General features: G+C 71.1%; 47 protein-coding genes, 3 tRNA genes and 2 pseudogenes (1 of these 52 cut by a window edge). 28 read left to right on the top strand and 24 right to left on the bottom strand.

Translation table 11 applies throughout. The annotated features are described in order from the left end of the window. From ACGFWI_RS03365 to ACGFWI_RS03340, 6 genes are all read left to right on the top strand, one after another. Window positions 1–50 carry the end of a hypothetical protein gene (locus tag ACGFWI_RS03365; RefSeq protein ID WP_393904201.1) on the top strand. It extends 256 nt beyond the left edge of the window, so 50 of the gene's 306 nt are visible here — the last part of the coding sequence; its start codon lies beyond the left edge, outside the window; it ends in the stop codon at window positions 48–50. Between the two features lie 208 nt (window positions 51–258). Beyond that, window positions 259–1428, top strand: coding sequence for an acyl-CoA dehydrogenase family protein (locus ACGFWI_RS03360; protein ID WP_393904200.1), 1170 nt, complete (start codon window positions 259–261; stop codon window positions 1426–1428). After that, entirely contained in the window at window positions 1425–2393 is a 969-nt protein-coding gene (locus tag ACGFWI_RS03355; RefSeq protein ID WP_393904199.1) for a bifunctional MaoC family dehydratase N-terminal/OB-fold nucleic acid binding domain-containing protein, read from the top strand. The genes ACGFWI_RS03360 and ACGFWI_RS03355 overlap by 4 nt, the downstream gene beginning before the upstream one ends. A gap of 1 nt (window position 2394) precedes the next feature. After that, window positions 2395–3651, top strand: coding sequence for an acyl-CoA dehydrogenase family protein (locus ACGFWI_RS03350; protein ID WP_393904198.1), 1257 nt, complete (start codon window positions 2395–2397; stop codon window positions 3649–3651). Continuing rightward, window positions 3648–4040, top strand: coding sequence for a MaoC family dehydratase (locus tag ACGFWI_RS03345; RefSeq protein WP_393904197.1), 393 nt, complete (start codon window positions 3648–3650; stop codon window positions 4038–4040). Before ACGFWI_RS03350 ends, ACGFWI_RS03345 begins: the two co-directional genes overlap by 4 nt. Continuing rightward, window positions 4037–5206 carry a lipid-transfer protein gene (locus tag ACGFWI_RS03340; protein ID WP_393904196.1) on the top strand — a complete coding sequence of 390 codons (1170 nt, stop codon included), beginning with the start codon at window positions 4037–4039 and terminating at the stop codon, window positions 5204–5206. The genes ACGFWI_RS03345 and ACGFWI_RS03340 overlap by 4 nt, the downstream gene beginning before the upstream one ends. 6 nt (window positions 5207–5212) lie before the next feature. Here the strand turns inward: ACGFWI_RS03340 and ACGFWI_RS03335 are convergent, their stop codons facing one another. Both ACGFWI_RS03335 and ACGFWI_RS03330 read right to left on the bottom strand, forming a co-directional pair. After that, complete coding sequence (locus ACGFWI_RS03335; protein WP_393904195.1) at window positions 5213–5755, bottom strand: DUF6640 family protein; 543 nt, start codon at window positions 5753–5755, stop codon at window positions 5213–5215. Window positions 5756–5832: 77 nt separating this feature from the next. Continuing rightward, window positions 5833–6321, bottom strand: coding sequence for a luciferase family protein (locus ACGFWI_RS03330; RefSeq protein ID WP_393904194.1), 489 nt, complete (start codon window positions 6319–6321; stop codon window positions 5833–5835). 176 nt (window positions 6322–6497) lie between these two features. Between ACGFWI_RS03330 and ACGFWI_RS03325 the strand changes: the two genes are divergently transcribed. Together ACGFWI_RS03325 and ACGFWI_RS03320 are read left to right on the top strand one after the other, a co-directional pair. Further along, window positions 6498–6881, top strand: a complete 384-nt coding sequence (locus tag ACGFWI_RS03325; protein ID WP_393904193.1) for a winged helix-turn-helix transcriptional regulator — start codon at window positions 6498–6500, stop codon at window positions 6879–6881. Between the two features lie 240 nt (window positions 6882–7121). After that, on the top strand, window positions 7122–7658 hold the full coding sequence (locus ACGFWI_RS03320; RefSeq protein WP_393904192.1) for a SigE family RNA polymerase sigma factor: 537 nt from the start codon (window positions 7122–7124) through the stop codon (window positions 7656–7658). Window positions 7659–7769: 111 nt separating this feature from the next. On the opposite strand, the gene ACGFWI_RS03315 is transcribed toward ACGFWI_RS03320, so the two are convergent. Continuing rightward, a complete protein-coding gene (locus ACGFWI_RS03315) occupies window positions 7770–8594 on the bottom strand; it encodes a helix-turn-helix domain-containing protein (protein ID WP_393904191.1) in 825 nt (274 codons plus the stop codon). A gap of 49 nt (window positions 8595–8643) precedes the next feature. Here ACGFWI_RS03315 and ACGFWI_RS03310 point away from each other — a divergent pair, with 49 nt between their 5' ends. Continuing rightward, entirely contained in the window at window positions 8644–9012 is a 369-nt protein-coding gene (locus ACGFWI_RS03310; protein ID WP_393904190.1) for a cupin domain-containing protein, read from the top strand. Window positions 9013–9017: 5 nt separating this feature from the next. Here ACGFWI_RS03310 and ACGFWI_RS03305 read toward each other — a convergent pair whose 3' ends face one another. Then, window positions 9018–9467 carry a hypothetical protein gene (locus tag ACGFWI_RS03305; protein ID WP_393904189.1) on the bottom strand — a complete coding sequence of 150 codons (450 nt, stop codon included), beginning with the start codon at window positions 9465–9467 and terminating at the stop codon, window positions 9018–9020. On the opposite strand from ACGFWI_RS03305, the pseudogene ACGFWI_RS03300 reads away from it, so the two are divergent. Then, window positions 9460–9591, top strand: a pseudogene (locus ACGFWI_RS03300) (IS5/IS1182 family transposase); the annotation flags it as partial. The gene ACGFWI_RS03305 and the pseudogene ACGFWI_RS03300 sit on opposite strands and share 8 nt — an antisense overlap. A gap of 15 nt (window positions 9592–9606) precedes the next feature. Here ACGFWI_RS03300 and ACGFWI_RS03295 read toward each other — a convergent pair. Together ACGFWI_RS03295 and ACGFWI_RS03290 are read right to left on the bottom strand one after the other, a co-directional pair. Then, window positions 9607–10491 carry a response regulator gene (locus ACGFWI_RS03295; RefSeq protein ID WP_393904188.1) on the bottom strand — a complete coding sequence of 295 codons (885 nt, stop codon included), beginning with the start codon at window positions 10489–10491 and terminating at the stop codon, window positions 9607–9609. Then, window positions 10488–14873 (bottom strand): HAMP domain-containing protein, encoded by a 4386-nt coding sequence (locus tag ACGFWI_RS03290; protein ID WP_393904187.1) that lies wholly within the window; start codon window positions 14871–14873, stop codon window positions 10488–10490. Before ACGFWI_RS03290 ends, ACGFWI_RS03295 begins: the two co-directional genes overlap by 4 nt. A gap of 160 nt (window positions 14874–15033) precedes the next feature. On the opposite strand from ACGFWI_RS03290, the gene ACGFWI_RS03285 reads away from it, so the two are divergent. Further along, window positions 15034–16860, top strand: a complete 1827-nt coding sequence (locus ACGFWI_RS03285) for a SpoIIE family protein phosphatase (protein WP_393904186.1) — start codon at window positions 15034–15036, stop codon at window positions 16858–16860. A 40-nt stretch (window positions 16861–16900) separates the two neighbouring features. Here ACGFWI_RS03285 and ACGFWI_RS03280 read toward each other — a convergent pair whose 3' ends face one another. Continuing rightward, window positions 16901–17143: a hypothetical protein gene (locus tag ACGFWI_RS03280; protein WP_393904185.1), complete on the bottom strand. Its 243-nt coding sequence runs from the start codon at window positions 17141–17143 to the stop codon at window positions 16901–16903. A 303-nt stretch (window positions 17144–17446) separates the two neighbouring features. On the opposite strand from ACGFWI_RS03280, the gene ACGFWI_RS03275 reads away from it, so the two are divergent. Continuing rightward, a complete protein-coding gene (locus tag ACGFWI_RS03275; RefSeq protein WP_393904184.1) occupies window positions 17447–19096 on the top strand; it encodes a long-chain fatty acid--CoA ligase in 1650 nt (549 codons plus the stop codon). Between the two features lie 237 nt (window positions 19097–19333). Here the strand turns inward: ACGFWI_RS03275 and ACGFWI_RS03270 are convergent, their stop codons facing one another. Beyond that, on the bottom strand, window positions 19334–23644 hold the full coding sequence (locus ACGFWI_RS03270) for a PAS domain-containing protein (protein ID WP_393904183.1): 4311 nt from the start codon (window positions 23642–23644) through the stop codon (window positions 19334–19336). A 192-nt stretch (window positions 23645–23836) separates the two neighbouring features. Then, window positions 23837–24646 (bottom strand): SSI family serine proteinase inhibitor, encoded by an 810-nt coding sequence (locus ACGFWI_RS03265; protein WP_393904182.1) that lies wholly within the window; start codon window positions 24644–24646, stop codon window positions 23837–23839. Window positions 24647–24810: 164 nt separating this feature from the next. On the opposite strand from ACGFWI_RS03265, the gene ACGFWI_RS03260 reads away from it, so the two are divergent. The 3 genes and pseudogenes from ACGFWI_RS03260 to ACGFWI_RS03250 all read left to right on the top strand — a co-directional run bounded on the left by ACGFWI_RS03260 (window position 24811) and on the right by ACGFWI_RS03250 (window position 26232). Continuing rightward, window positions 24811–24901, top strand: a tRNA-Ser gene (locus ACGFWI_RS03260). Between the two features lie 541 nt (window positions 24902–25442). After that, window positions 25443–26026: pseudogene (locus tag ACGFWI_RS03255) on the top strand (phosphohydrolase). A 133-nt stretch (window positions 26027–26159) separates the two neighbouring features. After that, window positions 26160–26232: transfer RNA gene (locus tag ACGFWI_RS03250), tRNA-Arg, on the top strand. A 638-nt stretch (window positions 26233–26870) separates the two neighbouring features. Here ACGFWI_RS03250 and ACGFWI_RS03245 read toward each other — a convergent pair. Further along, complete coding sequence (locus ACGFWI_RS03245; protein ID WP_393904181.1) at window positions 26871–27545, bottom strand: hypothetical protein; 675 nt, start codon at window positions 27543–27545, stop codon at window positions 26871–26873. A 158-nt stretch (window positions 27546–27703) separates the two neighbouring features. On the opposite strand from ACGFWI_RS03245, the gene ACGFWI_RS03240 reads away from it, so the two are divergent. Next, window positions 27704–27777, top strand: a tRNA-Met gene (locus tag ACGFWI_RS03240). Between the two features lie 72 nt (window positions 27778–27849). Here ACGFWI_RS03240 and ACGFWI_RS03235 read toward each other — a convergent pair. Further along, on the bottom strand, window positions 27850–28641 hold the full coding sequence (locus ACGFWI_RS03235; RefSeq protein WP_393904180.1) for an NAD(P)H-dependent oxidoreductase: 792 nt from the start codon (window positions 28639–28641) through the stop codon (window positions 27850–27852). Window positions 28642–28712: 71 nt separating this feature from the next. Between ACGFWI_RS03235 and ACGFWI_RS03230 the strand changes: the two genes are divergently transcribed. The 3 genes from ACGFWI_RS03230 to ACGFWI_RS03220 all read left to right on the top strand — a co-directional run bounded on the left by ACGFWI_RS03230 (window position 28713) and on the right by ACGFWI_RS03220 (window position 32172). Next, window positions 28713–29780: a GlxA family transcriptional regulator gene (locus ACGFWI_RS03230; RefSeq protein ID WP_393904179.1), complete on the top strand. Its 1068-nt coding sequence runs from the start codon at window positions 28713–28715 to the stop codon at window positions 29778–29780. Window positions 29781–29966: 186 nt separating this feature from the next. Continuing rightward, complete coding sequence (locus ACGFWI_RS03225) at window positions 29967–30977, top strand: DUF2797 domain-containing protein (RefSeq protein ID WP_393904178.1); 1011 nt, start codon at window positions 29967–29969, stop codon at window positions 30975–30977. Window positions 30978–31296: 319 nt separating this feature from the next. After that, window positions 31297–32172: an amidohydrolase family protein gene (locus tag ACGFWI_RS03220; protein WP_393904177.1), complete on the top strand. Its 876-nt coding sequence runs from the start codon at window positions 31297–31299 to the stop codon at window positions 32170–32172. Window positions 32173–32279: 107 nt separating this feature from the next. Here the strand turns inward: ACGFWI_RS03220 and ACGFWI_RS03215 are convergent, their stop codons facing one another. Beyond that, window positions 32280–32879 carry an NADPH-dependent FMN reductase gene (locus ACGFWI_RS03215; RefSeq protein ID WP_393904176.1) on the bottom strand — a complete coding sequence of 200 codons (600 nt, stop codon included), beginning with the start codon at window positions 32877–32879 and terminating at the stop codon, window positions 32280–32282. A gap of 442 nt (window positions 32880–33321) precedes the next feature. Here ACGFWI_RS03215 and ACGFWI_RS03210 point away from each other — a divergent pair, with 442 nt between their 5' ends. From ACGFWI_RS03210 to ACGFWI_RS03185, 6 genes are all read left to right on the top strand, one after another. Next, window positions 33322–34077 carry a response regulator transcription factor gene (locus ACGFWI_RS03210; RefSeq protein ID WP_393904358.1) on the top strand — a complete coding sequence of 252 codons (756 nt, stop codon included), beginning with the start codon at window positions 33322–33324 and terminating at the stop codon, window positions 34075–34077. Between the two features lie 226 nt (window positions 34078–34303). Next, on the top strand, window positions 34304–35803 hold the full coding sequence (locus tag ACGFWI_RS03205; protein ID WP_393904175.1) for an ATP-binding protein: 1500 nt from the start codon (window positions 34304–34306) through the stop codon (window positions 35801–35803). Between the two features lie 291 nt (window positions 35804–36094). Next, window positions 36095–37426 (top strand): glycosyltransferase, encoded by a 1332-nt coding sequence (locus ACGFWI_RS03200; protein WP_393904174.1) that lies wholly within the window; start codon window positions 36095–36097, stop codon window positions 37424–37426. Continuing rightward, on the top strand, window positions 37423–39726 hold the full coding sequence (locus tag ACGFWI_RS03195) for an ArnT family glycosyltransferase (RefSeq protein ID WP_393904173.1): 2304 nt from the start codon (window positions 37423–37425) through the stop codon (window positions 39724–39726). The genes ACGFWI_RS03200 and ACGFWI_RS03195 overlap by 4 nt, the downstream gene beginning before the upstream one ends. Before the next feature lie 286 nt (window positions 39727–40012). Then, a complete protein-coding gene (locus tag ACGFWI_RS03190; protein WP_393904172.1) occupies window positions 40013–41575 on the top strand; it encodes an MFS transporter in 1563 nt (520 codons plus the stop codon). Window positions 41576–41719: 144 nt separating this feature from the next. Then, window positions 41720–42490 carry a TetR/AcrR family transcriptional regulator gene (locus tag ACGFWI_RS03185; protein WP_393904171.1) on the top strand — a complete coding sequence of 257 codons (771 nt, stop codon included), beginning with the start codon at window positions 41720–41722 and terminating at the stop codon, window positions 42488–42490. A 66-nt stretch (window positions 42491–42556) separates the two neighbouring features. Here ACGFWI_RS03185 and ACGFWI_RS03180 read toward each other — a convergent pair whose 3' ends face one another. The 3 genes from ACGFWI_RS03180 to ACGFWI_RS03170 form a co-directional block, all read right to left on the bottom strand. Further along, window positions 42557–43399: a YceI family protein gene (locus ACGFWI_RS03180; RefSeq protein WP_393904170.1), complete on the bottom strand. Its 843-nt coding sequence runs from the start codon at window positions 43397–43399 to the stop codon at window positions 42557–42559. 217 nt (window positions 43400–43616) lie between these two features. Next, window positions 43617–46217 (bottom strand): MFS transporter, encoded by a 2601-nt coding sequence (locus ACGFWI_RS03175; RefSeq protein WP_393904169.1) that lies wholly within the window; start codon window positions 46215–46217, stop codon window positions 43617–43619. Between the two features lie 11 nt (window positions 46218–46228). Further along, window positions 46229–46702 carry a MarR family winged helix-turn-helix transcriptional regulator gene (locus ACGFWI_RS03170; protein WP_380933690.1) on the bottom strand — a complete coding sequence of 158 codons (474 nt, stop codon included), beginning with the start codon at window positions 46700–46702 and terminating at the stop codon, window positions 46229–46231. 356 nt (window positions 46703–47058) lie between these two features. Between ACGFWI_RS03170 and ACGFWI_RS03165 the strand changes: the two genes are divergently transcribed. Beyond that, window positions 47059–47277, top strand: a complete 219-nt coding sequence (locus ACGFWI_RS03165) for a hypothetical protein (protein WP_393904168.1) — start codon at window positions 47059–47061, stop codon at window positions 47275–47277. A 78-nt stretch (window positions 47278–47355) separates the two neighbouring features. Here the strand turns inward: ACGFWI_RS03165 and ACGFWI_RS03160 are convergent, their stop codons facing one another. After that, a complete protein-coding gene (locus tag ACGFWI_RS03160; protein WP_393904167.1) occupies window positions 47356–47634 on the bottom strand; it encodes a hypothetical protein in 279 nt (92 codons plus the stop codon). 386 nt (window positions 47635–48020) lie between these two features. Between ACGFWI_RS03160 and ACGFWI_RS03155 the strand changes: the two genes are divergently transcribed. Further along, on the top strand, window positions 48021–48260 hold the full coding sequence (locus ACGFWI_RS03155; RefSeq protein ID WP_393904166.1) for a GntR family transcriptional regulator: 240 nt from the start codon (window positions 48021–48023) through the stop codon (window positions 48258–48260). A 97-nt stretch (window positions 48261–48357) separates the two neighbouring features. Here ACGFWI_RS03155 and ACGFWI_RS03150 read toward each other — a convergent pair whose 3' ends face one another. The 4 genes from ACGFWI_RS03150 to ACGFWI_RS03135 form a co-directional block, all read right to left on the bottom strand. Beyond that, window positions 48358–48792, bottom strand: coding sequence for a hypothetical protein (locus ACGFWI_RS03150; RefSeq protein ID WP_393904165.1), 435 nt, complete (start codon window positions 48790–48792; stop codon window positions 48358–48360). A gap of 5 nt (window positions 48793–48797) precedes the next feature. Further along, on the bottom strand, window positions 48798–50057 hold the full coding sequence (locus tag ACGFWI_RS03145; RefSeq protein ID WP_393904164.1) for an amidase domain-containing protein: 1260 nt from the start codon (window positions 50055–50057) through the stop codon (window positions 48798–48800). 2 nt (window positions 50058–50059) lie between these two features. After that, window positions 50060–50377 carry a WXG100 family type VII secretion target gene (locus ACGFWI_RS03140; protein WP_393904163.1) on the bottom strand — a complete coding sequence of 106 codons (318 nt, stop codon included), beginning with the start codon at window positions 50375–50377 and terminating at the stop codon, window positions 50060–50062. 243 nt (window positions 50378–50620) lie between these two features. Continuing rightward, complete coding sequence (locus ACGFWI_RS03135; protein WP_393904162.1) at window positions 50621–51946, bottom strand: amidohydrolase family protein; 1326 nt, start codon at window positions 51944–51946, stop codon at window positions 50621–50623. Between the two features lie 73 nt (window positions 51947–52019). On the opposite strand from ACGFWI_RS03135, the gene ACGFWI_RS03130 reads away from it, so the two are divergent. Continuing rightward, entirely contained in the window at window positions 52020–52571 is a 552-nt protein-coding gene (locus tag ACGFWI_RS03130) for a MarR family winged helix-turn-helix transcriptional regulator (RefSeq protein ID WP_393904161.1), read from the top strand. A 269-nt stretch (window positions 52572–52840) separates the two neighbouring features. Here ACGFWI_RS03130 and ACGFWI_RS03125 read toward each other — a convergent pair whose 3' ends face one another. The 4 genes from ACGFWI_RS03125 to ACGFWI_RS03110 form a co-directional block, all read right to left on the bottom strand. Then, window positions 52841–53314 (bottom strand): VOC family protein, encoded by a 474-nt coding sequence (locus ACGFWI_RS03125; protein WP_393904160.1) that lies wholly within the window; start codon window positions 53312–53314, stop codon window positions 52841–52843. A gap of 200 nt (window positions 53315–53514) precedes the next feature. Next, window positions 53515–54324 (bottom strand): hypothetical protein, encoded by an 810-nt coding sequence (locus tag ACGFWI_RS03120; protein ID WP_393904159.1) that lies wholly within the window; start codon window positions 54322–54324, stop codon window positions 53515–53517. Between the two features lie 469 nt (window positions 54325–54793). Then, a complete protein-coding gene (locus ACGFWI_RS03115; RefSeq protein WP_393904158.1) occupies window positions 54794–55630 on the bottom strand; it encodes an RNA polymerase sigma factor SigF in 837 nt (278 codons plus the stop codon). Between the two features lie 190 nt (window positions 55631–55820). Further along, the gene (locus tag ACGFWI_RS03110; RefSeq protein WP_393904157.1) at window positions 55821–56630 is read right to left on the bottom strand and encodes an RNA polymerase sigma factor SigF; all 810 of its coding nucleotides are present in this window, start codon (window positions 56628–56630) and stop codon (window positions 55821–55823) included. Window positions 56631–56788: the final 158 nt, after the last annotated feature.

The raw sequence follows: 56788 nt of genomic DNA, 5'->3' as shown, positions 1-56788 counted from the left end.
CGCGTATCGACCAGACCAACGCCACCGTCAACTTCACCAACCTCTGGTGACCCGGTACGCCGCATAGGGGATGCGGCGACTGACCGAGGGGTGATGAGTCAGGGCCGGTACGGAGAGAAGGGGGCTTCTCCGGGGTTCACGCGCCGACCTTGACAGCGAGCGGGTTTCTGACGGACAGTCAGAAACCCGCTCGCTCGTTCGTACGCCAGGACTCCCCTGTGCGCCGGGCGGACGGCCACCAGAAGGGGAGCCGCCGACGTGCACCTCGCCCCCACCGAGCGCCAGGAGCAGTTGCGCACCGAACTCCGTTCGTACTTCCGCGAGATGCTGCCGGACGGGCCGGTCGAGGACCCCGCCGAGCAGCGTGCGGTGCTCCGCCGGATCGGCGCCGACGGCATGCTGGGACTGGGCTGGCCGACCGCGTACGGAGGGCAGGGGCGCGGCCCCGACGAGCAGTTCGTCTTCTTCGACGAGGCGCACCGCGCGGGCGCCCCGGTCTCGATGGTCACCCTCAACACAGTCGGCCCGACCCTGATGAAGTACGGCACCCAGCGGCAGAAGGACTTCTTCCTGCCGCGGATCCTCAGCGGCGAACTCGTCTTCGCGATCGGCTATACGGAACCCGAGGCCGGTACCGACCTCGCCGCGCTCCGCACCCGCGCCGTGCGAGAGCCGGGCGGTGGTGACGCCGGCTGGTTGATCAACGGTGCCAAGAGCTTCACCAGCAACGCCCATCAGGCCGACTGGATCTGGCTCGCCTGCCGCACCGACCCCGACGCTCCCAAGCACCGGGGCATCTCGATCATCCTCGTGCCCACCGACGCACCCGGATTCTCCTGGACGCCGATCGAGACGGTCGGCGGGCTGACGACCACCGCCACGTACTACGACGGCATCCGCGTCCCGGCCGGGAACCTCGTCGGGGAGGAGAACGCCGGCTGGACGCTGATCACTCATCAGCTCAACCATGAGCGGGTGGCGCTGGCCGCCATCGGGATGCAGGCCGAGGACGCCTTCGACGCGGCGCTGGCCCATGCCCGTACACCGGAGGCGGAGACCGGCGAGCGGCCCGCCGACCGCCCATGGGTGCGGTCCCGGCTCGCCGAGGCGCACGCCCGGCTGGCCGCCACCCGGCTGCTGAACTGGCGGCTGGTCGATGACGTAGGAGCCGGGACGCTCAGCCCCGGCGACGCCGGCGGCGTCAAGTTCGCCGGGACGGAGAGCGCCGTCGAGGTCTACCGGATGTGCCAGGAGGTGGTGGGCGATGCCGCCCTGGTGCGGGCCGGTTCGCCGGGCGCCTTCGGGGGCGGTGAGCTGGAGCGGATGAACCGTGCGGCGCAGATCAACACGTTCGGGGGCGGAGTGAGCGAGGTCCAGCGGGAGATCGTCGCGACGATGCGGCTGGGGATGCGGAGGGGGCGGCGATGAGCCCGGTGCAGCTCACATACGAGCAGCTCAAGGCCTATGAGGGCCAGCCGACCGGGACCGCCGGCGTGGGCAAGGACCTGGTCAACGAGCCGATGATCAGGCACTGGTGCGAGGCCATGGGCGACACCGGCCCCGCCTACCGGGGGCCGGACGCCATCGCCCCGCCGACCATGCTCCAGGCCTGGACGATGGGGGGCCTCTCCGGCCACCTCGACCGCTCGGGGGCGTACGGCGAACTGTCCGGGCTGCTGGACGACGCCGGGTACACCTCCATCGTCGCCACCGACTGCGAGCAGGAGTATCTGCGGCCGCTGCGGCCCGGCGACCGGATCACCTTCGACGCGGTGATCGAATCGGTGTCGGAGCGCAAGACGACGAAGCTGGGGACCGGGCACTTCATCACCACACGGATGGACATCCGCGCCGACGGCGAGCCGGCCGGGACGCACCGCTTCCGGGTCCTCAAGTACGCCCCGGCGGCACGGCCCCCCAAGACGGCCGAGCAGCCGCAGGCACCCGAGCAGCCCCGAGCCCGGCGGCCCCGCCCCGTCATCAACCGCGACAACGCCGGCTTCTGGGAGGGCGTCGCCGGGCACCGGCTGCTGATCCAGCGCTGCACGGGCTGCCGGACGCTGCGTTTCCCCTGGCTGCCGGGGTGCAATGCCTGCGGGTCGGCGGAGTGGGACACCGTCGAGGCGAGCGGCGCGGGAACGGTCTTCTCCTACGTCGTGATGCACCATCCGCCCTTCCCCGCCTTCACGGCGCCCGAGCACGGCGCGGACACTCCCGGCCCCTATGCGGTCGGGCTGATCGAGCTCGCGGAGGGGGTGCGGATCGTCAGCAATGTCGTCGGCGTCCCCTACGACAAGGTGCGGATCGGCATGCCGGTACGGCTCGAATTCCTGTATGTGGACGACGAGTTGGAGTTGCCGGTCTTCCGCGCGGCAGAGGGCGGTGAGGGCTGAGATGGACTTCACGCCCACGCCGGAGCAGGCGGCGGCCCGCGAGCTGGCGGCGCAGATATTCGGTGACCTGTCCACGCCGGAGCGCCTCGCCGCCTGCGGCGGCGGCACGGACGCCGCACTGTGGAAGGCGCTGTGCGCGGCCGGTCTGCCGGGCGCGGTGGAGGAGACCGGGCTGCTCGGACTCGTGCTGATGCTGGAGGAGCAGGGGCGTACGACGGCGCAGGTGCCGTTCGCGGCGACCTGTGTGTACGGCCTGCTGGCGCTCGGCGCGCACGGCGGCCCGGAACAGCGGGCGCGGCTGCTGCCGGCGCTGCGGGACGGCGAAGCGGTCGCCACCGGGGCGTTTCCGGCGCGGCGCGGCGGCGTACGGGCCGAGCGGGCGGCGGACGGGACGGGGCGGCTGACCGGCAGCGTCCCGGTAGTGCCGTGGCTGCGCGAGGCCACCCATGTACTGGTGCCGGACGGGACGGCTCGGGCGCTGTGGCTCGTACGTACCGATGCCGCCGGGGTACGGCGGGACCCGGTCGAGACCACCGCCCCCTGGTCGACGGGCCGGCTCACCCTGGACGACACCCCCGCCGAAGGCCTGAACGGGCCTGCCGCCTCCCCCGCCGAAGGTCTGCACGGCCCTGCCGCCTCCCCTCACCCTGACGCCACCCACGCCTACGCCGACGTCCTGGCCCTCGCCCGCACCGCCTTCGCCGGCCTCCAGGCCGGGGTCTGCGCCGGTTCCCTGGCCAGGGCGGTGTCCCACACCACCACCCGCGAGCAGTTCGGCCGCCCGCTCTCCACGAACCAGGGCGTGCAGCTGCGCGCCGCCGATGCCTACATGGACACCGAGGCCATCCGGGTCACCGCCTACGAGGCGGCCTGGCGGCGGGACGCGGGCCTGGACGCCGGGCCGCATGCGCTGACCGCCGCCTGGTGGGCGTCCGAGGCAGGCACCCGCGTGGTGCACACCGGCCAGCATCTGCACGGCGGCATCGGCGCCGACGTCGACCACCCCGTCCACCGGCACTTCCTGTGGGGCAGACAGCTGGCCGGGTACCTGGGGTCGGGGGCCGAAGTCCTCAACGAATTGGGGGAGTTGCTCACGGGGGAAGGCCGAGAGGTTCGGGAGGCCCGGGAGGGGCGAGAGGGCGGGGAAGGCCGTCCGTACGAGCAGAGCCGTCCGTACCAGGAGAGCCGCGCCGACCAGCAGAGCCGCGCCGACCACCAGGGCCCAGACGCCCGAGCCGACCGGAAGGAGGCCGGATGAAGGCCGGTGACGAGCTGCCGACGCTCACCATTCCCCTCACCCGCACCCTGATCGTCGCCGGAGCGCTCGCCTCCCGCGACTACCAGGACGTGCACCACGACACCGAGGCGGCCCAGGAGAAGGGTTCCCCGGACATCTTCATGAACATCCTGACCACCAACGGACTCGTCGGCCGCTACATCACCGACCACTTCGGGCCGCGCTGCACCCTGCGCAAGGTCGCCATTCGCCTCGGCGCCCCCAACTACCCCGGAGACACCATGGTGTTGAGCGGAGCCGTCACCGAGGTGACGGACGGTACGGCGGTGGTGCGGATCGTCGGAGCCAACGGCATCGGCCACCACGTCACCGGCACGGTGACCGTAAGCCTCCCGGAGGGCACGGCATGAGCGTCCACCGCCCCGACGCCCTCGGCGGCCGGGCCGCCATCGCCGGAATCGGCGCGACCGAGTTCTCCAAGGACTCCGGCCGCAGCGAACTGACGCTCGCCGTCGAGGCCGTACGTGCCGCCCTCGACGACGCCGGGCTGACCCCCGCGGATGTCGACGGCCTGGTCACCTTCACCATGGACACCAACCCCGAGATCACCGTCGCGCAGTCGGCCGGTATCGGCGAGCTGTCCTTCTTCTCCCGGGTCCACTACGGGGGCGGCGCGGCCTGCGCCACCATCCAGCAGGCGGCCCTGGCGGTCGCCACCGGTATCGCCGAAGTCGTCGTCTGCTACCGCGCGTTCAACGAGCGGTCGGGCCGCCGCTTCGGCTCCGGCGTACAGCAGCGGGAGCCCACCGCGGAGGGTACGGCGCTCGGCTGGAACCTCCCCTTCGGCCTGCTCACCCCCGCCTCCTGGGTCGCCATGGCCGCCCAGCGCTACCTCCACACCTACGGCCTGACCCCGGACGCCTTCGGCCCGGTCGCGGTCACCGACCGACGCCACGCCGCCCGCAACCCGGCCGCGTACTTCTACAACAAGCCCATCACCCTCACCGACCACGCCGCCTCCCGCTGGATCGTGGAGCCGCTGCGGCTGCTGGACTGCTGCCAGGAGACGGACGGCGCCCAGGCGATCGTGGTGACCTCGCCCGAGCGTGCCCGCGCGCTGCCCCACCCACCGGCGCTGATCACGGCCGCGGCGCAGGGCGCGGGCCGCGCCCAGGAGCAGATGACCAGCTTCTACCGCGACGGCCTGACCGGCCTCCCCGAGATGAACGTGGTCGCCCGCCAGCTCTGGCGCACCGCCGCCCTCACCCCCGCCGAGATCGATGTCGCGATCCTCTACGACCACTTCACCCCCTTCGTGCTGATGCAGCTGGAGGAGTTCGGCTTCTGCGCCCCCGGCGAGGCCGCGGACTTCGTCGCCGCGGACACCCTCCCGCTGAACACCCACGGCGGCCAGCTCGGCGAGGCCTATCTGCACGGGATGAACGGCATCGCCGAGGCCGTCCGCCAGCTCCGCGGCACCTCCGTCAACCAGGCCGGCAGCCCCGCCCATGTGCTGGTCACGGCCGGGACCGGGGTCCCGACCTCGGGGCTGATCCTCGGCGCGGACGGCTCGTGACACCCGTCATCCGGCTTCCGGACGGCGGGGAGAGGGCGCCGGGCGGCACAGCACCGCTGCGCCGGCGATGGCGCCGAGTACGACGATCTCGATGACCGCCTGCACCGGCAGCCCCGCGATGTACTTGCCCGCGGTGTCGAACTGCGGGTCGAAGTAGGCCGCTCCGGGGTAGAGGATCGCCGCTGCCTGGCTGACCCAGTAGAGGCCGGCGAACCCGACCGCGGCGAGCAGGTTGGAGCGGGCGTCGCCGCGGCGGCGCCATACGAAGAACAGGCAGACGAGGGCGAGCAAGGTACCCATCGCCATGGTCTGGCCGTTGTGGAACTTGGCGTGCGGGGGCCAGAGCGGGTTCAACACATGTGTTTCGTTCCAGTCGGCGACGTACGGCGAGATGGCCGTGAAGACCGCGACCAGCGAGAGCAGGGTCCTGCCTGCCGTTTCCCGGGTCTTGGCGGCCCGCGCACGGACGGCTCCGCTCCGGACGGAACCGTTCGTGGTGGCCGACCGCGCGCTGTCGTACCCGCGGTCAGGAGACGTGGAGGTGTCCATCGGTATGGCCTTTCAGTGGAGCGGGTGAGGAGGACGGGCCGACGGCGTCGGTGATGCCGGTGCCCTGCCCCTAGGGGTCAGGCCGCAGCGGCAACGGCGGTGGGCGCATGGCCGGTCGCGTACCGGTAGGAGGCGGCGATGACCTTCTTGGCCACCGCCAGTTCGGCCTGATCGCGTGGGGCGTAGAGCATGACGACGTTGATGCCGAGGTCGTACAGCGGATGCTTCTCACCCCACCCGGAAGCCAGGAACTCGGCATGGTCGGCCGGGTCCAGGGCCAGATGAAGGCTGCCGTCGGCGTGCAGATGCGCGAACTCCGCGTTCCGGCGCGGCGGGAAGAGCAGGGCGCCCGGAGCCGCGGCGGTGTCTTTCAGGAACACCGCCCAGGTGCTGGGGGCGGAGATCTCGCTGTGGCCGGTGGTGATGCCGGGCAGCACGGTGGCCATCCACTGCCGCAGTTCTTCCCTGGTCCGGGGCGGGCTGGTCTGGGTCAACTGCAGGTGGGGGACCTCGGGCCCGGTTTCGGGCCGGTCACCCGCACGTTCGGGGAGTGCCGGGAAGGTCATGGGGATGCTCCTTCGTGTCAGGGGACCGGACGCCGGGGAAGCCGGCGGCGGTCGGATGTACCGGCGGTCCGGCCGGTGCCGGCCCGCTCTCCCTCCACGTTACTTTCCTCGATATAGTGGTTACCTACGAGAAAGCGCCCCGGGCCCCCACGGCGCGGAGCGGGTCAGGAGGGAACATGACCGAGCAGAACGAGCAGGCGTGTCCGATCAACCCGGTGGTGGACCTGCTGTTCAGCCGCTGGACCACGCCGATCGTGTGGGTGCTGGAACACCATGGACGGCTGCGTTTCAACGAGCTGCAGCGGCTCGTGCCGTCCATCACGCCCAAGGTCCTCACCGAACGCCTGCGCCGGCTGGAACGTGACGGCCTGGTGATCCGCACCTACCACGCGGAGATCCCGCCCAGGGTGGAGTACGAGATCAGCGACCTGGGCCGCACCCTGGTCCCGGTCTTCCAGACCCTCCACACCTGGTCCGCGTCACACCTTCCGCAGGTCACCGCCGCGCGTCAGGCCTACGACACCGCACGGGAGGAAGAGGCGGCCTGGGCCGAAGGCTGAGACGGGCTCTGCGAACGGGGCGGCGATCCTCCGTGTGCGCCGGCCGCGTCCGCCCCGGGACGCCGGGCACGTCAGACGCAGCGCGGTGGGCCGTGCCCTTGCCGGACCTCTGGCGGGTGGGGGGCCGGCTGTCCCCCCAGAGGAGGTGAACCGAGCCCCACCCGTACAACTTGAGACGGATGAGGCTTCGGCACCTTGGGGCGATCCGCCCGACCCACCCTCGCTCCTAGCGTGGTGCCCATGACCACGCCAGTGTGCACCAGCGCTTCGACCGCCGCTGTGTTCCCGACGTTCTCGTCCTATGTACGGGCCCGGGGGCCGGTTCTGCTGCGCACTGCGCGGTCGCTGTCCGCCAACCCGAACGACGCCGAGGACCTCCTCCAGACGGCCCTGGCCAAGACCTTCGTGGCCTGGGACCGTATCGAGGACCACCGCGCCCTGGACGGCTATGTCCGCCGCGCGCTGATCAACACCCGTACCTCCCAGTGGCGCAAGCGCAAGGTCGACGAGTTCGCCGTCGACGAACTGCCGGAACCGGACCCGCTGCCGGCCCCCGACCCGGCCGAACTCCAGGGCCTGCGCGACGCGATGTGGCGCGCGGTGATGCGACTCCCCGCCCGCCAGCGGGCCATGGTCGTCCTCAGGTATTACGAGGACCTGAGCGAGGCCCAGACCGCCGAGGTCATGGAGGTCTCGATCGGCACGGTCAAGAGCGCCGTCTCCCGCGCCCTGGGCAAACTCCGGGAGGACCCGGAGCTCGCGATGATCTCCGCCTGATCCGTCGCCTCGGGGGCGCGCCTCCGCTGATGCGCCCTCCCGCACGGCGGTGACCGTCTCTACGCCTCGCCTGACGGCCTCGCCTGACGGCCTTCGGGGCGAGGGCCGCCCTCAGATGGCCGCGTAGCGCGCCGGCGTCGTGCCCACGTGGCGGGTGAAGTGCCGGTTCAGATGGGCTTGATCATGGAAGCCCACGGTTGCCGCGACCTCCGCCGGCCGCCTGCCGTCGAGCAGCAGCCCACGGGCCCACTCGATGCGCCTGCCGGTCAGATAGGCGTGCGGCGGCAGACCGTAGGTCTGTTTGAAGCAGCGGATCAAGTGGGTGGGGTGCGCGTGCAGGACGGCGGCGGCGTCCCGTAGGGAGATGCCGGTCGGTACCCGGGAATCCAGGAGTTCCCGTAATGCGGCAGCCGTACGGTTCGCCTCGCGGCCGGGCATACGTGCCGGCCGGAGCGCATCCAGGTGGAAGTGCAGCCGCTCCCGGATGAAGGCCAGCCGGGATTCGGCTTCGAAGACGTCGCCCGCATGCGCGTCGCCCGCGTGACCGAGGGACGTATGCAGCTGGTGGATGCGATGGCGCAGCAGCTCATCGCCGAAGACCGGCGCGTCCACCGCCCGGCCGGTCAGGTCCTCGGGGAGCACGGACGCGTCGAGGTAGAGCACGCGCTTGCGGAATCCGGTCGCGGTGACCGTCCTGCCGTCATGGGCGACGCCGGGAGGAAGCAGGACGACCGTGCCGGTCCCGGCCGCGCCATGACGGTGGCGGTCACATGCGAAGTCGACCGCCCCGTCATTGAGGATCATCAGGGCCCAGGTGTCATGGGTGTGGGACGGGTACGCGTAGTCGGTGAAGTGCGCGTGGAAGATCTCGGCGATTCCCGCAACGGGCGGCCGCCAGGCGCTGATCGTCGTACGCGGCGGGCCTCCTCCTGTCATGCCAGGAACGTACAAGACCGCCGGCGGCCGGGCACGGCAGTCTCAGGGCATGACTCACTCTCCCGTGCCCGTCAATCTCGCCGACAAGCTCTCACAGTTCAGTGACCTCTGGTCACAGAAGAAGATCGCCGATCTCAATGACTACGAGGTCAAACTCGCCAAGCTGAAGGGGGAGTTCGTCTGGCACACGCACGAGGACACCGACGAACTGTTCCTGGTCATCAGCGGCCGGCTCACCATCCAGCTCAGGGACGGCGATGTGGTGCTCGGCCCCGGCGAGCTGTTCGTCATCCCCCGAGGCGTCGAGCACTGCCCGGTGGCGGACGAAGAGACCGCCATCCTCCTCCTCGAACCGGTCGGCACGCTCAACACGGGCGATGCGGGAGGGCCCAGGAGCAAGGCACCCGAGACGCTGTAACGCGGTCAGCGCTCGGCGGCGGCGTACGCGACGAAGTCGGCCCGGGCGGCGGGCCGGAGGTGAAGCTGCGGGCCGTGGGGGTTCTCGGAGTCGCGGAGCGGATGGCTCGCGGAGCTCCTGCCCCCGCTGCCCCCACCCTTCCCGTCGGCATCTCCTCCGCCCCCAAGCCCCCATTGGTCACGGTGTCTGTGGAGCGGGGGCGGGAAGGCGTCGAACCGTGGTGCGCCAGGTTCCGGGACGAGTCTGGTGGCGCGGGCGGTGAAGCTGATGGCGTGGTACCAGCCGCACAGCATCAGCAGGTCCAGGAGTTCTTCCGGGCCGAACTCGGCAATGAGCCGCTCCCACAGTGCGTCGTCGATGTCGTGGTGGGTGTGCAGCGCATCGGTGGCATCGAGGAGCAGCCGGTCGCGTTCCGCCGTCCAGCAGGGGTCCGCGCTGGATCCGTGACGCAACACCGTCGAGCGGTGCATCAACCGCCGCAAGCAGTGGCGAGGACTCGCCACCCGCTACGAGAAGACCGCGACCATCTACCTGGCCGGACTCCACATCGCAGGCATCTTCCTCTGGTCCGCTCAGTGATCCAAACGAAACTGCCTAGGTCCCCCGGCTCACCATCAACCTCCCCACCGCCTGCTCCAATTCGGCGACACGGTCGGCGAGGCGGGCCTTGTCGGAGCCCTTTGCGTCGCGCAGGAGGAGTTCCACCTCGGCGAGCTGGCCGGCGATTTCCGCGAGGCGGGATGCGTCGGGGGTGGGCGCTGCGGGCTGCGGGGACGGCTCGGAAGGTGCCGGCGCTCCGGGGCCTTCCGGGGGAATGGCGGGGTGCCCGGCCTGCTGTCCGGGTTTCGGGGGCTGCTGTGGATCCGGGCTCTCCGGGGCCGTCGAAGCCGAAGCCCGAGCAGTATCGGCAGTCGGCACGGCACCCGAAGCCGGGGCCGAAGTCGACACCGCGGGCGAGGGCGAAGCCGCTTCCGTTCCCGCTGCGGTCGTCGTCGTGGCGGGCGGTTGCCCCTCGCCTCCAGGGCGGTCGTCCGAGGTCAGAAGCCGTTTCAACTGGTCGGCCTGGGAGGCCAGTTGGCGGTTCTTGCGATGGAGGTCGAGGAAGACGTTCACCTTGGTGCGCAGCAGCCAGGGGTCGAAGGGCTTGATGAGGAAATCGGCGGCGCCGACCGTGTAGCCGCGGTAGGCGTAGTTGGGGTCGACCGAGGCGCCCGTGAGGAGAATGATCGGGACGTCTTTCGTCTGGTCCAGGCCCTTGATGTTCGCGGCGGTCTCGAAGCCGTTCATGCCCGGCATCATGACGTCGATGAGGACGACCGCGAATTCCTCGCGGAGCATGGCCTTGAGGGCTTCTTCGCCGGATCGCGCACGGACCACTTTCTGGGTGAGCGAGCCCAGTACGGCCTCCAGCGCGACGAGGTTCTCCTCCATGTCGTCGACGATGAGGATGCTGGATGAGGTGTCCGGTGCGGTCGTCATGAGTGCTCCCCCGTCATTCCCTGGTCGTCCTGGCCGGTGTCCTCGGTGTCCTCGGTGTCCTCGGTGTCATGGGTGATATCGGGCTTGCGGGAGGTGTCGCAGTGGTCGGATTCCTCGGGGCCGTCGGCGTGCGGCTGCGGGGCGGGACTGCCGTGCTGCGGGTCCAGGAGGCCGCAGATCACGGTCAGCAGCCGGTCCACGTCCACGGGTTTGGGGATGTAGTCATTGGCCCCGCTCTCGATCGCCTTTTCGCGGTCGCCGGGCATGGCCTTCGCGGTGAGGGCAACGACCGGCAGGTCCGCGAACCGAGGTGCTTGCCGGATCGCCTTGATCATCTCGTAACCATCCATTTCGGGCATCATGATGTCCATCAGCACCAGCGATACGTCCGGCGTCCGGTCGAGGACCTCCAGGCCCTCGCGGCCGTTCTCGGCGTATTTGACGCTGATGCCGACCCGGCCCAATACGTGCGTGAGCGCGAAGACATTGCGGATGTCGTCGTCGACGACGAGGATGCGGCGATTGGCCAGCACCTCGCCGGGGCGTCCGCTGAGCCAGTCCTTGAGGCGGGTGGTCTCGGGCCAGGTGACATCGCCGCCGTCGGCGGAGTGGGCTCCCAGGTGCGGGGTCTGGTCCTGTTCCCCCTGGGTGGGGAAGACATCACCGGACGAGGCGCTCCGCGCGGTGGCCCTGGGGGTCGCCGTGAGCTGTTCGGCCAGGACGGGGCGGGCGGGGCCGGCCTGCGCGGTGCTGTCCGCGGGGCGGGTCGCGGCGGTGGGGCTCGGTGCGGGGAAGGGGCCGGTGTAGTGCGCGGGCACATACAGGGTGAAGGTCGAGCCGACGCCCGGCTCGCTCTCGGCGATGATCCGGCCGCCGAGCAGCGCGGCCATATCGCGGCTGATGGAGAGGCCGAGGCCGGTGCCGCCGTACTTGCGGTTGGTGGTGCCGTCGGACTGCTGGAACGCCTCGAAGATGCCGTCGAGTTTCTCCGGTGAGATGCCGATGCCGGTGTCCTTGACGGAGAGGGCGATGACGTCGTCGGCGGTGCGGAGGGAGTCCTCCTCGAAATCCGTGCCCGGTACGCGCTGGACGATGAGTTCCACGCTGCCGGAGGAGGTGAACTTCACCGCGTTGGACAGCAGATTGCGGAGGATCTGCTGGAGGCGCTGTTCGTCGGAGAAGAGCTCCTTGGGGACGTGCTCGCCGACCTTGACGTCGAAGGTGAGGCCGCGGTCGACGGTGAGCGGCTTGAAGGTGGCGCGGACGTAGTCGAGCAGCTTGATCAGCGGCAGGGCCTTGGGGTGGACGTCCATCCGGCCGGCCTCGATCTTCGACAGATCGAGGATGTCGTTGATGAGCTGGAGGAGGTCGGAGCCCGCGCGGTGGATGGTGACGGCGAATTCCACCTCCTGGGTGGAGAGCCGGCCGTCGGGGTTGTCGGCGAGGAGCCGGGAGAGCACCAGCAGGGAGTTCAGCGGGGTGCGCAGCTCGTGCGACATGTTCGCCAGGAATTCCGACTTGTACTGGGAGGAGGTGGCGAGAAGTGCCGCCTTCTCCTCCAGCTCGGCGTTCGTCAGCTGGAGTTCGTCGGAGCGCTGGCGGAGCTCGGCGGTCAGACGCTGGGACTCCGAAAGCAGGGACTCCGTACGGGAGTTGGCGATGATGGTGTTGATCGAGACGCCGATGGTGTTCACGAACTGGTCGATGAAGGCGAGGTGGACGTCGCTGAAGCGGCTGAAGGAAGCCAGCTCGATGACGCCGAGCACCTGGTCCTCGAAGAGGATCGGGAGGATGACGATGCTGGCCGGAGCCGAGGCGCCGAGTCCGGAGCTGATGGAGATGTAGTCGGGCGGGACGGCGTCGACGACGATGCGCTTCTTCTCCATGGCGGCCTGGGTGATCAGACCCCAGCCGGGGGTGCCCAGGCGCAGCCGCGGCAGTGAGCGGCGGCCCTCGGGCTGGCCGGTCCCGTAACCGGCGATCAGCTCCAGGCCCTCGCCCGGTTCGGCGCCCGCCTCGGCCAGGAAGAACGCGCCGAACTGCGCATTCACCAGCGGGGTCAGCTCGCGCAGGATCAGATCGGCGACCTCGACCAGGTCGCGGTGGCCCTGCATCAGGCTGGCGATACGGGCCAGGTTGGACTCCAGCCAGTCCTTGGCGCGGGTGGTCTCGCGGAGATTGGCGACCATCAGGTTGATGTTGTTCTTCAGGGCCGCGACCTCGCCCTGGGCGTCCACGGTGATCGAGCCGGACATATCGCCCTGGGTGACGGCGCTGGCCACCTCGGCGATCGCGCGGACCTGCGTCGTCAGGTTCAGCGCCAGCTCGTTGACGCTGGTGGTCAGCCGCTTCCAGGTGCCGTAGACGCCCTCGACCCGGGCCTGGCCGCCGAGCTGGCCCTCGCTGCCGACCTCACGGGCCACCCGGGTCACCTCGGAGGAGAACGAGGAGAGGGTGTCGACCATCGTGTTGATCGTCGTCTTGAGTTCCAGGATCTCGCCGCGGGCATCGACGTCGATCTTCTTGGACAGGTCGCCCTTGGCGACGGCGGTGGCGACCTGGGCGATGTTGCGGACCTGGGATGTGAGGTTGTCGGCCATGGAGTTGACGTTGTCGGTGAGGTTCTTCCACACGCCGGAGACGCCATGGACCTGGGCCCGGCCGCCCAGCCGGCCCTCGGTGCCGACCTCGCGGGCCACCCGGGTGACCTCGTCCGCGAACGCCCGCAGCTGCTGGACCATCGTGTTGACGGTGTCCTTCAGCTCCAGGATCTCGCCGCGGGCGTCCACGTCGATCTTCTTGGACAGGTCGCCGTTGGCCACGGCCGTGGTCACCTGGGCGATGTTGCGGACCTGGGACGTGAGGTTGAGCGCCATGAAGTTGACGTTGTCGGTGAGGTCCTTCCAGACCCCGGAGACGTCCCTGACCTGCGCCTGACCGCCCAGGTTTCCTTCGGTGCCGACCTCGCGGGCGACGCGGGTGACTTCGTCGGCGAAGGCGGAGAGCTGGTCGACCATCGTGTTGATCGTGGTCTTCAGCTCCAGGATCTCGCCCTTCGCCTCCACGGTGATCGTCTTGCCGAGGTCGCCCTGCGCGACGGCGGTGGCGACCAGGGCGATGTTGCGGACCTGGGAGGTCAGGTTGTCCGCCATGAAGTTGACGCTTTCGGTGAGGTCCCGCCAGACCCCGGATACGCCTCTGACCTGTGCACGGCCGCCCAGCCGCCCCTCGGTGCCGACCTCGCGGGCGACGCGGGTGACCTCGTCGGCGAAGGCGGAGAGCTGGTCGACCATCGTGTTGATCGTCGACTTCAGCTCCAGGATCTCGCCCCGCGCGTCCACGGTGATCTTCTGGCTCAGGTCGCCGTTGGCCACGGCCGTGGTCACCTGGGCGATGTTGCGGACCTGCCAGGTCAGGTTGGACGCCATGAAGTTGACGTTGTCGGTGAGGTCTTTCCAGACCCCGGATACGCCCCTGACCTGCGCACGGCCGCCGAGCTGGCCCTCGGTGCCGACCTCGCGGGCCACCCGGGTGACCTCGTCGGCGAACGCCCGCAGCTGATCCACCATCTTGTTGACGGTGAGCTTCAGCTCCAGCAGCTCGCCGGTGGCCTCGACCGTCACCTGCTGGGTCAGGTCGCCGGTGGCCACCGCGGTGGTGACCACGGCGATGTCCCGGACCTGCGCCGTCAGCCGCGACGCCATGGTGTTGACCGCCTCGGTCACATGGAGCCAGTCGCCGGAGAGCCCCTGGACCTTGGCCCGGCCGCCCAGCCGGCCCTCGGTGCCCACCTCACGGGCGACCCGGGTGACCTCGCCGGTGAACAGCGACAACTGGTCCACCATGCGGTTCACACCGCTGCCCAGCCGTCGCAGATCGCCGCGGAGCTGGCGGTTGCCGTCGTGCAGATCGACCCGCTGGGTCAGATCGCCGTCGGCCACCGCGTCCAGCACCCGGGTGGCCTTGGCGAGCGGCACCACCAGCGCCTGGAGCACGGTGTTGGCCGACTCGATGTTCGTCGTCCAGGTCCCCTGGCCGGGGCTGGCGGAGATCCGCTCGTCCAGCCGGCCCTGCCGGATGATCTCGCCGCGTACCCGCTGCAGCTCGGAGGCCAGATGGGTGTTGCGGGCCACGATCTGGTTGAAGACGCCCGTCATGTCGGCCAGCACGCCATCCGTGGAGGAGCCGTCCTGCGGGATCTCCACATGCGCGGTGAAATCCCCGTCGCGCAGCGCATTCATCGCCGCGAGCAGCGGCCGTAGCTCGCTGGTCCGCACCCACTGCCCGTCGTGCCGGGCGTCGGGCGGCTGCGGGGGCTCAGCGGGCTCCGGCGACTCCGGGGGCGGAGAAGCAGGCTCGGGCTGGGCCGGGTCGAGCGCCATGACACACCATCCCCCCAGTGATCGATGTGGAGAAAGCCGGTTGGGCAGGGTGATCCATTTGGGCAGATATGACATAGTATAAAGCGCTTGTAATCAGTTTTTCCCGGCACATTCAGGGGGCGCAGTGGTACCGCTGTCCTCCCCACACGCGACGGAATCCGTGTCCCGGAAAGGCCTGCCCGCCAATCAGCTCGCGGCCGCCGGTGCACGTAAATTCGTGCGCGCGCTGCTCACCGAACGGGCGGCCGCTCCTTCTGCCACGGCAGGGCCCGGCGCGGCGGCGATCAGCGCGGAGCTCATCCACGACGCCGTTCTGCTCACCAGCGAGCTGGTCACCAATGCCGTGATGTACGCCGGTACCGATATCGATGTGACCTGCCGCCTGGAGCACGACCGGCCGGCCGCCGAGGACGACGGGGAGCGCCGCCCGGCCAAGGTGGGCGTGGTGCTGGAGGTCTCCGACCGCCATCCCGCCCGGGGCGTACGCGGTGGGGTCGACGCCCGCACCGGAGAGCCGGGATTCGGACTCCAGCTGGTCAGCGCGCTGGCGGAGTCCTGGGGCGTGACCTACCGGCAGGCCGTGAAGACCGTCTGGTTCCGTCTGGAGGCCACCGAGGGCGAGTCCCTGCGCCCCAGCCGCGTGCCCCAGCGCGAGTCGCGCCGCGCCGAGCCTCCGGTACGCCTGGCCCACCCCGTGACCCCGCGCGGCCGCCCGCACGGGTTCGCCGCCGAATGGGCCGACCGCGGTGGCCCGTCCTTCCTCGCCGAGACCAGCGAGCTGCTGGCCGGGCAGCTCGACCAGGACATGGTCACCGCGCTCGCCGCCCAGCTGCTGGTGCCCCGGCTCGCCGACTGGTGTGCCATCTGGCTGACCACGGAGGGCGGCGGCATGCAGCTGTCGCGGGTCTGGCATGTCGACGAGCGGCGGATCAGCCCGCTCCGTGCCGAACTGGAACGGGACCCGCCGACCGACATCATCCGCACCGCCGGCACCCCCTGGCCCTGGCCGGAGTGCGCCGGCACGGCTCCCTCGGGCGGGTCCGCGCTCGCCTTCCCCCTGGTCGCCCGCGACGTCGACCAGGGCATGCTGCTGCTCGGCCGGGCGGGGCACCTGCAGATGACCGACACCGTGGTGCGGATGGTCGAGGACGTGGCACGCCGGGTCGCGCAGGCCGTGTTCACCGCCCGCCAGTACACCCGGCAGACCACGATCAGCCTGGCGCTCCAGCGCCGGCAGCTGCCCGCGACGCTCGCCAGCATCGTCGGCGTCGACACGGCGATCGTCTATGAGCCGCACGGCGAGGGGCAGACCGTCGGCGGCGACTTCTACGACGTCTTCCCGATGGGCAACCGCCGCTGGTGCTTCCTGCTCGGGGACGTACAGGGCAAGGACCCCGAGGCGATGTCCGTCACCGGACTGGCGCGCCATCTGGTGCGGCTGCTGGCCCGCGAGGGCCATGGTGTCGAGTCGGTGCTCGGCAGGCTGAATCTGGCCATGGCCGAGGAGAGCGCGGAGGCGGTGGAACTGGGCGGCGAGCAGGCCACCTCCCGCTTCCTGAGCCTGCTGTACGGCGAGCTGGAGGTCGATCCGGGCGTACCAGGGGCCCGCTGTACGGTCGCCAGCGCCGGCCACCCGCCACCGCTGCACATGTTCGTCGACGGCGCCGTGGAGCCGGCCTCCGACCCCCAGATGCTGCTCGGCATCGACGAGGGCACCGAATTCCACGCCAGCTCCTTCGTCCTCGCACCGGGCGAGACGCTGCTGTGCGTGACCGACGGCGTCACCGAACGCCGGTGCGGCAACTGGCAGTTGGACGACAACGACGGTCTGATCGAGGTGCTGCGGGACGGCATGGGGCTGGGCGCCAAGGCCCTCGCCGAGCACGTACGGCGCGCCGCACACGACTTCGGCACCGGGCCCGTCGAGGACGATCTGTCGGTGCTCGTCCTCCAGGCGGTGGCCCCGACGGCCGACCGGCGCCCGTGAGCGGCCGGCCGGACCGCCGGAGAGCGGCGGCCGCCGCGCCTCAGGACCTGCTGCCGGCGTGGGTGAAGACCGGCTTCCCGCCGCCGGAGATCACACCTCCGCCCATACCGGCGACGGGATCGAACTGCCCGCCGAACAGCGGCCGGCCGAGTGACGGGCCGTCGCCGGAAGGCCGGTGGGCCGGTGCGGCCTGCGGCGCCGCCTGAGCGACACCGGACGCCGCGAGCACACCGGCACCGCCCAGGGCGGCAAGGACGAGGCAACGGCCGAGGTGGGGGCGCATGGGACGCTCCTTCAGTAGAGGAAACCGAGTAGCCGAATAACCGAGTGACCCGGTGCCGGGTAACGACGGCACGGACTACCAGGGGCTCCCACGGGGCCGGCCGGGCGAATCGGCCACCGGGCGGGCGGGTGTGTGACGCCACGAGGGGGCTCGCGGCTCCTTGCCGTGCGCCGGGGCGATCCGGGCGTGGCCACATTCCGCCCCGAGCGGGTAAGAACACACCTCGGAGGGCGTGACATACCAGCCGGTATGCATCGACAATCTCAGCACCACTACCCGCCCGTAACACCGCGGAGGCATCCGGTGCTCAGCACGATGCAGGACGTACCGCTCACCGTCTCGCGAATCCTGGCCCACGGGTCGACGGTTCACGGTGAGTCGCAGGTCATCACCTGGACCGAGGGAGATCCGCACCGGCGCACCTTTGCCGAGGTCGGCCGCCGGGCCGCACAGCTCGCCCATGCGCTGCGCGACGAGCTGTCCGTGGCCGACGAGGAGCGCGTCGGCACGCTCATGTGGAACAACGCGGAGCACTTGGAGGCCTATCTCGCGATCCCCTCCATGGGGGCGGTGCTGCACACACTCAATCTGCGGCTGCCCGCCGAGCAGCTGGTGTGGATCGTCAACCACGCCGAGGACCGGGTCGTGCTCGCCAACGGCACCCTGCTGCCGCTGCTCGCCCCCTTGCTGCCGCAGCTGCCGAACGTCGAGCACATCGTGGTCGTCGGCCCCGGCGACCACTCCCTGGTGGCGGGCGGCCCGGCGCGGGTGCACGACTACGAGGAGCTGATCGCCGGGCGGCCGGAGAGCTACGACTGGCCGGAGATCGACGAGCGGGAGGCCGCGGCGCTCTGCTACACCTCGGGGACCACCGGCGACCCCAAGGGCGTGCTCTACAGCCACCGTTCGCTCTATCTGCACTCGATGCAGGTCAACACCGCCGAGGCGTTCGCGCTCACCTCGCGTGACATCACGCTCCCCGTCGTGCCGATGTTCCACGTCAACGCCTGGGGCCTGCCGCACGCCGCCTTCATGGCCGGCGCCTCGCTGCTGATGCCGGACCGCTTTCTGCAGCCCGCGCCGCTCGCCGAGATGATCGAGACCGTACGTCCCACCATCGGCGCCGCCGTGCCCACCATCTGGCAGGGCCTGCTCGCCGCACTCGACGCCACGCAGCGCGATGTCTCCTGTCTGCGCACCGTCGTCATCGGCGGCTCCGCCTGCCCGCCCGCCCTGATGCGCGGCTTCGAGGAGCGGCACGGCATCCGCGTCGTGCACGCCTGGGGCATGACCGAGACCTCCCCGCTGGGCACCGTCGCCCACCCGCCGGCCGGAGTCAGCGGCGACGACGAGTGGGCCTACCGCGCCACCCAGGGCCGCTTCGCCGCCTCCGTCGAGGCACGGCTGATCGGCCCCAACGGCGAACGGCTCCCCGGCGACGGCAAGGCCGCGGGCGAGCTGGAGGTCCGCGGCCCGTGGATCGCCGGCGCCTACTACGGCGGCGCGCAGGGCGAACCGCTGCGCCCCGAGGACAAGTTCAGCCCCGACGGCTGGCTGCGCACCGGCGATGTCGGCACCATCACCCCGAACGGCTATCTGACGCTGACCGACCGCGCCAAGGACGTCATCAAGTCCGGCGGCGAATGGATCTCCTCGGTCGAGCTGGAGAACCATCTGATGGCCCACCCGCATGTCGCGGAGGCCGCGGTGGTCGCCGTACCGGACGACAAGTGGGGCGAGCGGCCGCTGGCGACGGTGGTGCTCACCCAGGGCGCGACCATCGGGTACGAGGAGCTGAAGGCGTTCCTCGGTGAGCGGATCGCGCGCTGGCAGCTGCCGGAGCGGTGGGCGGTGATCCCGGCGGTGCCCAAGACGAGCGTGGGGAAGTTCGACAAGAAGGTGCTGCGCCGGCAGTACGCGCAGGGCGAGTTGGAGGTGACACTGCTGGCGTGAGCCGTTGGCCGGGCGCCTGTGGCACGGGTGCCCGGCCGGGCTGTCCGTACGGCCGGGCGGGCTGTCCGTGCGGGCTCGGCCGGTCCGCATACGGGGTCCGGCCGGCCAGGAGAGGGCTCTCCGCCTTGGCCCGTAGGGGGCTCCCGGCCGTAGGGGTCCCCGGCGACCGTCGTCCCAGGCCCGCCCGCCGGCCCGCCGGCCCGCCTCAGGCCTCCGGCCGGCCCCTGCCGACCGTGGTCAGTTCGTGCCGATCTTGGAAAGCAGGTCGACGATCCGGGCCTGCACCTCGGCGCTCGTGGAGCGCTCCGCGAGGAAGAGCACCGTCTCGCCGGCGGCCAGCCGCGGCAGCTGCGCCGGGTCCATGTCGGCGGAGGTGTAGACGACCAGCGGCGTGTGGTCGAGCAGACCGTTGGCGCGCAGCCAGTCGACGATCCCGGCCCGTCGGCGGCGTACCTGCATCAGATCCATCACGACCAGATTCGGCCGCATCTGCGTCGCGAGGGTGACCGCGTCGCCGTCTCCGCCGGCCCGTGCGACCTGCATCCCGCGCCGCTCCAGCGACATGGTGAGAGCGCCCGCGATGTCGTCGTTCTGCTCGATCAGCAGCACCCGCGGCGGGTGGACCTCACTGTCGCGCGGGGCCAGCGCCTTGAGGAGGACGGCCGGGTCGGCGCCGTACGCGGCCTCCCGGGTGGCCTGCCCCAGCCCGGCGGTCACCAGCACGGGGACCTCGGCCGCGCCCGCGGCCTGGCGCAGCGACTGCAGCGCGGTACGCGTGATCGGCCCGGTCAGCGGGTCGACGAAGAGCGCCGCCGGGTATGCGGCGATCTGGGCGTCCACCTCTTCGCGGGAGTTGACGATCACCGGTCGGTAGCCGCGGTCGCTCAGCGCCTGCTGGGTGGCGACATCCGGCGCCGGCCAGACCAGCAGCCGACGCGGATTGTCCAGCGGCTCCGGCGGCAACTCGTCGTCCATCGGCATCGGCTGACGGTCCATCACCTCTATGGCGCCGTTCGGGCCGTCCAGCGGCTCGGGACCCTCGCTGCCCTCGTCGGGCGCGGAGATGGCAAAGGCCCGGCCCTCGCCGGCGTCCATCAGATGGGGCTGCGGCTGGGGCTGGGCGGGGGTCTGGTGAGGGGCCGGCGGCCTGGGCTGTTGTTGCTGAGGCTGCGGTGCATTGGGGCGCGGACGCGCCTGGGCCGGCAGGGACTCGGCGGCCGTCGCCCGCTCGCCCTCCTGCGGCGGCGCGGCGAGCTTACGGCGGCGGCCCGAACCGGCGGACGTACCGCCGGGCGGCGTGCTGCCGGGCGGCACCGGCGCGCGCTGCTGGTCGGCGATCTGCTGGGCGAACGGCACCCCCTGCCCGAGCGTGCGCACGCTGAACGCCCGCCCGTGGGAGTGTCCCGCGGCGTGCGCATCGTCCTCGGCCGCGGGCGGCAGCGGCTGCCGGTGCGGGGCCGCGGCGGATCCGCCCTGCGGCGGCACGGGCGGCCGGCCCGCGGCCTCTTCGGCGGGGCTGGGGCGACCGCGCCGACGGCCGGTGGGGGCGGGAGCGTCGGGTGCCCGGGGGTCTTGCGGGGCGGCGGGGGCGTGGGGCGGCTGAGGCGCGTCGGGCGCTTGGGGTGCACCGGCGTCCTGGGTCGGGACGATGCCGGGCGCCGTGCCGGTGGCCGTATCCGTCGCCTCCGCCGGTTCGGTGGGCTGCGCCACCAGCCCCTCCGGGCCCGCCACGAACGTGCCGGACGACTCGGAATCGGCCATGGCGGCGGCCGCGCGTTCCTCGGCCGCGGCCCGTCTGGCCCGCCGCCGGCCGGTCGGCTCCCCGTCCCACTCGCCTTGCGCCGCACCGGAGTTGACGGCTGCTTCCAGCTCGTACCCCGGCTGTCCGCCGGGCATCGACCCCTCCGGGCCGTTGGCAACCGGCCGACGCGCCCGACGGCGTCCCGTGCCGACGCCGTCCTGTGGACCGGTGGCCTGTGCGGGCACCTGGTCGGCGGTCACGGGCGACGACTGCGGGGTCCGGTCCGCCGCGGCGGGCGGCAGCGCAAAGGCGGTACGCGCACCGGCCTGCTGCGTCCCCGAGGAGGCGGCCGCGGATGCCCGGCCACCCTGCGCGGTCCGCTCGGGGGCCTCGGCCAGCGCCCGGCGCGCCCGCCGACCGCTCGGCTGTACGGGGCCCAGGCCCTGGGGTCCGACCGGGGCCGGTGCCTGACCGGGAATGCGCGGCTGCCCCGGAGCCGGGGTCTGCCCCGACGCCGAGCTCTGCCCGGGAATCTGCGGACGGGCCGGAACCGGAGCCGATCCGGCCGCGGAGGCCGGAGCCGATGTCTGCGCGTCGGCCGGCGGCGTCGCGGGCCTCTGCGTACCGGCTGCCGTGCCACGGCCCTGGGTGCCCGCCGCGGGTCCGCGTCCCGGCTGCTGTCCCGATGTCTGGTTCGTTCCGGAGGGGAGCGCGGGCAGCCCGCCGCCCTCCGGGGCGCCCTGCCGGGCCCGGCGCCGGCCGGTCGGCGGTACGGACTCGGCCCCCGCCATGCCCGGCGGCAGCCCCGTACCGTCCGCGGCCGGGCGGCCGCCCTGCGTACCCTGCGCGGCATCACCGTGCTGCGGATGAGCCCCCCGGCCGCCCTCGGTCGCCCCGGGACCCGTCTCGCCCTGCGGTCCGTCGCCCACGGCACCGTGCGGAACACCGGCCTTTGGCCCCGCACCCGCTCCCGTGGCCGGTCCGCCCGATTGCGTGCCCTGCTCCGCGCCCGAGTGCCGCGCACGGCGACGACCGGTCGGCTGCGCCCCGCCCGCCTGGGCCGGCACCGCCACGCCGCGCTCCGCACCACCGCCACCGAGCGACTCACCGGACCCGCCGGAACCGCCGTCACCACCGGGGTGGCCCTCGCCGCCCTCGTGACCCTCGCCGTCCGGCTCCTGGTCACCGTTGCCCGTGTCCGCCGCGTTGCCCTGGGTGCCCCGCGCGTGGGCAGCCGGTACCGGCATCACCGTCGTCTCATTGCCGGTCGGCCCGTCCATCCGGTCCGCACCGTCCGTCGCACCGTCCACCGTCGTGCCGTCCGCCGCCACCGGCAGCTCCAGCACATACGCGCTGCCGCCGGCGCCGGGCCCGCCGCCGGGCACCTCATGCGTCTGCATCAGCCCGCCGTGCTGCCGCACGATCCCGCGGACGATCGGCTCATGGACCGGGTCGCCGCCACCGAACGGGCCGCGCACCTCGATCCGTACGACATCACCGCGCTTGGCCGCCGCCACCACGATCGTCGAATCACCGGCCTCACCGGCCGGCATCCGGCCCGTCGAGTCCACCCCCGCGACATCCGCGATCAGATGGGACAGCGCCTGGGCGATCCGCTCCGCGTCGACCGTCGCCTCTATCGGCGGCGCATGCACCGCGAACTGCGCCCGGCCCGGCCCGATCAGCTCGATCGCGCCCTCCACGCCCGCCGCGACCACACCGTCCAGCGAAACCTTCGTGCGGTTGAGCTTCTCCTTGCCGGAGTCCAACCGCTGATAGCTGAGGACGTTGTCCACCAGCGTCGTCATCCGGGCATGGCCGGCCGCGAGGTGGTGCAGGATCTGGTTCGCCTCGGGCCAGAGCTGGCCGGCCGGGTCGGAGGCGAGCGTGCCCAGCTCGCCCTTCAGCTCCTCCAGCGGTCCGCGCAGCGCCTGGTCGAGCACCGCCAGCAGCTGGGTGTGCCGGGCGGCCAGCGAGTCGTACGCACGGCGGTCGGTGAAGGTCATCACCGCGCCGACGAGCTGATCGCCGTCCCGCACCGGCGCCGTTGTCAGATCGACGGGCACCGCCCGCCCGTCCTTCCCCCACAGCGCCTGCCCGCGCACCCGGTGCTTGCGCCCGGACTTGAGGGTGTCGGCCAGCGGAGTGTCCTCCCACGGCAGCGCCGAGCCGTCCGCCCGCGAGTGGTGGATCAGCGGATGCAGCTCCTTGCCGCCCAGCTCGCTCGCCCGGAACCCCAGGATCTGCGCGGCGGACGGATTGACCAGGACGACCTTGCCCTCGCCGTCGACGCCGACCACGCCCTCGGCCGCGGCCCGCAGAATCATCTCGGTCTGCCGCTGCTGGCGGGCCAGCTCGGTCTCGGTGTCCAGCGTCCCGGTCAGATCACGGACGACGAGCATCAGCAGCTCATTGCCCGTGTAGCCGTTGCGGTGATCGGCGTACGCGGCCTCGAAGGCGGACTCGTACGGAGTCCGGCCGTCCTCCAGGTTGGCGCTGGTCACCTCGACCAGCAGCTCGGTCCCGTCCGTACGCCGCGCGACCATACGGGTCGGCTTCGTCCGGCCGCCCTCGGTGTCCTCGTCGTGGCGCCGCATGGAGCCCGGAATGCGCTTGGAGTCGAAGGAGGGCAGCAGATCGAGCAACCCGCGCCCCACCAGGGCCGTGCCCGGCGCCTCGAAGGTCTCCAGCGCGATGGAGTTGGCGTTGACGACCGTGCCGTTGCAGTTGACGAGCAACAGCGCGTCGGGGAGGGCGTCGAGTATGGCTGCGAGGCGAGCAGCGCCTCGGGATGGCCTGCTGCTCACGACGACGCTTCCTCCCTGTTACCGCACCTTGCCGACCCACCGTGGCGGATCGCTGGAATGGAGTCTACGGGCACTTGCCCTAGGCGCGGAGGCGGATGACGAGGAGGTAATGCCACGACCTTGTGCGACTCACCGCACGCCCGACATGTGCCCCTCGTCCTGACCTGGCGCGCTACTAGGGCACGAACCGGGTCATGAACGGGTCGATGGGAGCAGGGGTTCGAAGCGGCTCCAGCGGCTGATCTCACACCCATTGGTGCGCCGGAAATCTGCGTTGACGGGACGTCCCGCCCAGGTTCCGGTGACATGCGCGGTGGCCGGGCCGCCGTACATCATCGTGCAGTTCACGCCCTGAGGTACGGGAGCGAACGGGTCTTTGCCCCACTTCGTCATCCCGTCCAGCTTGTCGCAGGCGCGCTTGACGTGACGGTGGTTGCCGCCGCCCGGGTGGCAGTACAGCTCGAAGGTGCCGTTGGCGGCCGCCAAGCCCGAGTGGTGGACGGTGACGGTGAGGTGATCGGTAGGCGCGTGGTGGCGAACCGGTGTGCCGTGGTCGACGCGTGCGCCGTGATCGACGCGTGCGTCGTGGTCTACGGGCGTGACGCGACTTCCGGGCGTGACGCGACCGACGGGTGTGCCGTGATCAACGGGTGTGCCGTGACCGGTGAGGCCGTGGTGATCGGCGGGCGGGTGGTGACCCGCGCCGATGATGCCGTCCCCGGACCAGTGGTACGGCAGCGGGATCGGCGCGGCCGACGCGGCGGGCGCCGCCAGGGCCAGCGCCGCGGTGACGGAGACGACGGACACGGCGGCGGTGGCGCAGACGCGGCCCGCGGCGGCCGTGGTGGAGGTCAGGCGGGTCACGGCCGAGGTGGCGGCGCTGGCGGCCGCGGCGAAGAGGAATGACGTCCGGCGGTGCGGCATCACAGGCTCCAGAGAGGCGAGTGCGGGGCGGTACGCGGTACGTACACGCCGGGGGCGCACGACGACGCGAGTCGCCACGGCCCCGACACCTCTAACGCGCCGCCGCCCCCGACGTTGCGCTGCAGGAACGTCTTTGCCGGGTGGCCCGCGCGCCTAGTACCGTAGGGGGCGATTGGTGACAGCCCTGGGAGCTGTGCCATCATCTGGACACACCACAGCGTGCCTGCGCGCGTGGGGTGTGTGGAGGCGTCGCCTAGTCCGGTCTATGGCGCCGCACTGCTAATGCGGTTTGGGGCTTACCCCCCATCGAGGGTTCAAATCCCTCCGCCTCCGCTCTTCTTCGTTCAGGCCCCGGTCCTCACCGACCGGGGCCTGAACGCTTTTACACGCCTCCGCAGCGATCTTCTCTCCACGGCCGCAAAGCGATCTCCTGCGTAGCGGTCTCGTGTACGGACGCGAGGCGGTCTCCTGTACGGACGCGAGGCGATCTCTTCCGTGCACGGCACCGGAGCTACCCGCGCGGGGCGATCTACGCTGCGCCTCCTGGCCGAGGTGCCCGCCCCCCACGTGCTGCTGCGTTCCCCGCCTGAGATGCCGCTGCGTCCCCAGCCCGAGGTGCCGCAGCGTTCCTCCCGACCGAGGTGCTGCTGTCGCCCCGCCCGACGGCTGCTTCGTCGCCCCAGGGCCCGCGCCCGCCGTCCACATCCGCCATGGCCGACCCCTACGGGCCACCGCGCCCGCTCTCTCCCCCGCCACCACCACACGCCGACCGCGTGGCCCCCACCACCGCTCCCCACCGTCCACTGTCCACGTCCGCGGCCAACCGGCCCCCGCGTACCGGGTGGAATCCGACCGCCCACGCCACCCTGGACCCATGGCACCTCAAGACCGCTCGCCCTCGGCGGACACCGGTACCGCCATCGGGGGCATCCCCGTCCCCGACAGCAAACTCGCCCGGGAAGCGACCGAGCTGATCCGCGATGTCACCGACGACCTGATGGAGCCCTCTTCCACGACCTCGGTCTCACCGAGAAGTTCCGTACCTCCCAGCAGCGCTTCGAGCTCGACGGCGCCGACGAGGCCCGCGCCTTCCTGACCGCCCGCGGCATCCCCGCGGACCGCGCCCGCCTGGTCTGGGAGGGCATCGCCCTGCACACCACCCCGGAAATCCCGCACCACATGGCCCCGGAAGTGGCCCTCGTCACAGTCGGCGTCGAACTCGACGTCCTCGGCATCGGCTACGACACCCTCCCCGCGGAAACCCGCGAGGCCGTCGTCGCCGCCCACCCACGCCCCGACTTCAAGCGCCGCATCCTCCGCGCCTTCCACGCCGGCCCGGCCCACCGTCCCCAGACCACTTTCGGCAATGTGAAGGCCGACGTCCTGGACCGCTTCGAAGAGGACTACACCCGCCCGAACTTCGTCCGGATCATCGAAGACTCCCCCTGGCCCCAGTAGCTTCCCAAACCCCGCCAGAAGCGCGTTTTCGCAGGTCAGAGGTGCTGCGAGTAATGGATTTCGCCTCACGCCGCAGGTCATGTAATGTTGTTCCCGCAACGCCGACCGGCAAGAAAAACCGCCGGAAAGCCAAGCGCTCGTAGCTTAACGGATAGAGCATCTGACTACGGATCAGAAGGTTGCAGGTTCGAATCCTGCCGAGCGCACAGCAGATCAAAGCCCCCGCCGGGTAATCCGGACGGGGGCTTTGTCGTGTCTGTACTGCGGTGAAGTACGGCAACCGGGGTCAGCCGGTGCCGCCCCTCGCTTCGGAGGGCTTGTCGGGGACTGTGCGGACCTCCTGTGAGTGCCGCCGGATGTGCTGAGCAGCCTTCGGGGACGGCCAAGGGCGAGTGACAGGTGTGCGGTGTGGCCCAGGTGCCCGTTCCTGCAGCGCCCGTACGTCGCTGCGGGGGCGGAGAAGCCGACGTGACCAACTGGACCAGCCCACGGCACGCGCCAGTTGTGGCTGCCTCAGCCGTTCACGCTGCTGGCCGCCCGGGACACGGCCCCAACCGTCGCGCAGCCTTGGGAGGCGGTGTCGAGCCGGTCAATGCAGAACGCGGCTCCAGGCTCCATTGAGGGCTTGTCCAGATTGAGGGTCTGTCCAGTTGGCGGGGCGGGTGTCCTGAGCTCAGCTCGGCTGGTCTCCGGTGTATCGGTAGATCTTGTTGCCGGAGTTGACGCCCCAGGCGGTGCCGTCGGCGCCTGCGCCGATGTCGCTCAGGGTGCCGGGGACCTCAGGCCGTGGACCTTCGCGGCGGTGGTAAGGGCAGTGGCGGGGGGAGAGGGTGCTGGGGGATCTTCAGTGGGGCGTGAAGTCGATGAGTCCGGTGAGTTGGTGGCGGACGTGGTCGGCGGTGGCGGATGCGTCGAGGTCGGCGACGTCCACCGTGATGACGTGCCAAGGGGTGGTGGCCAGAAGGCGCAGGGTCAGAGCGGCTTCGTGGCGTAGGTGGGTGGCGGCCGAGGGGAGGTCGTGGACGGAGCGGGTGCCGGGGGAGGGGGCGAGTCTGGTGAGGTACCAGTGTTCCCAGTCGGGGCCCTCGCGGGTGATGGCGCGGTGGAGGGCGGTCGAGGGGTCGTCGTGAACGTAGACCACGGTCACCTGGGTCGGTTCGACGGCGGTGGTCAACTCGCGCAGGACATGGGCGATGGACGGCTCGTCGTGACCCCAGGCCACCAGGGAAGGGATGAAGGGGAGCAGCGCGTCGGTGACCAGGACGTCGATGCCGGCGGCGCGGGACTCGGCGATAGAGGCGCGGGTGGATTCGATCAAGGTCTCGGGGCGGACGCTGTTGTTGCCGTCGGCGAACTCTGCGGCCACGGGGCGGAAGGCCGGGCGGGTGAGGATGTCGGCCTCTCGGAAGTGGTCGACAGTGGCTCCGGTGTTCGCCATCCAGGCGGCCAGGGAGTGGCAGAGGGTCGATTTTCCGACGCCCGGGCTGTTGCCGACGACTGCTATCAGGTGCCGCGTCATGACAGCAGCGTTGCAGGAGGGAGAGCGGGTGTGGGTGCGGAGGGCTTCAACCAGCTTGCTGTGGAGGTGAGTTGAGAGGGGGTGGTGTGGGCGTGGGGTGGCGGTGAAGGAAACGATTAGGCATTGGTGGGGGAGTGGCGTAATGTTCAGTTCATCGACGCGGGGTGGAGCAGCTCGGTAGCTCGCTGGGCTCATAACCCAGAGGTCGCAGGTTCAAATCCTGTCCCCGCTACTGAAAAGCCGCAGGCCCAGTGGATTTCATTCCACTGGGCCTGCGGCTTTTGTGCGTGCGGGTGCCTGCGGTTCAGTCGTGGACCGGTGGCGGTGGGGCCGTGTAGTGGGCGGCCGGGCCGGTGTGGGGGCGGGTCAGGTGGGGGCGGAGGAGCAGGTCGTCGTCGTAGTCACCGTCGTTCTGGTGGCGGAAGGGCAGCGGCTCGGTGGTGGGGAGGGTGTGCAGGCGCTCGCGCAGGCGGGTGGCGGCGGTCGCGTAGGCGGTGGGGGTGGTGCGGTCCGCGCCGGGGATCAGGAGGGGCGGGACGACGGAGATCCCGGTGTACCAGAGGGTGCCGTGCTGGAGGGGGAAGAGGAGGTCGTTGAGGTCTCCGTTGACGCCGCGCGGGCCGAGGGTGGCGGCGCGGGCGCCGGCGGTGGTGATGACCATGGCGCGCTTGCCGGTGAGTTTGCCGTCGCCGTAGCGCTGGGGGCGGCCGGTGGCGGGGTCGGTGATGCCGAACGCGAAGCCCTTGACGAAGACGCGGTCGAACCAGCCCTTGAGGATGGCCGGCATGCCGTACCACCACAGGGGGAACTGGACGATCAAGGTGTCGGCCCAGGCGAGTTTCTGCTGTTCGGCGCGGATGTCAGGGGCCAAGTGACCGGCCGAGTAGGCGCACTCCGAGGCCGCCCCGATGAGCAGGCGGTCGGCCGGGTCGTGGTCGTAGTCGGCGGCATCGACCACCGGGTTCCACTTCATGGCGTACAGGTCGGAGACGCGGTGCTCGTGGCCGTGGGCGTCGAGGGTGCGTAGTCCCTCGGCCTTGAGGGCGCCGCTCAGGGAGCGCTGGTCGGGGTGGGCGAACAGCCAGAGGACCTTCATGTCCTCCACTGTCCCGGGAGCGGTGGGCGAGATCGAGTGGCCCGATGGTCATGATGTGTAAGGATCGGGCCATGAGTGTGGTGGAGAGCGGCAGCGGTAGTGGTGGTGGGCATGCGCCGGCGGTTCCGGGGGGCGGGCGGCCGCACCGGGTGGCGGTGCTGGTGCGGGACGGGATGCTGCCGATCGAGGTGGGAATCGTGCACCGGATCTTTGGGGAGGCCCGGTCGGCGGACGGGGAGCGGCTCTACGAGTTGGTGACCTGTGCGCTGGAGCCGGGTGAGGTGCGTACGGACACGGATTTCACGGTGAATGTCGCGCACGGGCCGGAGGCGCTGGCGGAGGCCGACACCGTGGTCGTACCGGCGTCCGGGACGGACTACGGACGGGGGGAGGGGCGGGGCGCCGGGCGGTTGAATCCGGCGATGGCCGCAGCGCTGGGCCGGATACGGCCCGGGACCCGGATCGCGTCGATCTGTACGGGGGCGTTCGTGCTGGCCGCGGCCGGGCTGCTGGACGGGCGGCGGGCGACCACACACTGGCGGTCGGTGGACGACTTCCGCCAGTTGTACCCGGCCGTCGAGCTGGATGCGGATGTGCTGTACACGGACGAGGGCGATGTGCTGACCGCGGCGGGGGTCGCCTCCGGGATCGATCTGTGTCTGCACATGGTCCGGTGCGATCACGGGGCGGCGGTGGCCAACGACGTGGCGCGGCGGACGGTCGTGCCGCCGCACCGGGAGGGCGGGCAGGCGCAGTACATCCGGCGGCCGGTGCCGGAGCCGCAGGTGTCCTCCACGGGGGTGGCGAGGGCCTGGGCGCTGGAACATCTGGACCGGCCGCTCAGCCTGCGGGAGCTGGCGGCACGGGAGTCGATGAGCGTACGGACCTTCACCCGGCGGTTCCGGGAGGAGGTCGGGATCTCGCCGCTGCAGTGGCTGACGCAGCAACGGATCGAGCGGGCCCGGCAGTTGCTGGAGGAGACGGAGCTGACGGTGGACCGGATCGCGGCGGAGGCGGGCTTCGGGACGGCGGCCTCGCTGCGGATGCATCTGCAGTCGGCGCTGGGGGTGTCGCCGCGGGCCTATCGGAGCACGTTCCGGGGGCCGGGGAGTGGGGGCGGCGGCGGGCTGGTGGCGTGAGGTCTGGTGCGGGGTGAGGCCGGGGGCTGGGTGCGGGTGGGGACGGTGGGTGTGGGGCGGTAGGCGCCGGGAGTTGTCGGGGTGGGTGCTGGGGGTGCTGCGGGGCGTTGTGGGGGCGTCGGTCCGAGGCCGGGCGGGGCCTTGCGTGCGGGCGGCGTTGTCAGTGGGTGGTCGTACGCTGGCGGTGTGTGGCGATGTACGGGACCGCGCTGGTCAGGCGGCGGGCCGGAGCCGGCGGGGCGGTTCGGGCAGCGGCTCGGCTGGTACTGCGCCGAGCGGGGCGAGGAGCGGGTGAGCATGCTCCCCGCGGGCAAGGTGCTGGCGTTCGCCGCGCAGGGGGAGCGGCGCTGTCTGGGCGTGCGGCGAGCCGGCCGCTGGATCGTGTGTCCGTACGGTGCGGAGCTCGACGGTGCGAGTGCCAAGGACCAGTGCGCGCGGTGCGCCCAGCTGGACCGGTCGCGTTCGGTGGCTGCGGACACCATGGCCGATGATCCGCGCCCGTACGGCGTCTACCTCGCGTACTTCGGCCCCGGCCTGCTCAAGGTGGGGATCACGGCCGTCGAGCGCGGGCCGGCCCGGCTGGTGGAGCAGGGGGCGGTGGCGTACGCATGGCTGGGGCGCGGGCCCTTGATGGCGGCGCGGCGGGCGGAGGTGCTGCTGGGGAGCGCGCTGGCGGTACCCGACCGGTTGGCGAAGGCGGCGAAACGGACGGCTCGTGGGGCGCTGCCCCAGGTGCCGGAACGCGCCGCGGAGCTGGCTCAACTACACGCGGACGCCCGGGAGTTGCCGGGCTGGCCGGAGACGCTGCAGCCGGTGGAGTTCGCCTGTGCGGACCATACGGAGCTGTTCGGGCTCGACCGTATTCCGGGGGCGGTGGCGGAGCTGGGCGGGATGACGTCCGGGGCGGAGATCGTGGGGGAGGTGCTGACCGGGGTGGGGTCCGATGTGTATCTGCGGTTGGCGGGGGGCTGGGAAGGGGGAGGAGCGGCCGGGGCCGCAGCTGGGCCGGGCCGGGCCGGTGGGACGGGCGGGTCCGGTGGGGTGGTTGCGGTGATGGATGCGCGGGTGTTGTCGGGGTGGGTGCTGGGGGCGGCTGTGGGGCGGGTGACGACGGTGCCGGTGCGGGGCGCGGTGCCGGGGGCGGGGGAACGGGAGGGGGAGGAGAGGGAGAAGGGGCGCCAGGAAGGGTTGTTCTGAGAGGGGTTGTTCTGCAGGGGGCCGGGTCTGGATGGAGTGGGCTCGTGGGGGGAGGGGGCGCGGGTCTGGTGGCGGGCGGGGCTTGCGGGGCTCGCCGGGGAAGCGGTTGAGGGGTTGTTCCGGGCCGGGCCGGGGCGTTTAGATGCCGTGTGCAGGTAGATCGCGGGTCCGGGGGCTGAGCACGGTGCGGTGGCTGAGTGCGTGGTGGCGGCTGAGCGCGTTGCGTCGGCTTGCGCAGGGTAGGGCGTCGCGGGTGCGGCCGTAGTGAGCGGTACCGGAGTGGCCGGAGCCGTAAGGGGACGTGAGGGGAGGGCCCGGCGTGGCGGATGGTGATGAGCGGGTCGGCGCATTCTGGCGGGAGTTGGGGCTGCCGGGGCTGATCGATGTGCATACGCACTTCATGCCCGAGCGGGTGATGGCGAAGGTCTGGGCGTACTTCGACGCGGCCGGGCCGCTGGTGGGGCGGGCGTGGCCGATCGCGTACCGGTTCGAGGAGGACGAGCGGCTGGCGGTGCTGCGTGGCTTCGGCGTGCGGGCCTTCACGTCGATGGTCTATCCGCACAAGCCGGGAATGGCGCAGTGGCTGAACGGCTGGGCGGCCGATTTCGCCTCCCGTACGCCCGACTGTCTGCGGACCGCGACCTTCTTTCCGGAGGACGGCGCTGCGGCGTATGTGCGTGCCGAACTGGCGGGCGGGGCACGGGTCTTCAAGGCGCATGTGCAGGTGGGCGGGTATGACCCGGCCGATGTGTTGCTCGACCCCGTGTGGGGTGCCCTCGCGGAGGCGGGGGTGCCGGTGGTCATCCACTGCGGGTCGGGTCCGGCCCCGGGCAAACACACCGGGCCCGAGCCGATCGGGCGGCTGCTGGCCCGCCATTCCCGGCTGCGACTGATCATCGCGCACATGGGGATGCCGGAGTACGTCGACTTCCTGGACCTTGCGCAGCGCTATCCGGGCGTGCACCTCGATACGACGATGGCCTTCACGGACTTCTCCGAGCGGATCGCGCCGTTCCCGCGGGCGGAACGCGGCCGGCTCACGGACCTCGGCGACCGGGTGCTGTTCGGCAGTGACTTCCCCAACATCCCGTATGGGTACGCGCATGCGCTGGAGGCGGTTGCCCGGCTGGAGCTGGGTGAGGAGTGGCTGCGGGGGGTCTGTTACGGGAATGCGGCGCGGTTGTTCGGGGTGTGAGCCGGGGGTCGGGGCGGGGCCGGGGCCGCTTCGTCCAGGGGAGGTAAGGGGCGGTGTGCTGGGTGCTGAGGGCCTTCTGGGCGTGAGTGGGGCGTAGTTCGGCGCGTTCAGGGCCGTCCGGGCGTGGGTGGGGCGCAGTTCAGAGGTTCGGCGCGATCAGGGCCGTTCGGAGGTGAGGGGGCGGCGGCTGCGGCCAGATGAGACAGGGCCGCGCGCAGATCGGACAGGGTGGACTCGTCCGTCACGCGATCCGTAGTGGGATCGATCTTCGGGCCGATGGCGGGGATTTCGCGGCAGGCGGCCGCGACGACCTCGCCGGTCATCATGCGCAGGGTCTCGCGGAGCTGGGCGTTGGCGTGGTCGCCGCCGGTCGGGAACGGCGAGGCGGTGATCACCGCGATCGGCTTGGTGACGCATTCGCCGCTGCTGACCAGCCAGTCGAGGGCGTTCTTCAGGACGCCGGGGACACCGTGCGCGTACTCGGGGCTGACGACGAGCAGGGCGTCGGCCGTCGCGACCGCGGTGCGCAGGGCGGCTACCGGGGCCGGGGGTGTGGCGTCCTCGCCGTCCAGGTCGGGGTTGAAGTGCGGGAGCGTGCCGATGTCCGCGGTGGCGGTCGGGCCGTCCCAGAAGGCCAGAGCGGAGCGCAGCACCGCGCCGTTGGAGGAGCGCGCACGCAGACTGCCGGAGAGGGCGAGGAGTCTCATGGGGTGACGGTATCCGCGGTACGCCGCACGGGATGGGGCGGTGCGGGCGGAGGGAGGAGAAGGGCGCGGCGGACGGTTGCCGGAGCACCCCGCGGGCTTTCCGTATGGCGGTAAAGGTGCTGGTCAGAGCGATTGTCAGTGGCAGGTGCGATGCTTAAGGAGTGGTGATCGACCTGGACCGCGCGGGGGGCGGCCCAGGTCGGTCAAGGGCCGGCAGGCGGTTGGCGGGGGCCAACGGCGGCCGGTGAGGGGTGGGGTGAGGGGGTGGGCAGGGGGCCCGGGGGAGGGAGGAAGCCCGCGAGGGGAGGCAGCGGCCCCCGGGCTCGGGACCAAGCACGGGGGATTCTCAGGAGATTCACAGGAAGGCGCAAGGGAGCTCTCAGGGGGGCGGGCCAGGATCACGGGCATGACCGTGACTTCGTCGTCCTCAGCGTCGTTTCGTATGCCGGCTTCGGCCTCGTCCTCCAGGGGCGCGCCCGGAAAGCAGCCGGAGCTGCTGCGGCCCGACGGCAGCCCCGTGCGGGTGCTGGTCGTGGACGACGAGTCCTCGCTCGCCGATCTGCTGTCGCTCGCCCTGCGCTACGAGGGGTGGGACATCCGCGCGGAAGGGGACGGCGCGGGGGCGCTGCGCTGCGCCCGTAGTTGGCGGCCGGATGCGGTGCTGCTCGATGTGATGCTGCCGGACATGGACGGGCTGACGGTGCTCGGACGGTTGCGGCGGGAACTGCCGGATGTGCCGGTGCTGTTCCTGACCGCCAAGGACGCGGTCGAGGACCGGATCGCCGGGCTGACGGCGGGCGGCGACGACTATGTCACCAAGCCGTTCAGCCTGGAAGAGGTGGTGGCCAGGCTGCGGGGGCTGCTGCGCCGGGCCGGGGCGGCCGCCGCGCGGAGCGAGTCGCGGCTGACCGTGGGCGATCTGGTGCTCGACGAGGACAGCCATGAGGTGTGGCGCGACGGCCAGGAGATCCATCTGACCGCCACCGAGTTCGAGTTGCTGCGCTATCTGATGCGCAATCCGCGGCGGGTGCTGAGCAAGACCCAGATCCTCGACCGGGTCTGGAGCTATGACTTCGGCGGCCAGGCCAACGTCGTGGAGCTGTATATCTCCTATCTGCGGCGGAAGATCGACGCGGGGCGGGCGCCGATGATTCACACCCGGCGCGGCGCGGGCTACCTCATCAAGCCGGGTGGGTAGGCCGGTGCCTCGAACCTCGGCCACCGGACCGGCCGGTCCTGGTACCCCGGCCACCCACGGCACTCCGGTCACCCACGGCACTCCCGCAGGCCCGGCTCCCGCAGGCCCGGCCACCGCAGCCCCGACATCCGCCCCGACACCCCCTGCCCCCTCGACACCCCCCGCAAGCCCCGCCACTCCACCTCCCACCCCCCGCCGCCGCTGGTCGCTCCGGACCCGGCTCGTCGTGTCGGCGGTTGCGCTGATCGCTGTCGTCGGGGCCGTGATCGGCACGGTGACGACCATTGCGCTGCACTCCTATCTGCAAGGGCAGTTGGACCACCAGCTGCGGGATTCCGTGAAGCATGCCCAGGGCGGCCCGCGGCCGCATGATCCGCGGCGTACGCGGACCCTGGACTTCGTGGCGATGGGCGGTCAGCCCCTGGAGACGGTGGGGGCGCTGTTCGGGCCCGACGGCACGACCAAGGACGGCGCCAGGCTGAACAACTCGACCAACCGGCTGCCCGGGGATCGGCTGGCGCCGCTGTCCGAGGTGCAGGTCGCGGCGCTGAACACGGTGCCGCGGGACGGCAACCCGCACACCGCCGAACTGCCGGGGCTCGGTGACTACCGGGTGATGTCCGCCAGGGACGGCTCGCTGGCGCTCGGTCTTCCGCTCGGCAAGGTGCAGGACACGGTCAGCCAACTGGTGGTCATCGAGGAGTGTGTGACGGTCGCCGGGCTGATCGCGGCCGGCATCGCCGGTTCCACCATGGTCGGCATCGCCCTGCGACCCCTGCGCCGGGTCGCCGCCACCGCCACCCGGGTCTCCGAACTCCCGCTGCACCAGGGCGAGGTGGCGCTGCATGTCCGGGTGCCGGTGTCCGAGTCGGACGGCCGTACGGAAGTGGGGCAGGTCGGTGCGGCGCTGAACCGGATGCTGGGGCATGTCGGCTCGGCGCTCTCGGTCCGTCAGGAGAGCGAGATGCGGGTGCGGCGGTTTGTCGCCGACGCCAGCCATGAGCTGCGGACGCCGCTCGCCTCGATCCGGGGCTATGCCGAGCTGACCCGGCGCGGGCGGGAGCAGCCAGGGCCGGAGACCCGGCACGCCCTGGGGCGGATCGAGTCGGAGGCGGAGCGGATGACGGGGCTGGTGGAGGACCTGTTGCTGCTGGCCCGGCTCGATTCCGGGCGCCCGCTCTCGTACGAGAGCACGGACCTGTCGCCGCTGGTGGTGGATGCGGTGAGCGATGCGCGGGTGGCGGGGCCCGGCCACCGGTGGCGGCTGGAGCTGCCCGATGAGCCGGCTTTGGTGTGCGGCGATGGCGGGCGGCTGCACCAGATCTTGGTGAATCTGCTGGCCAATGCCCGTACGCATACGCCCGAGGGGACCACGGTGACCGCGCGGGTGCGCACTGCCGGCCGTACTGCCGGGCGCCGCGACGTCGTCCAGTTGGAGGTGGAGGACGACGGGCCCGGCATTCCGGCCGCTCTCCTCCCGCATGTCTTCGAGCGGTTCGCGCGGGGTGACGCCTCGCGTTCGCGTGCTGCCGGGAGCACGGGGCTCGGCCTCGCCATCGTCCAGGCGGTGGTTGCCGCGCACGGTGGCACGGTCGGGGTCGGCAGTGTGCCGGGGCGGACGGTCTTCACGGTGACGCTGCCGACGGCGGCGGTGGCCGCCTCTAAGGCACCGGCTGCGCGGCGGCACGCACCGGCCACGGGGCCGGAGGCACCGGCGGGAGGCTAGACACCGGCCACGGGCGGAGGGCAGGTACCGCCCACGGGGGGCCAGGCACCGCCCAAGGGACGCTACGGACCGACCACGGGACGCAGGCACCACCGCAGGCGCCCGCCGCACCACCCGCCCGCACCCTTGTCCGCCCTCCTCGCCCCTCCGCCCTCCCGGCACCCTCCGCCCCCCCCGGCACCCTCACGCCCCGCTCCCCCCCCGAAGCCCCTGATCCCCCCGCTCCCCCTCACAGCCAGAACACAGCCTCAGCACACGGCCATGACAGCGCGGTTGGCGAATGTCGTCCACATGACAACGACACAGCCGCCCCGCACCCCGCTGGGCTCCCTGCCACCGCGCGAGCATCTGCGGCTCGGTCAGATCGCGACCGTCCTCGATGTGGTGATCCCCGTCTACAACGAGGAGCGCGATCTCGAACCGTGTGTGCGGCGGCTGCACGAGCACCTCGCCCGCACCTTCCCGTACGGCTTCCGCATCACCATCGCCGACAACGCGAGCACGGACCGTACGCCGGAGGTCGCCGCCGTGCTCGACGACGCGATCGACGAGGTCACGGCGGTACGGCTGGAGCAGAAGGGGCGCGGGCGGGCGCTGCGCACGGTGTGGTCGCTCTCCGAGGCACCGGTGCTGGCCTACATGGACGTCGATCTGTCCACTGACCTCAACGCGCTGCTGCCGCTGGTCGCCCCGTTGATCTCCGGGCATTCGGACCTGGCGATCGGCTCCCGGCTCAGCCGTAGTGCGCGGGTGGTGCGCGGCCCGAAGCGGGAGTTCATCTCGCGTATGTACAACCTCATCCTGCGCGGCTCGCTCTCGGCACGCTTCTCCGATGCGCAGTGCGGGTTCAAGGCCATCCGCGGCGATGTCGCCGCGCGGCTGCTGCCGATGATCGAGGACACCGGATGGTTCTTCGACACCGAGATGCTGGTGCTCGCGGAGCGGGCCGGGCTGCGGATCCACGAGGTGCCGGTGGACTGGGTCGACGACCCCGACAGCACCGTGCAGCTGGTGCGGACGGCCACCGACGACCTCAAGGGCGTATGGCGGGTGGGGCGGGCGCTGGCGACCGGCGCGCTGCCGCTGGACCGGCTCGCCCGGCCGTTCGGGGACGACCCGCGCGACCGTGAGCTGTCCGGGGTGCCCGGCGGCCTGGCCCGTCAGCTCGTCGGTTTCTGTGTCGTCGGCGGGCTCAGCACCCTGCTCTATCTCGGCCTCTACTCCCTCTTCCGGCTCGGGGCGGGGCCCCAACTCGCCAATGCGGTGGCGCTGTTGGTGTCCGCCCTGGCCAATACGGCGGCCAACCGGCGGCTGACCTTCGGGGTGCGGGGCCGGGACCGGGCGGTCCGCCACCAGGCCCAGGGGCTGGTGGTCTTCGCCATCGGGCTGGCGCTGACCAGCGGCTCCCTGGCCGCCCTCGACGCCGCCGGCGGCGACTCCTCGCACGGCACCGAACTCGCGGTGCTGGTGGCCGCCAACCTCGCGGCGACGGTGCTGCGGTTCCTGCTCTTCCGCGCCTGGGTCTTCCCGGACCGTGAGCGGCGCGACGACGCCGACGCACCGCAGCCGCCCACCACGCACGACCACCACGACCACCACGACCTGACCAGGAGCGTTCGATGACCCCGCCCCCGTCCGCCACGCCGGCCCAGCCGTCGTACCGGCCCCCGTTCACCTCGCGCGGACGAGCGCCGGCATCGGTCGCCGCTCCCCGGGCGGCGTCGGAGACCGCCTCCGATGCGCGCTGGGCGCGGCCCGCGCTGCTGGCGTTGTTGCTGGTCACGGCCGCGCTCTACCTCTGGAGTCTGTCCTCCTCCGGTTATGCCAACCAGTTCTACTCGGCCGCGGTGCAAGCCGGCAGCGAGAGCTGGAAGGCGTTCTTCTTCGGCTCCTCCGACGCGGCGAACTCCATCACCGTCGACAAGCCGCCGGCCGCGCTGTGGCCGATGGCGCTGTCCGTACGGCTCTTCGGGCTCAGCTCGTGGGCGATCCTGGTGCCCGAGGCGCTGATGGGTGTGGCGACGGTCGGGGTGCTCTACGGGGTCATACGGCGGCGGTTCGGTGCGGGGGCGGGGCTGCTGGCCGGCGGGGCGCTGGCCGTGACGCCGGTCGCGGCGCTGATGTTCCGGTTCAACAACCCCGATGCGCTGCTGTGTCTCCTGATGGTCTGTGCGATCGCCGCCGTCCTGCGGGCGCTTGAGGACGGCCGTACGAAGTGGCTGGTGCTGGCCGGGGTCTGCTTCGGCCTGGGCTTTCTCACCAAGACGCTGCAGGCGTGGCTGATCCTGCCGGCGCTCGCCGTGATCTATGTCTGGTGCGGGCCGGTGGCGCTGCGCCGGCGGTTCGGGCAGCTGCTGCTCGCGGGGCTGGCGATCGTGGTGTCCGGTGGCTGGTGGGTGGCGGTCGTCGAGCTGTGGCCCGCGTCCTCGCGCCCGTACATCGGCGGCTCGCAGCACAACAGCTTCCTGGAGTTGACCTTCGGCTACAACGGCTTCGGGCGGATCAGCGGCAATGAGACCGGCAGTGTCGGCGGGGGCGGTGGCCGTCCCGGTGGCGGTGGCGGATGGGGGGAGACCGGGGTCACCCGGCTGTTCTCGTCCGACATGGGCGGGCAGATCTCGTGGCTGCTGCCTGCGGCGCTGATCCTGCTGGTCGCGGGCGTGTGGCTGCTGTGGCGGGCCCGGCGCGCGACCGATGCCGAACAGGCCGGTCAGCGGGCGGAGTTCCTGGTGTGGGGCGGCGCGCTGCTGATGACCTTCACGACCTTCAGCTTCATGTCCGGGATCTTCCACCAGTACTACAACATCGCGCTGGCTCCGTATATCGCGGCGCTGGTCGGGATGGGCGCGACGCTGTTGTGGCGGCGCGGCGGGCGGGCCGCCTCGCTCGTGCTGGCCGTGACGGTCGCAGTGACCGCCGGATGGTCGTACGTGCTGCTGAACCGGTCGCCGGACTGGCTGCCGTGGCTGCGCTGGACGGTGCCGGCCCTCGGTCTGCTGTCGGCGCTGGGGCTGCTGCTGCCGGTACGGGCGGGAGCGTCGGCGCGGGGCGGGGAGCAGGCGACGCGGGACGAGGAGCAGGCACGGGGCGGAGCATCGGAACGCTCCCCGCTGTGGACGGGCCGACGCCTCGCGGTGCTGGCGGCCGGGCTCGGGGTGGCAACGGCGCTGGCCGGTCCGGTCGCGTACACGCTCCAAACGGTCAACACGCCCAAGAGCGGGTCGATCATCACCGCCGGCCCCACGGTGCGAGGCGGCATGGGCGGGCCCGGCGGCCGCTTCCCGGGTGGCGGGCGGCCCGGTATGTGGCGTGGCAACAACGGCGGCATGCCGGGCGGCCCGGGCCAGGGCCAGGGCGGACCCCAGGGCAACAACCAGGGCGCCAAGCAGGGCAGCAACCAGGGCAACAACCAGGCCACCAACCCGGGCCGGTTCCCTGGGCAGGGCGCCGGTGGCCGGCACCAAGGCGGTCGGCGGGGCTTCCCCGGCGGCATGGGCGGCTTCGGTGAGCGTGGCGCCGGGCGGATGGGCGGCATGGGCGGTCTGCTCAACGGCAGCAAGGTGAGCACCCAGGCCAAGGCGCTGCTGGAGAAGGACGCCGGGGACTACACCTGGGCCGCCGCGGCGATCGCCTCGCAGAATGCGGCGAGCTACCAACTCGCCACCGAGAAGCCGGTGATGGCGATCGGCGGCTTCAACGGGAGTGACCCGTCGCCGACCCTCAGCCAGTTCAAGAAGGAGGTCGCGGACGGAAAGATCCACTACTTCATCGCGGGCGGGCAGGGCGGTCCCGGTGGCGGGAAGGGCGGCCCTGGCGGCGGCCGGGGCGGCGGCTCGTCGAAGATCACTTCCTGGGTGGAGAAAACCTTCCGGAAGGTCACCGTCGGCAGCGCCACCTTCTACGACCTGACCCGGAAAGCCTGACCGGGCCCCGGAGAGCGTGACCCGGAAGGCGTGACCGTGACCCAAAGGCGTGACCCGGAAGCGTGACTCCGAGGGCATGAGTCGGAAGGTGGAAGGCCTGCCCCGGGCGGCCCATCCGCAGCAACGGCCCGCCCCCCCGGCTCATGCCTCGCTCCCCGGCCCACGGCCCCGCGCTCCCCGGGCCACGTCATCCGGCTCCACCCCCCGTACGGCCGAAACCAAATGTACGGCGTATAGCTCTCCCTGTACGATGTAAGTCACCGCTCGCACCGTACAGGGAGCCTGTATGTCCTCCGTGGCCTCCGACGCCACCGCCGCCACTCTCCAGCCGCCGGGCCGCCCCGCCGCCCGCTGGCTGATCCTCGCCGTCATCTGCCTCGCCCAGCTGACGGTCATCCTCGACAACACCGTCCTGAACGTCGCCATCCCCTCCCTCACCGAGGAGCTGGGCGCGACCACCGCCGACGTCCAGTGGATGATCAACGCGTATTCGCTGGTCCAGTCCGGTCTGCTGCTCACCGCGGGCAACTCCGCCGACCGGTACGGCCGCAAGAAGATGCTGGTCGTCGGGCTGGCACTGTTCGGCGTCGCCTCGCTCGGCGCCGCCCTGGCCCAGTCACCGGGCCGGCTCATCGCCGCACGCGCCGGCATGGGTATCGGCGGGGCTCTGCTGGTGACCACCACCCTCGCCGTCGTCATGCAGATCTTCGACGACGAGGAGCGCCCCCGGGCCATCGGCATCTGGAGCTCGGTCAACTCCCTCGGCTTCGCCGCCGGCCCGCTGATCGGCGGCTCGCTGCTCGACCACTTCTGGTGGGGCTCGCTGTTCCTGGTCAACCTCCCCGTCGCTGCCATGGCGCTGGCGGCCGTCGTCGTCCTCGTCCCCGAGTCCAGGAGCCGCGGCGGTGAACGGCCGGACCTGCTGGGTGCCCTGCTGTCCATGATCGGCATGGTCGGAGTGGTCTTTGCGATCATCTCCGGGCCCATGTACGGCTGGCTGTCCGGCCGGGTGCTGATCTCCGCGGCCGTCGGTGCCGTCGGGCTCGCCGTCTTCGCGCTGTGGGAGCTGCACGTCCCGTATCCGATGCTGGACATGCACTTCTTCCGCAACCGCCGGTTCATCGGCGCCGTCTCGGGCGGCATCCTCGTCGCCTTCGGGATGGGCGGCTCGATGTTCCTGCTCACCCAGCATCTCCAACTGGTGCTCGGTTACGGCCCGTTGGACGCAGGGCTGCGGATGGCGCCGCTCGCCGTCACGGTCATCCTGATCAACTTCACCGGTCTGGGCGCCCGTCTGATCCCCCGGTTCGGCACCCCCGGAATGATCGTTTCGGGGATGTCGCTGCTCGCGGCGGGCCTCGCCGCGATCTCCCTGCTCAGTGGCGCCGGCTACGGCGGCATGCTGGGCGGCCTGGTCGTGATGGGCGTCGGCATCGCGTTCGCCATGCCGACGATGGCCAACGCCATCATGTCCGCGATCCCGCCGGCCAAGGCCGGAGTGGGTGCCGGCGTCAACGGCACCCTGATGGAATTCGGCCAGGGGCTCGGCGTCGCCGTCCTCGGCGCTGTCCTCAACTCCCGCTTCGTGGCGCTGCTTCCGCTGGTCGCCGCGGGCGCGGGGTCGCTGCCCGCGGCGCTCGCCCGGACCCGTACGGGCGCCGAACGGGCCGCCGTCCACGACGCCTTCGCCGCCGGCATCGGCACCAGCCAGCTGGTCGGCGCGGCCGCCGTGTTCCTCGGCGGGCTGCTCGCCGCCGTGCTGCTGCGCCGGGCGGAGCGTACCGGACGGGACGCGGAGCAGCTCGCGTCGCCTTCCGGTGCGCAACCGGCCGCCGCCGCGGCGGAATAGCATCGGCTCGGTACGTGATCGTGAACGGCGCGTACCGGCGGCACGTATGACACCCCGTACGTGCCGTCACCGATGACGACACCGACGCCGACCTCGACGACGGCACCCACGACGTCGAAGACGCTCAGGACAGGGAGGGGCGCCATGGCAGCGACGGACGACCGCGCCGGGAAGCGGCCGAACAGCGTCTGGCTGACCGAACGGCCCCCGCTCAAACGGAAGGCGGAGCAGCCGGCCGGGCTCGATCTCGACAAGATCGTCGCGGCGACGGTCCGGCTGCTGGACGCCGAGGGCCTGTCGAAGTTCTCGATGCGCAGGCTCGCCGCCGAGCTCGGCGTCACCGCGATGTCCGTCTACTGGTACGTCGACACCAAGGACGACCTGCTGGAACTGGCCGTCGACGCGGTGGCCGGCGAGATGACCCTGCCCGACGAGTCGGACACCGGCGGCGACTGGCGCGACCAGCTGCGCACCCTCGCCGTCGGCTACCGCGACATGCTGTTGGGCCACTCCTGGGCGGCCCGGCTGCTGGGTGAGTTCCTCAACATCGGCCCGCATTCGACGGCCTTCTCCAACGCCACCCAGCGGGTGATGCGACGCAGCGGCCTGGCCGCTGACACCACGTCCGGCGCGCTGGCGTCCCTCTTCCACTTCGTCTACGGCTTCTCGACGATCCGGGCCACGCACGAGGCCCGCTGCCGGGCCGTGGGCATGAGTCTCGACGACTACTTCGAGCAGGTCGTCGAGGCGCTCTCGGACCGCCCGGAGTTCGCCGAGATGCTGGAGCCGTCCACCCGGGCCGACCACGTCCGCCAGGGCCGCAGCGCCGTGGAAATGCTGGACCGGGACTTCGCGTTCGCCCTCGATCTGCAGATCGCGGGGATCGAGGCGATGCGGGACCGGCCGGAGGGCTGACCGGAGAAGGCCCCGGGCTCGCAGCCCGGGGCCTTCTCCCGCATACCTGGGTGTGTCGCGGGGCCGTCACCCCATCGGCAGGCTCTCCCCCTGCACCGCCTGGATGTCCAGTTCGACCTTCAGGGTGGTGCCGATCGCCGCGATACCGGCCGCCACGACCTGGTTGTAGTTCATCTTGAACTCCTCGCGGCGCAGCTCCGCGGTGGCGCGGAACGCGGCGCGCACCCCGCCCCAGGGGTCGGGGCCGGTGCCGAGGTAGCTCAGATCGAGGTCCACCGGGCGTACGACACCGTGCAGCGACAGCTCGCCGTGCACCGTCCAGCGGTCGGGGCCGGCCGGCGACAGTCCCGAGCTGCGGTAGGTGATCTCCGGGAACTCCTCGACGTTCAGGAAGTCCTCGGAGCGCAGATGTCCGTCGCGCATACCGTTGCCGGTGTCGATGGACGTGGCCTTGATGGCCGCCTCGACCCGTGAAGCGCCGAGGTCCTCGGCGATCTCGATCCGGCCGCTGAACTCGGTGAACCGGCCGTGCACGCTGGAGATCCCCAGGTGCTGGGCGACCGCGGCCACCGTCGAGTGCATCGGGTCGATGGTCCAGGCACCGGGCGGCGGCAGCTCGGCCCCGCCCTGCCGCGCCAGGACGACGCTGCCGACGTCCATCCGGCCGCTCGCCGTCACGATCGAGCTGGAGGCGACCGGTGCGTAGCCGACCGCCGTCACGATGACCGTGTACGGGCCGGCGGGCAGCGGCTCTGCGCTGCGGATGGTGCCCTCGTCGTCCGCCGCCGCGCGCAGCACCTGCGCGCCCGTCATGTCGGTGACGGTCAGTACGGCGTGCTGGACCGCCCAGCCGTCCCGTGTGCGGACCTGGGCCCTCAGTCCCGCAGCTCCCGCGCCCGTCGAAGTCATTGCCTCTCCTGTTTCCTGCCTGGTGGGGTCCCCCCTGCTCCGGCGATGCCGAGAGCTTGGGGAGTGTCGGGCTCCGGACGGCGGCGTGCAGGCCGTCCCCTGCCTGTGCGCAGCGCCGCCGCCGGAGCCCTGGGGTCCGGCCCGGGGCGCGTCTCCGCTTAACGCGCGCCCCGGTCCGGGGTATTGCTCCCGGGGTGGATCCCAGGGCCCGGGTGTTTCAGTCCCCGGGGTGGGCGAGCTCGACGTCGTAGCCGTCGACCCCGTGGGCACCGACCGCAAGGCCGGTGGCGACCGGCGGGTAGCCGCTCGCGATGACCGTGTAGTCGCCGGCGTCCAGGTCGGTGAAGGCGTAGGCGCCGTCCTCCCCGGTCGTCGAGGTGGCCACGACATTGCCCGCCGCGTCCACCAGGGTGACCCGTGCGTCGGGCAGCGGGCGGGGTCCGTGCGGACCGCCGGCCCGCACGATGCCCTGCACCCGTGCGCCGGACAGCAGCTCGATCTCGATCCGGGTCGTGCCCTGGCCGCCTATCTCGACCGGCAGTGCGGCCGGGCGGTGGTTCGCGGCGTTCACGGCGACGGTGAAGGTCCCGGGCGCCAGCTCGTCGAAGGCGAAGTGGCCCTCGGCGCCGGTCTTTCCGGTGGCCAGCACCTCTCCGCGGACGTCGGTGACGACGACCATCGCACCGTCGACCGGCGCGCCGGTGGCCGCGCTGCGGACCTGGCCGCCGAGGCCGCTGGTGCCGCTGAGCAGGATGTCGTAGCCGTACGGCTGGTCGCCGACGACGACCGTGGACGCCTGCGGCTGGTGGCCGTCGGCCGCGGCGATCAGCACGTACGAGCCGGCGCCGGGGGCGTCGAGCACATACGAGCCGTTGGCATGGGCGACCGCGCGGCCCAGCTGACGCCCGCTGAGCGAGATCAGTGTCACCGCGGAGCGCGGTACGGGGCTGCCCTCCGCATTGCGGACGAAGCCGTGGATCGCGGAACCGGTCGGGCCGGCGTCACCGCCGCCGGCCGAGGCGTACGCCGCCAGCGGCTGGGTGACCGTCGCCGCGGCCGGCTGCGCCCAGGAGGGCGTGTGCATGTCGTCGTCGTTGGCCACCGACGGGGCGCCCACCAGGGCGGGCTCCCGCTCCTCGACCGGCGCCGGGGCGGCGGCGAGGTCCGGGACAACGGCCTCCGACGGGGTGGCCGACGGGGTGGCCGCGGCCTCCGCACTCTGGGACAGTCCGCCACGCGTCTTCAACGCGACCTCCTTGATGAACAGGGTGAAGAGGAAGGCGAGCAGCGCGCACGGCGCCGCGTAGAGGAACACATCGCCGACTCCGTGGCCGTAGGCGCTCTCCATGACGGTGCGCAGCGGCGCCGGGAGGGCGTCCAGGTCCGGGATGCCGCCGCTTTTGCCGGCTCCGTGGGCGGCGGCCTTGGCGGCCTTCGGGCCGAGGTCGGCCAGACCGTCCTTGACGTAATGGGTGACGCGGTTGGCGAGCACCGCACCGAGGGCCGAGACGCCCACCGCACCACCGAGGGAGCGGAAGAAGGTCACGACGGACGAGGCGGAACCGAGGTCCTCGGGCGCCACCTGGTTCTGCGTGGCGAGCACCAGGTTCTGCATCATCATGCCGATGCCCAGACCCATCAGGGCCATGAAGATCGCGATGTGCCAGTACTCGGTGTCGTAGCGGATGGTGCCCAGCAGGCCGAGACCCGCGGTCAACAGCACACCACCGGCGACCAGCCAGGCCTTCCAGCGGCCGGTCTTGGTGATGATCTGGCCCGAGACGGTCGAGGAGATGAACAGCCCGCCGATCATCGGGATCGTCATCACACCGGACATCGTCGGCGACTTGTCGCGCGCCAGCTGGAAGTACTGGCTGAAGAAGACGGTGCCGGAGAACATCGCGACACCGACGAAGAGCGAGGCCAGCGAGGCCAGGGTGATCGTCTTGTTGCGGAACAGCCGCAACGGGATGATCGGTTCCTTGGCCTTGGACTCGACGAAGACGAAGATCAGGCCGAGCAGCACCGAGCCGCCGACCATCGCGGCGGTCTGCCACGACCACCAGTCGTACTTGTCGCCGGCCAGCGTCACCCACACCAGCAGCAGCGAGACCGCCGCGCTGATGAAGAAGGCGCCCGCCCAGTCGACCTTGACACCCACCCGCTTGACGACCGGCAGCTTCAGGGTCTTCTGCAGCACGATCAGCGCGATGACCGCGAACGGCACACCGACGTAGAAGCACCAGCGCCAGCCGAGCCAGTCGGTGTCGGTGATGACACCGCCGAGCAGCGGGCCGCCGACGGTGGCGACGGCGAAGGTGGCGCCGAGGTAGCCGCTGTAACGACCGCGCTCCCGCGGGGAGATCATCGCGGCCATCACGATCTGGGCCAGGGCGGACAGACCGCCCACGCCTATGCCCTGCACCACACGACAGGCGATCAGCATGCCGGTGTTCTGCGAGAGACCGGCCACGACCGAGCCCGCGACATAGATGACGAGCGCGAACTGCACCAGCAGCTTCTTGCTGAACAGGTCGGAGAGCTTGCCCCACAGCGGGGTGGTCGCGGTCATCGCGAGCAGCGAGGCGGTGACGACCCAGGTGTAGGCGCTCTGCCCGCCGTCGAGGTCATGAATGATCTCGGGCAGCGCGTTGGAGACGATCGTCGACGACAGAATGGCGACGAACATGCCGAGCAGCAGCCCGGACAGCGCCTCCATGATCTGACGGTGCGTCATTGGGGCCCCGTCGGGGGCGTGGTGTCCGCCTGCGTGTTTGGCGTGGCCGCCCCGCACACCGGCTGGTGTGGTCGTAGCCATGTAGTTCCTTTTCATCCTGCGGGTGTACGGGTGGTGGAGTCGTGATGCGCCCGGGTGCGGCAGTCGCCGAAGCTCGTGCGGAGCCTGGCGAGCAGTTCGGTGAGGTGTCCGACGTCGGTGTCGGTCCAGTCGTCCAGGTACCGGGCGAGCGTTGCGGTGTAGCGCTCGGCGAGCTCCTCCAGGAGCTCCGTGCCGCTCGGGGTCAGGCGCAGCAGCCGCGACCGCTTGTCCGCCGGATCGGGCTTCCGCTCGATCCAGCCGCGCTCGGCGGCATGGGCGACATGCCGGCTGGTCACCGACATATCGATGGCGAGCAGCTCGGCGAGCTGACTCATCCGCATCTCGCCGTGCCGGTCGAGAAGGGTGAGCACCCCGGCCGAGGCGGGCGGGCACTCCTGGGGCAGCATCCGCCCCATTTCGCGCTTGACGGCACCGATGGCGCTGAGTTGCCTGGCCAGTTCCTCGTACTGACTGTGGGCGGCCACGGCTCCTCCATGCATCCATCGCACATCGCATCAACATCTTTTGTTGCTTGGGGCAACCATAAGCAAGGTTGGTTGCTGAAGGCAAACGAATGGTCCAGGGTTGAAGTAAAGGGAACGAAAAGTCTGCGCCGGGGATTGGTCAATGAGCGCGACGTGACACGCAAAGCCGCAGGTCGGCGGCCCGACCCCAGGCCCTGGCCGATAACGGTCGGTAGCGGGACACCCCCAGACGTCCCGCCCGCGCTCTCGTCCACGCGCCGTACGCGGCCCGACCCCGCTCCGTAGGCGCCTTCGCGGGAGCCGCATACGCGCCCCAGGGGTGCCCCTCCGCCCCCGGTTCGCTAGGGTCCTTCCCCATGGCGACCAACCCGCAGAACCAGGCCGGCGGCAACTACGACCCGGCGGGCAGCACGCAGATGTTCCGGGCCTTCGTGGACGAGGGCGGCACCCCGGAGGCCGGCAGTCGCCGCGCACCGGCCCCGCAGCAGTCGGCCGGCCCCCGTGTGGGCGTCATCGTCGGCGTGATCGTCGCGATCCTGGTCATCGCGGGCGCGGCGTGGCTGGCGCTGTCGTAACCGGTCGCTCTGCAGCCGTCTTCATGCGTACGGGGCCCGGCATCGCGATGCCGGGCCCTTGATCTTTCTGCCCGCCGGTTACGTCACGCGCCCGTCCCTGCTCTCCGCGATCCGCAGCGCGTCCCGCAGCGCTTCACACAGCCTGTGGACACAGAAGCGCAGTTCCCGGGCGGTCGCCTCCGCTGGCCCGTTCAACAACTCGGCCGCGTGCCGGAGCAGCTCCTCGCCGGTGCCGAGTTGAGCCTCTTCCATGTCGTCGGCGAGCCGGGACAGATACCCGCCGACCTCATCGGTGGAGAGGTAACAGCGCTGCCCGTCCGGCCCGCTCCAGGGCAGCAGCCGCATCCCGCCGCTCATGAGCTGACCGCCCTCTCACGCAGGAACGCCCCCTCGCACCACGCCTCTTGGCGCTCGTGCGCGAGGAGGCAGGGGCGTACGAGGAGGGTGGCGTCGCCATCGAGGGGGGATTCGGGTCGGCGGCGGAGGAGAGGCCGACGCGCCGGCCGCTGTGGCCGGTACGTGACGGCGGGGGCGGGGCGAGTCCGGCGCTTCCTTAACCGGGCGAGAGGGCTGCGCATAAGGTTTTGCATGTCGACGCTCCTTGGACAGCGTGGGCCGTGCCCCGGGACCGTTGCAGCGGTCGCCGGGGTCTTTGCCGTGCCACCGTAAGCGGTCCTATTAGCCCCTGTCTATAGCTATGCCTCTCTATGCCTGTCTAATTACCCGTGCGTACAGTCCCGTTCGTGATGGAGTTCGACCCGACGTTGCCCAAGTGGAAACAGATCGCCGACGTGATCCGAGCGCGGATCGCGGACGGCACATACCCTCCACGCCAGCTCATCTCCGAGGTGCGGATGGAGCAGGAGTTCGGTGTCGCGCGCGTGACCATTCGTAAGGTCACCGCCGCCCTCCGGGAGGAAGGGCTCATCGTCACCACCCCTGGGATGGGGTCTTTCGTGACTGAGCGGCGACCGGACGCCTGACGCGGGCTCTCGTGCCCCCGCGGCTTTCAGCCCCACAACGGAACGCCGCCCCGGCCGCCACCGTCCTTGAGCAGTGACACCCAGGGCGCCTCAGGCCCTAGCCCTCACACAGCGGCTTCCCGATATTCGTGGCTGTCTCGGCGGCGTCTTTGTGGGTCAGGGCGACGGCCACGGCCGTCAGGGGAATCATGAATCCGGCGATGACGACGAAGAACGTGGGAACCCAGCTCCGCCAGCCGGACGTGGGCTGGATCCTGCCACGGCGTACGGCGCGGGACATCAGCAGGTAGGCGAGTGTCGCCGCTACGGCCGCGAGCAGGCCGCCGTAGGCAGATGCGAAGTGCGTCCACGGCACCACCATGTAGCGACAGGCAGCCGATTGGTGGTGGATGTGGGCGCTGGACAGCGCCAGGGTTGTGGAGAAACAGGCGACAGCGGCCGCCGAGAGCAACGGCACCGGAAGAGCCCTTGCCCACCAGCCCCGTGAGGGGCGCTGCGGCCGCGCATCGTGGTGTGTGTCTGCCTCTGCCATGGCTATCAGTACCAATCCGGGTGCGGGCGGACGATGCGGATCTTCTGCTGCCCTTCCGCCTCTTCCGTTGCCGGCAGGCGGCCTTGCAGGCTCACGTTCTGGTACGAGTCCTGGTGCTGGGTGTACTTGATCTCGCCGTCCGGCGTCACGGACGTGACCACGGCAGCGTGGTGGGTATTGCCGTGCGCGTTTTCGCCGCCGGGTCCCTGCTGCTCGTAGTAGATGACGTCGCCGGGCCGGGCCTGGGACTGCGGGACTTCCTCCCCGCCGTGTTTGAGCATGAAGTTCTGCTGGTTCTCGGCCCCGGCCCAGGACTTGGAGTAGTACATGCTGGAGTCCCACCAGTCATTGCCGATGCCGCTCTCGTGCCCCCAGGTGTCGTCACCGCGTGCGCCGGACCACGGATCGAGTTTCTTCTGCATGCCCGCGTGGTCGAGCGCCTCGGAGACGAAGTTGGTGCAGTTGTTCTTGAAGTGGATCGGATCGTCCTTGTTCCAGTTGTCCAGCGCGTATTCCACCATCTTCACCCGGTCGAACTTCCCGTCCGTGCCACGCATTTCACGTTTCGTGCTCTCGGGAATGCCTTCAAGGTGGGCGAGTTTCACCGGCTCGGCCCGCGCCATGTCGTACTGCTGCTTTTCGCTCAGGCCGTTCCACCAGGCGCGTACCGCCGCCGGGTCGGTGTTCGGCTTCGGGATGTCGGCGGCGAGCATGTCCATCTCGACATGCGAGGCGCGGTTCTGCTCCTTGAGGGCCTTGTCCGGGTCGCTGATGCCGACCGTGCCCGCCAGGCGGTACAGCTCGGCCGATGTTTTTTCGTCCGCTTCCGTCGCCTGCCGCAGTGCCTGTTCGCGCAGGGCGACGATGTCGTTGTAGGCCTGCTGCTGGTCCGCGCCCGCGTTCGGGGCGGGGCATTCCAGCGGCATGCCGTCATCGCCAAGGGGAAGGTCGTGAGCCCGTGAGAGATCGGTGATCTGGCATGCGGTGCTCATCGCCGTATCCAGGCTGGTGTGCATGCCTTCCATGACCATTTTGACGCTGAGCAACAGGTCGTAGGCCGACTCCAGTTGATTCGCCAGCTTCACGAAATCGCCGGCCGCCGCACTGCCGACTTCGTCCGCCCAGTGGTCGGCGAGGGGCTTGGCGCCCTGCTCACGTACGTCGTTCGCGGCGTTCAGCGCGTACTTCGCCAGCGCCGCCCAGTCGTCCGCGGCGTCCTTCCACTTCCGCGGGTGGGCGCTGATGAGTTCCGAATACGTGACCACGGTCAGTGCCTCCCCAGGTCCCGCATGCCGGCCCGCAGTCTGGAGACGGCTTCCTGGTCCGCGGCGTCGTAGCCGTCGGCGGAGTCCTGCAGCCGCTGCCCCAGTTCGCCCATTCTCTTGGCGAGCGCGATCATGTGATCCTGCCAGGCGGTGCGGCACGACATGACGGCGTTTCCGGACTTCCAGAACATGGCGTCGTAGTAGACCTCTTGAGAGCTGTCGAGGACATGTGACAGCCGCCGCTGAGTGTCGCTCGACAACGCCTTCATGTCATCGCCGGTGCCGCGCACCTTCGCCGTGTCCACCCGTATGTCACCCACGGGTCCCCCCAATTGCGTTCGAACTTCTCTGCATTGGTCCTGTGCATGACCAGTGCAGCCGTACCGGAGCACCGTACGAGAGGCGAACAGGACTGCGCAGGAAGGGCGCTGACCAGGCGGTTCCGGAGGAAAACACGGCAGAATGATCAAGGCGGACGAGTCGCCCACCGAGCCGCGCGAAACGGCTCCCGGCATCCTCGCTTTCTCGTACCGGACCTCGTACCGGACCCCGTTGCGAGCCCTCTAGGACCTCGACGCCCCGAGGCGTTCGGCCGCACGGTGGGCCTCGGTCAGTACGCCGCCGAGGTTCCCGTACAGCAGCTGCCCGTTGCGTTTGACCGGGCGCCCGTCCACCAGGACCGTGTCGACGTTCCCAGGGTGTGCGGCGGTCACCACCGCACCGATCGGGTCGTGCGCGACCGGGGCGAGGTTGAGCGCATCGGCGCGCAGCAGGACGAGATCGGCGCGCTTGCCGACCCCCAGTGACCCCACCTCATCGCCCAGGCCGAGCGCCGCGGCTCCCTCGACGGTGGCCATGCGCAGCACATCGGCGGCCTTGACCGTGTGCGTCCCGGCGGTGTCGTCCTCGTCGAAGTGGCTGCTCATCAGCGCCGCGCGCATCTGCGAGAACATGTCGCCCGGTGCGGAGGTGACCGCGTCCGCGCCCAGCCCCGTGGTGACGCCCGCCCGGCGCAGCCGTCCCGCCATCGGTGCGCCGAACCGCATCGAGGCCTCGATCGCCGGCGTGATCGCGACCGCCCCGCCGGACTCGGCGATCAGCCGCAGCTCGGAGTCGGGCAGCGAATTGCCGTGTACGTACAGGGTGCCGGAGGTGAGCAGGCCCTGTTCCTGGAGGGCGGCGACCGGCCGCTGTGCCACCGGCCCGGCGCTCACATGGACGGCGACGGGCAGCCCCAGCTCGCGGGCGAGCAGCCAGTCCTCCCGTACCGCCTCCGCCGGCGCGAAGGAGGGGCCGACGGGCGCCAGAGCCATCGTGACCAGCGCATCGCGCGACGGGAAGTGCTCGGTGCGGGCCTTGCGCACCCAGTCGGACTGCCGGGCGGAGTCGTCGAAGACGGGGTAGCCGTAGCCGAAGAGGGCACGGATTCCCGCCTCCTTCAGCGCCTCGACGGCGGCCGCGGTGTGCTCCGGCGTGTACTGGACGTGCGAGAAGTCCTGGACGGTGGTGACCCCCGAGTCCAGGCACTCCAGCGCGCCGAGGAGGTTGCCGGTGTACACATCGGCGGGCGTGAACCGGGCGGCGAGGTCGCCGAGGATCCGGCTGAAGTAGCTGTCGAGGCTCTCGTCGACCGCGGCGGACCGCAGCACTCCCTGCCACAGATGCCGGTGGGCGTCGACGAAGCCGGGCAGCACGATCATCGTGCGGGCGTCGATCACCTCCAGGCCGGCATCGGTGTCATCGAGCGGCAGGCCGGGGCCCACGGCGGCGATCCGGCCGTCCTCGATGAGGACGTCGGTGTGCGGGTGGACGACGGGGTGGGGGGCGGTGTCGATGACCAGGCCGCCGCGCAGGAGCAGTCGCGGTGTGTGGTGGCGCTCGATTCCCATGGCAAGTCACCCTCTACACATTCGGAAGAAAGCTTTATAGAAAGCTATCATGATGGTGAACTATCCTGCAGAGGTGACCGCAGCACCCGGGCCAGGCCCCGACCCCGTCGATGCGCTGCTGAGCGCCTGGCGCACCGAGCTGCCGGATGTGCTCCGCCCGACGACGGAACTGTCGAAGCGGATAGCTCAGCTGGCCGGCGCCCTGGACGCGGCCACCCGTGGTGTGCTGCCCGAACTCGGCCTGACCGTCGCCGAGTTCGACATCCTGGTTGCCCTGCGCAGGGTCGGCGAGCCGTACCGGATGAAGCCGAACGAACTGGTCCGTGCCCTGCTGCTGTCCTCCGGTGGCATCAGCAATGTCGTCAACCACCTCGCCGGCCGCGGACTCGTGCTCCGCGAGCCCTCGCCGGACGACGGCCGCAGCACCATGATCCGGCTTACGCCGGACGGGGTGCGCACCGCCGAGCGCGCCGTCCGCGCCAATGCCGACGCCCATGAGGCGGTCTTCGCCGAGGCGTCCCCCACGGCAGTGAACGCTGCCGCCCGTGCGCTGCGCGAGGTGGGCGTACACCGCCGCCCCGTACCGCGCCCGATACGAACGGGGCGGAATCCCAGCCGGTCCTGAGGTGACGGCGGCCCGGGGTGCAGCGGGGCGTCACGGGCTACGGTCGTTCCCGGCGCGTCACGGATGACGGCCGCTCCCGGGGTGTCCCTACGACGGCTGTACCCGGCGCGTCCCGGACGACGTCCGCTCCCGGCGAGCCCCGGACGACGGCCGCTCCCGGCGCGTCCCTGACGACGGCCGCTCCCGGCGCGTATCGGCGAGCCCCGGACCGTGGCCGGCCCGGGGCTCCCGCGGCGCGTCACCGATGGCCGGGGCGCCTGGGTGCTGCCCTACGCCTGATCGGCCGCCCCGTGGAGGGCGGCGATGTCGATCTTCTTCATGCCGAGCATGGCCTTCATGGCGCGGGTCGCGCGCCCCTGGTCCGGGTCGTTCAGCAGCTCCGCCATACCGCCGGGTGCGATCTGCCAGGACAGGCCGTACTTGTCCTTCACCCAGCCACAGGGGCCCTCCTCGCCGCCTTCGGAGAGCTTGGCCCAGTAGTAGTCGATCTCGTCCTGGTCGGCGCAGTTGACCATCAGGGAGATCGCCTCGTCGAAGGTGAACTCGGGGCCGCCGTTGATCGCGGTGTACGCCTGGCCGTCGAGCTCGAACTCGACCGTCAGTACGGTCCCCGCGGGGCGCGGACCTGCCTCGTTGTAATAGGTGACGGTCTTGATCTTCGAGTTCGGGAAAACCGAGCAGTAGAACTCCGCGGCTTCCTTGCCCTGGGTGTCGAACCAGAGGTTGGGGGTGATCTGGGGCATGGTCTTCTCCCTGAGACGGGTCGCTGCCGGTGGCTGCGTCTGTGCCTCTTCAGACCGTCGCACCGGTCGGAACTCATCGCTCTTCAGGGAAGCCATTCGACTCGTCCCTGAGGGTCGATTTTCGGCCAGGTCGGCAACGGGTGCGGCGGCAGGGCGGCGGCAAGCACGGCCCGGGAGGGGGACGGCCGCCGCGCGTCCCCTCACTTCCAGCTGAAGGTCACGTCCTGGGTGTCGAGGTGCATGCCCATGGGCACCCGCCAGCTGTCCACGCACACCCGCCAGGTGCCGGTCTGCTTCCTGCCCACGGCGAGCGGCAGCGGAAGGGCGTGGGTGGAGGTGCGGGTGGCCCAGTCGATGCCGAGGGCGCCGATGATGTGGGTGCCGAAGGTGACGGTGCCGGCGGTGACGGGCCGGTCGCCGTTGTTGAGGAAGTCCAGCGTGACCTTCTGGCACCAGCGGACGTCGGTGCCGGCGAGAGCGGGCTTGCCTATCAGCAGGCCGTCGGGGGCGTCCGGACCGGCCGGGATGGTGGGGGAGGGCGGTGCGGGAGCGGGGGAGCCGTGCGGCGGGGTGGAACCTCCGGGGCGGGTGGGGGAGTTGGGTGCGCCCGGCGAGGACGGGGACGTGGCGCCGTCGCCGTGGCCGGTGTGCGCGCCTGCGGGTGGTGCGGAGGAGCCGGGCGGGGCGCCGGATGCGCCGGGGGCTCCCGTGCCGTCGGCCGCGTCACCCTTACGAGATCCGGCGGGAGACCCCGGTCCGGACCGGCCGGTACCCGCACTGCCGCTGTTGCCGTCTCCGCTACGGCCGCTGCGGCCTCGGTCGCCGTCCAGCGGGGTCAGCTTGACGCCGCCCTCCGGCGGTACGGCCCGTGCCGGCGCGTGATCATCGGCGGGGCCTGCCGCGCCCACCGCGACATATCCCTGGTTCGCCGAGCTTCCGCAGCCGGTGAGCAGAACACCCAGACCCAGCACGGCCGCGGAGGCGGCGGCCACAGTCGTCGTCCGTCGCATCGGGCCAGTGTTACTGACGGTACGTCAGGTGTACAGAGGTCGGTCGCGCTGCTGAAGTCTGGCCGGATCGCGGCTCTCGTGCGGCCGGAAACACGCGGCCTCAGCTTTGGCTGGGCTTTCGGCATCGATCCGCAGGACGGGGAATGCAGAAGGTGCCTGCTCCACCGTGGTGGGCTCACCGCTGACGGCGTCGGCCGGCTGACACTCACGGACGACGGGCGGGTGGCTTTGGCCCGTACCAAGTCCCTGCTCGACGGGCTGCGTTCGGAGATCCCTGAGGGCGTCGGAGGATGCGCCAGCGGAATGGCACGAAACGCGGTGCACAAACGGGGGTCACGAGCCCTCGTCCGGCCCCTCATGCGGCCGGGCGCGCGCTTTTTGCGCCACGCCCCCGCATTCCTCCCTGCGCCTCTGTTAACTGTCCGCCGAGCGGCACGGAGTGCCTTGCGGCCCCTCGGCGGACCGTTCCTCAGTCGGAGATGAGGCCCTCGCGCAGCTGCGCCAGGGTGCGGGTGAGCAGGCGGGAGACGTGCATCTGGGAGATGCCGACCTCCTCGCCGATCTGGGACTGCGTCATGTTGGCGAAGAAGCGCAGCATGATGATCTGGCGCTCGCGGGCCGGGAGTTTGGCCAGCAGGGGCTTGAGGGACTCGCGGTACTCCACGCCTTCCAGGGCGCTGTCCTCGTAGCCGAGGCGGTCCGCGAGGGAGCCCTCGCCGCCGTCGTCCTCGGGGGAGGGGGAGTCGAGCGAGGAGGCGGTGTACGCGTTGCCGACGGCCAGGCCGTCGACGACGTCCTCCTCCGACACCCCCAGGCACAGGGCCAGTTCGGGGACGGTTGGGGAGCGGTCCAGCTTCTGGGAGAGCTCGTCGCTGGCCTTGGTGAGGGCGAGCCGGAGCTCCTGGAGTCGGCGCGGGACGCGTACCGACCATGACGTGTCGCGGAAGAAGCGCTTGATCTCGCCGACCACGGTCGGCATCGCGAACGTCGGGAATTCCACGCCGCGTTCGCAGTCGAAACGGTCGATCGCCTTGATCAGGCCGATGGTGCCGACCTGGACGATGTCCTCCATCGGTTCGTTGCGGCTGCGGAAGCGGGCGGCCGCGTAGCGCACCAGAGGGAGGTTCAGTTCGATGAGCGTGTCACGGACGTAGGTACGTTCCGCGCAGTCCTTGTCGAGCGAGGCCAGCCGCAGGAACAGGGAGCGGGAGAGCGTGCGGGTGTTGATGGCGTTGTCGTCATGCACGTGTGGTGCGGGCGCGGGAATCGCGGCAAGCACCTTCGAGCTGCCCAGTTCTACGGACATGCCACCCCCTTGAGGTCGCGGTCGGGTCGCTGCGGCGTCCTCGGGCCGGGGTGGACCGAGGAGTGATACCTCCACCTGAATACCGGAGGCAGCGCTACGGCAAACGCGGTTCCTGCAGAATGTCACATGTCGGCAACACGCTGTAGCGCCTTGTCGACATATCTGTGCAGGAACGGGTCGCTCATCCCGGCTACGCGTCGATCCTGTTTGCGGATCGCAGTCGGGCGAAGCTCCGCGACAGTAGCCGCGAGACATGCATCTGCGACACCCCCAGCTCCGCACTGATCTGTGACTGCGTCAGATTGCTGTAGTAACGCAGCAGAAGGATCCGCTGCTCCCGCTCGGGCAGCTGGACGAGAAGGTGCCGTACGAGGTCGCGGTGCTCGACACCGGCCAGCTCCGGGTCCTCGTATCCGAGGCGGTCGAGCAGTCCGGGCAGGCCGTCGCCTTCCTGGGCGGCCTCCAGCGAGGTGGCGTGATACGAGCGGCCGGCCTCCAGGCAGGCCAGGACCTCGTCCTCGCCGATCTTCAGCCGCTCGGCGATCTCGGCGGTGGTGGGGGAGCGTCCGTGCAGCACCGTCAGATCCTCGGTCGCGCCGTTGACCTGCACCCAGAGCTCGTGGAGACGGCGCGGCACATGGACCGTACGGACATTGTCTCGAAAGTAGCGTTTGATCTCGCCGACGACGGTGGGCATGGCGAAGGTGGGGAACTGGACACCCCGGTCCGGATCGAACCGGTCGATCGCATTGATCAGGCCGATGGTGCCGACCTGGATGACGTCCTCCATCGGCTCATTGCGGCTACGGAAGCGCGCCGCGGCATAGCGGACCAGTGGCAGGTTGGCTTCGATCAGTGCGGCACGGACCCGGGTGTGCTCGGGGGTGCCGGGCTTGAGGTCCGTCAACTCCGCGAACAGCACCTGCGTGAGCGCCCGCGTGTCCGCGCTTCGGCTCTCGCGGGATGGAGCCTTGGGCGCAGTACGGGCCGTCACGGTCACGCCACCCTTCACAGTGCATGTATCCGGCAAAAGCGGTCATAGCATCACAAGACATGTGCACTGTGTGCAAGCACCCCATAACGCCGTGTTGAACAGAGAGTTGAGTGGGTGCGGAGCCGTTGGGGGGCGGGTGGGCGGCGGTGGGCGCCCGGGGGTAC

The sequence above is a fragment of the Streptomyces sp. NPDC048434 genome (assembly GCF_043200375.1).
In the GTDB taxonomy this organism is placed as follows: Bacteria; Actinomycetota; Actinomycetes; order Streptomycetales; family Streptomycetaceae; genus Streptomyces.
The sequence above is the reverse complement of the archived record's forward strand: the minus strand, read 5'-3'. Positions and strand labels throughout refer to the sequence as shown.

Coding starts and splice junctions, on each gene's coding strand:
- ACGFWI_RS03355 (WP_393904199.1), top strand. CDS start 1,425: ATGAGCCCGGTGCAGCTCACATACGAGCAGCTCAAGGCCTATGAGGGC.
- ACGFWI_RS03350 (WP_393904198.1), top strand. CDS start 2,395: ATGGACTTCACGCCCACGCCGGAGCAGGCGGCGGCCCGCGAGCTGGCG.
- ACGFWI_RS03345 (WP_393904197.1), top strand. CDS start 3,648: ATGAAGGCCGGTGACGAGCTGCCGACGCTCACCATTCCCCTCACCCGC.
- ACGFWI_RS03340 (WP_393904196.1), top strand. CDS start 4,037: ATGAGCGTCCACCGCCCCGACGCCCTCGGCGGCCGGGCCGCCATCGCC.
- ACGFWI_RS03335 (WP_393904195.1), bottom strand. CDS start 5,755: ATGGACACCTCCACGTCTCCTGACCGCGGGTACGACAGCGCGCGGTCG.
- ACGFWI_RS03330 (WP_393904194.1), bottom strand. CDS start 6,321: ATGACCTTCCCGGCACTCCCCGAACGTGCGGGTGACCGGCCCGAAACC.
- ACGFWI_RS03325 (WP_393904193.1), top strand. CDS start 6,498: ATGACCGAGCAGAACGAGCAGGCGTGTCCGATCAACCCGGTGGTGGAC.
- ACGFWI_RS03320 (WP_393904192.1), top strand. CDS start 7,122: ATGACCACGCCAGTGTGCACCAGCGCTTCGACCGCCGCTGTGTTCCCG.
- ACGFWI_RS03315 (WP_393904191.1), bottom strand. CDS start 8,594: ATGACAGGAGGAGGCCCGCCGCGTACGACGATCAGCGCCTGGCGGCCG.
- ACGFWI_RS03310 (WP_393904190.1), top strand. CDS start 8,644: ATGACTCACTCTCCCGTGCCCGTCAATCTCGCCGACAAGCTCTCACAG.
- ACGFWI_RS03295 (WP_393904188.1), bottom strand. CDS start 10,491: ATGACGACCGCACCGGACACCTCATCCAGCATCCTCATCGTCGACGAC.
- ACGFWI_RS03290 (WP_393904187.1), bottom strand. CDS start 14,873: ATGGCGCTCGACCCGGCCCAGCCCGAGCCTGCTTCTCCGCCCCCGGAG.
- ACGFWI_RS03280 (WP_393904185.1), bottom strand. CDS start 17,143: ATGCGCCCCCACCTCGGCCGTTGCCTCGTCCTTGCCGCCCTGGGCGGT.
- ACGFWI_RS03245 (WP_393904181.1), bottom strand. CDS start 27,545: ATGACGCGGCACCTGATAGCAGTCGTCGGCAACAGCCCGGGCGTCGGA.
- ACGFWI_RS03235 (WP_393904180.1), bottom strand. CDS start 28,641: ATGAAGGTCCTCTGGCTGTTCGCCCACCCCGACCAGCGCTCCCTGAGC.
- ACGFWI_RS03230 (WP_393904179.1), top strand. CDS start 28,713: ATGAGTGTGGTGGAGAGCGGCAGCGGTAGTGGTGGTGGGCATGCGCCG.
- ACGFWI_RS03215 (WP_393904176.1), bottom strand. CDS start 32,879: ATGAGACTCCTCGCCCTCTCCGGCAGTCTGCGTGCGCGCTCCTCCAAC.
- ACGFWI_RS03210 (WP_393904358.1), top strand. CDS start 33,322: ATGCCGGCTTCGGCCTCGTCCTCCAGGGGCGCGCCCGGAAAGCAGCCG.
- ACGFWI_RS03200 (WP_393904174.1), top strand. CDS start 36,095: ATGACAACGACACAGCCGCCCCGCACCCCGCTGGGCTCCCTGCCACCG.
- ACGFWI_RS03195 (WP_393904173.1), top strand. CDS start 37,423: ATGACCCCGCCCCCGTCCGCCACGCCGGCCCAGCCGTCGTACCGGCCC.
- ACGFWI_RS03190 (WP_393904172.1), top strand. CDS start 40,013: ATGTCCTCCGTGGCCTCCGACGCCACCGCCGCCACTCTCCAGCCGCCG.
- ACGFWI_RS03185 (WP_393904171.1), top strand. CDS start 41,720: ATGGCAGCGACGGACGACCGCGCCGGGAAGCGGCCGAACAGCGTCTGG.
- ACGFWI_RS03180 (WP_393904170.1), bottom strand. CDS start 43,399: ATGACTTCGACGGGCGCGGGAGCTGCGGGACTGAGGGCCCAGGTCCGC.
- ACGFWI_RS03175 (WP_393904169.1), bottom strand. CDS start 46,217: ATGGCTACGACCACACCAGCCGGTGTGCGGGGCGGCCACGCCAAACAC.
- ACGFWI_RS03165 (WP_393904168.1), top strand. CDS start 47,059: ATGGCGACCAACCCGCAGAACCAGGCCGGCGGCAACTACGACCCGGCG.
- ACGFWI_RS03160 (WP_393904167.1), bottom strand. CDS start 47,634: ATGAGCGGCGGGATGCGGCTGCTGCCCTGGAGCGGGCCGGACGGGCAG.
- ACGFWI_RS03150 (WP_393904165.1), bottom strand. CDS start 48,792: ATGGCAGAGGCAGACACACACCACGATGCGCGGCCGCAGCGCCCCTCA.
- ACGFWI_RS03135 (WP_393904162.1), bottom strand. CDS start 51,946: ATGGGAATCGAGCGCCACCACACACCGCGACTGCTCCTGCGCGGCGGC.
- ACGFWI_RS03125 (WP_393904160.1), bottom strand. CDS start 53,314: ATGCCCCAGATCACCCCCAACCTCTGGTTCGACACCCAGGGCAAGGAA.
- ACGFWI_RS03120 (WP_393904159.1), bottom strand. CDS start 54,324: ATGCGACGGACGACGACTGTGGCCGCCGCCTCCGCGGCCGTGCTGGGT.
- ACGFWI_RS03115 (WP_393904158.1), bottom strand. CDS start 55,630: ATGTCCGTAGAACTGGGCAGCTCGAAGGTGCTTGCCGCGATTCCCGCG.